Origin of the sequence: Mesorhizobium sp. M0808, from assembly GCF_040320025.1 — a bacterium.
GTDB lineage: Bacteria > Pseudomonadota > Alphaproteobacteria > Rhizobiales > Rhizobiaceae > Mesorhizobium.
In genome coordinates, this window is sequence record NZ_JAMYOX010000021.1 from 55,984 (window position 1) to 112,368 (window position 56,385).

56 protein-coding genes, 1 tRNA gene and 4 pseudogenes (2 of these 61 cut by a window edge) are annotated in these 56,385 nt (G+C 60.4%); 18 read left to right on the forward strand and 43 right to left on the reverse strand.

What is annotated here, in order from left to right; translation table 11 throughout:
- The 3 genes in view from NKI25_RS22275 to NKI25_RS22285 are tightly spaced (at most 19 nt apart) and all read right to left on the reverse strand, a layout consistent with a single transcriptional unit that may run on beyond the window.
- Positions 1-21: the start of a polynucleotide kinase-phosphatase gene (locus NKI25_RS22275; protein ID WP_352683768.1), read on the reverse strand. 2,556 nt of this gene lie to the left of the window's left edge; only the first 21 of its 2,577 coding nucleotides appear in the window; the start codon lies at positions 19-21; its stop codon lies beyond the left edge, outside the window.
- Entirely contained in the window at positions 18-518 is a 501-nt protein-coding gene (locus NKI25_RS22280; RefSeq protein WP_352999381.1) for a hypothetical protein, read from the reverse strand. The genes NKI25_RS22275 and NKI25_RS22280 overlap by 4 nt, the downstream gene beginning before the upstream one ends.
- 19 nt (positions 519-537) lie before the next feature.
- Complete coding sequence (locus tag NKI25_RS22285; protein ID WP_352638243.1) at positions 538-1,182, reverse strand: FMN-dependent NADH-azoreductase; 645 nt, start codon at positions 1,180-1,182, stop codon at positions 538-540.
- A 110-nt stretch (positions 1,183-1,292) separates the two neighbouring features.
- Between NKI25_RS22285 and NKI25_RS22290 the strand changes: the two genes are divergently transcribed.
- Positions 1,293-2,249 (forward strand): LysR family transcriptional regulator, encoded by a 957-nt coding sequence (locus tag NKI25_RS22290; RefSeq protein ID WP_352999384.1) that lies wholly within the window; start codon positions 1,293-1,295, stop codon positions 2,247-2,249.
- Here the strand turns inward: NKI25_RS22290 and NKI25_RS22295 are convergent.
- Positions 2,182-2,808, reverse strand: a complete 627-nt coding sequence (locus tag NKI25_RS22295; RefSeq protein WP_352638240.1) for a TetR/AcrR family transcriptional regulator — start codon at positions 2,806-2,808, stop codon at positions 2,182-2,184. The two genes, NKI25_RS22290 and NKI25_RS22295, sit on opposite strands and share 68 nt — an antisense overlap.
- A gap of 66 nt (positions 2,809-2,874) precedes the next feature.
- Between NKI25_RS22295 and NKI25_RS22300 the strand changes: the two genes are divergently transcribed.
- Entirely contained in the window at positions 2,875-3,300 is a 426-nt protein-coding gene (locus NKI25_RS22300) for a VOC family protein (RefSeq protein WP_352683760.1), read from the forward strand.
- Here the strand turns inward: NKI25_RS22300 and NKI25_RS22305 are convergent.
- The gene (locus NKI25_RS22305; protein ID WP_352999386.1) at positions 3,297-4,247 is read right to left on the reverse strand and encodes a S1C family serine protease; all 951 of its coding nucleotides are present in this window, start codon (positions 4,245-4,247) and stop codon (positions 3,297-3,299) included. The genes NKI25_RS22300 and NKI25_RS22305 overlap by 4 nt on opposite strands.
- A 169-nt stretch (positions 4,248-4,416) precedes the next feature.
- Between NKI25_RS22305 and NKI25_RS22310 the strand changes: the two genes are divergently transcribed.
- The 3 genes from NKI25_RS22310 to NKI25_RS22320 all read left to right on the forward strand — a co-directional run bounded on the left by NKI25_RS22310 (position 4,417) and on the right by NKI25_RS22320 (position 6,910).
- A complete protein-coding gene (locus NKI25_RS22310) occupies positions 4,417-5,286 on the forward strand; it encodes a S1C family serine protease (RefSeq protein WP_352999388.1) in 870 nt (289 codons plus the stop codon).
- Between the two features lie 7 nt (positions 5,287-5,293).
- Positions 5,294-5,929: a helix-turn-helix transcriptional regulator gene (locus NKI25_RS22315; protein WP_352999390.1), complete on the forward strand. Its 636-nt coding sequence runs from the start codon at positions 5,294-5,296 to the stop codon at positions 5,927-5,929.
- Between the two features lie 114 nt (positions 5,930-6,043).
- On the forward strand, positions 6,044-6,910 hold the full coding sequence (locus NKI25_RS22320) for an SDR family oxidoreductase (protein WP_352457549.1): 867 nt from the start codon (positions 6,044-6,046) through the stop codon (positions 6,908-6,910).
- 69 nt (positions 6,911-6,979) lie between these two features.
- Here the strand turns inward: NKI25_RS22320 and NKI25_RS22325 are convergent, their stop codons facing one another.
- Both NKI25_RS22325 and NKI25_RS22330 read right to left on the reverse strand, forming a co-directional pair.
- Complete coding sequence (locus NKI25_RS22325; RefSeq protein WP_352457550.1) at positions 6,980-7,495, reverse strand: TIGR00645 family protein; 516 nt, start codon at positions 7,493-7,495, stop codon at positions 6,980-6,982.
- A gap of 239 nt (positions 7,496-7,734) precedes the next feature.
- Positions 7,735-9,162, reverse strand: a complete 1,428-nt coding sequence (locus NKI25_RS22330; RefSeq protein ID WP_352999393.1) for an OmpA family protein — start codon at positions 9,160-9,162, stop codon at positions 7,735-7,737.
- Positions 9,163-9,192: 30 nt separating this feature from the next.
- On the opposite strand from NKI25_RS22330, the gene NKI25_RS22335 reads away from it, so the two are divergent.
- The 3 genes from NKI25_RS22335 to NKI25_RS22345 all read left to right on the forward strand — a co-directional run bounded on the left by NKI25_RS22335 (position 9,193) and on the right by NKI25_RS22345 (position 11,165).
- Positions 9,193-9,837, forward strand: coding sequence for a hypothetical protein (locus NKI25_RS22335; RefSeq protein WP_352999395.1), 645 nt, complete (start codon positions 9,193-9,195; stop codon positions 9,835-9,837).
- A gap of 298 nt (positions 9,838-10,135) precedes the next feature.
- Positions 10,136-10,582 carry a YcgN family cysteine cluster protein gene (locus NKI25_RS22340; RefSeq protein ID WP_023678278.1) on the forward strand — a complete coding sequence of 149 codons (447 nt, stop codon included), beginning with the start codon at positions 10,136-10,138 and terminating at the stop codon, positions 10,580-10,582.
- 223 nt (positions 10,583-10,805) lie between these two features.
- Positions 10,806-11,165 carry a hypothetical protein gene (locus tag NKI25_RS22345; RefSeq protein ID WP_023678277.1) on the forward strand — a complete coding sequence of 120 codons (360 nt, stop codon included), beginning with the start codon at positions 10,806-10,808 and terminating at the stop codon, positions 11,163-11,165.
- Between the two features lie 132 nt (positions 11,166-11,297).
- On the opposite strand, the gene NKI25_RS22350 is transcribed toward NKI25_RS22345, so the two are convergent.
- A complete protein-coding gene (locus NKI25_RS22350; protein WP_352999396.1) occupies positions 11,298-12,008 on the reverse strand; it encodes an SIMPL domain-containing protein in 711 nt (236 codons plus the stop codon).
- Between the two features lie 184 nt (positions 12,009-12,192).
- Here NKI25_RS22350 and NKI25_RS22355 point away from each other — a divergent pair.
- Positions 12,193-12,268: transfer RNA gene (locus tag NKI25_RS22355), tRNA-Ile, on the forward strand.
- Between the two features lie 21 nt (positions 12,269-12,289).
- Here the strand turns inward: NKI25_RS22355 and NKI25_RS22360 are convergent.
- From NKI25_RS22360 to NKI25_RS22380, 5 genes are all read right to left on the reverse strand, one after another.
- The gene (locus tag NKI25_RS22360) at positions 12,290-13,507 is read right to left on the reverse strand and encodes a tyrosine-type recombinase/integrase (protein ID WP_352457555.1); all 1,218 of its coding nucleotides are present in this window, start codon (positions 13,505-13,507) and stop codon (positions 12,290-12,292) included.
- Between the two features lie 670 nt (positions 13,508-14,177).
- Complete coding sequence (locus NKI25_RS22365) at positions 14,178-15,491, reverse strand: HlyD family type I secretion periplasmic adaptor subunit (RefSeq protein ID WP_352999398.1); 1,314 nt, start codon at positions 15,489-15,491, stop codon at positions 14,178-14,180.
- Complete coding sequence (locus NKI25_RS22370; protein WP_352826080.1) at positions 15,466-17,235, reverse strand: type I secretion system permease/ATPase; 1,770 nt, start codon at positions 17,233-17,235, stop codon at positions 15,466-15,468. Before NKI25_RS22370 ends, NKI25_RS22365 begins: the two co-directional genes overlap by 26 nt.
- 395 nt (positions 17,236-17,630) lie before the next feature.
- Complete coding sequence (locus NKI25_RS22375; RefSeq protein ID WP_023678272.1) at positions 17,631-18,431, reverse strand: calcium-binding protein; 801 nt, start codon at positions 18,429-18,431, stop codon at positions 17,631-17,633.
- A 464-nt stretch (positions 18,432-18,895) separates the two neighbouring features.
- Positions 18,896-19,105 (reverse strand): hypothetical protein, encoded by a 210-nt coding sequence (locus NKI25_RS22380; RefSeq protein ID WP_023678271.1) that lies wholly within the window; start codon positions 19,103-19,105, stop codon positions 18,896-18,898.
- A gap of 80 nt (positions 19,106-19,185) precedes the next feature.
- On the opposite strand from NKI25_RS22380, the pseudogene NKI25_RS22385 reads away from it, so the two are divergent.
- Positions 19,186-19,248: pseudogene (locus NKI25_RS22385) on the forward strand (hypothetical protein); the annotation flags it as partial.
- A gap of 77 nt (positions 19,249-19,325) precedes the next feature.
- Here the strand turns inward: NKI25_RS22385 and NKI25_RS22390 are convergent.
- The 9 genes and pseudogenes from NKI25_RS22390 to NKI25_RS22430 all read right to left on the reverse strand — a co-directional run.
- Positions 19,326-19,588: pseudogene (locus NKI25_RS22390) on the reverse strand (hypothetical protein); the annotation flags it as partial.
- Positions 19,589-19,596: 8 nt separating this feature from the next.
- Positions 19,597-20,559 (reverse strand): LysR family transcriptional regulator, encoded by a 963-nt coding sequence (locus NKI25_RS22395; protein WP_023678269.1) that lies wholly within the window; start codon positions 20,557-20,559, stop codon positions 19,597-19,599.
- Positions 20,560-20,626: 67 nt separating this feature from the next.
- A complete protein-coding gene (locus tag NKI25_RS22400) occupies positions 20,627-21,415 on the reverse strand; it encodes an ABC transporter permease (protein ID WP_352450738.1) in 789 nt (262 codons plus the stop codon).
- 3 nt (positions 21,416-21,418) lie between these two features.
- Positions 21,419-22,330: a nodulation factor ABC transporter ATP-binding protein NodI gene (gene nodI, locus NKI25_RS22405; protein WP_352466668.1), complete on the reverse strand. Its 912-nt coding sequence runs from the start codon at positions 22,328-22,330 to the stop codon at positions 21,419-21,421.
- A gap of 38 nt (positions 22,331-22,368) precedes the next feature.
- A pseudogene (locus NKI25_RS22410) lies at positions 22,369-22,617 on the reverse strand (carbamoyltransferase N-terminal domain-containing protein); the annotation flags it as partial.
- A 35-nt stretch (positions 22,618-22,652) separates the two neighbouring features.
- Positions 22,653-23,249 carry a nodulation methyltransferase NodS gene (nodS, locus tag NKI25_RS22415; RefSeq protein ID WP_352623592.1) on the reverse strand — a complete coding sequence of 199 codons (597 nt, stop codon included), beginning with the start codon at positions 23,247-23,249 and terminating at the stop codon, positions 22,653-22,655.
- A 48-nt stretch (positions 23,250-23,297) separates the two neighbouring features.
- A complete protein-coding gene (gene nodC / locus NKI25_RS22420) occupies positions 23,298-24,656 on the reverse strand; it encodes a chitooligosaccharide synthase NodC (RefSeq protein WP_352725763.1) in 1,359 nt (452 codons plus the stop codon).
- 14 nt (positions 24,657-24,670) lie between these two features.
- A complete protein-coding gene (gene nodB / locus NKI25_RS22425; RefSeq protein WP_023678263.1) occupies positions 24,671-25,330 on the reverse strand; it encodes a chitooligosaccharide deacetylase NodB in 660 nt (219 codons plus the stop codon).
- Positions 25,327-25,920, reverse strand: coding sequence for a NodA family N-acyltransferase (locus NKI25_RS22430; protein WP_023678262.1), 594 nt, complete (start codon positions 25,918-25,920; stop codon positions 25,327-25,329). The genes nodB and NKI25_RS22430 overlap by 4 nt, the downstream gene beginning before the upstream one ends.
- A gap of 270 nt (positions 25,921-26,190) precedes the next feature.
- Here NKI25_RS22430 and NKI25_RS22435 point away from each other — a divergent pair, with 270 nt between their 5' ends.
- Positions 26,191-27,213, forward strand: coding sequence for a LysR family transcriptional regulator (locus NKI25_RS22435; protein ID WP_023678261.1), 1,023 nt, complete (start codon positions 26,191-26,193; stop codon positions 27,211-27,213).
- Between the two features lie 93 nt (positions 27,214-27,306).
- Here NKI25_RS22435 and NKI25_RS36485 read toward each other — a convergent pair.
- The 4 genes and pseudogenes from NKI25_RS36485 to NKI25_RS22450 all read right to left on the reverse strand — a co-directional run.
- Positions 27,307-27,551: pseudogene (locus tag NKI25_RS36485) on the reverse strand (IS1634 family transposase); the annotation flags it as partial.
- A gap of 414 nt (positions 27,552-27,965) precedes the next feature.
- A complete protein-coding gene (locus NKI25_RS22440) occupies positions 27,966-28,997 on the reverse strand; it encodes a LacI family DNA-binding transcriptional regulator (RefSeq protein WP_023678260.1) in 1,032 nt (343 codons plus the stop codon).
- Positions 28,998-29,299: 302 nt separating this feature from the next.
- Complete coding sequence (locus NKI25_RS22445; RefSeq protein WP_352999400.1) at positions 29,300-30,628, reverse strand: dicarboxylate/amino acid:cation symporter; 1,329 nt, start codon at positions 30,626-30,628, stop codon at positions 29,300-29,302.
- Between the two features lie 54 nt (positions 30,629-30,682).
- A complete protein-coding gene (locus NKI25_RS22450) occupies positions 30,683-30,892 on the reverse strand; it encodes a hypothetical protein (RefSeq protein ID WP_156937379.1) in 210 nt (69 codons plus the stop codon).
- A gap of 735 nt (positions 30,893-31,627) precedes the next feature.
- On the opposite strand from NKI25_RS22450, the gene nifA (NKI25_RS22455) reads away from it, so the two are divergent.
- The 3 genes from nifA (NKI25_RS22455) to NKI25_RS22465 all read left to right on the forward strand — a co-directional run bounded on the left by nifA (NKI25_RS22455) (position 31,628) and on the right by NKI25_RS22465 (position 35,906).
- Entirely contained in the window at positions 31,628-33,400 is a 1,773-nt protein-coding gene (gene nifA, locus NKI25_RS22455) for a nif-specific transcriptional activator NifA (RefSeq protein WP_352692295.1), read from the forward strand.
- A gap of 234 nt (positions 33,401-33,634) precedes the next feature.
- Positions 33,635-34,774, forward strand: coding sequence for a histidinol-phosphate transaminase (gene hisC, locus NKI25_RS22460; RefSeq protein WP_352542067.1), 1,140 nt, complete (start codon positions 33,635-33,637; stop codon positions 34,772-34,774).
- A gap of 91 nt (positions 34,775-34,865) precedes the next feature.
- Positions 34,866-35,906: an LLM class flavin-dependent oxidoreductase gene (locus tag NKI25_RS22465; protein WP_352641286.1), complete on the forward strand. Its 1,041-nt coding sequence runs from the start codon at positions 34,866-34,868 to the stop codon at positions 35,904-35,906.
- 252 nt (positions 35,907-36,158) lie between these two features.
- On the opposite strand, the gene NKI25_RS22470 is transcribed toward NKI25_RS22465, so the two are convergent.
- The 16 genes from NKI25_RS22470 to nifS all read right to left on the reverse strand — a co-directional run bounded on the left by NKI25_RS22470 (position 36,159) and on the right by nifS (position 52,412).
- Positions 36,159-36,362, reverse strand: coding sequence for a hypothetical protein (locus NKI25_RS22470; RefSeq protein ID WP_352999402.1), 204 nt, complete (start codon positions 36,360-36,362; stop codon positions 36,159-36,161).
- A gap of 159 nt (positions 36,363-36,521) precedes the next feature.
- The gene (locus NKI25_RS22475) at positions 36,522-38,417 is read right to left on the reverse strand and encodes an ABC transporter ATP-binding protein (RefSeq protein ID WP_352784640.1); all 1,896 of its coding nucleotides are present in this window, start codon (positions 38,415-38,417) and stop codon (positions 36,522-36,524) included.
- Positions 38,417-40,285 (reverse strand): ABC transporter ATP-binding protein, encoded by a 1,869-nt coding sequence (locus NKI25_RS22480; protein ID WP_352827691.1) that lies wholly within the window; start codon positions 40,283-40,285, stop codon positions 38,417-38,419. The genes NKI25_RS22475 and NKI25_RS22480 overlap by 1 nt, the downstream gene beginning before the upstream one ends.
- Before the next feature lie 73 nt (positions 40,286-40,358).
- On the reverse strand, positions 40,359-41,264 hold the full coding sequence (locus NKI25_RS22485) for an SIR2 family NAD-dependent protein deacylase (protein WP_352924232.1): 906 nt from the start codon (positions 41,262-41,264) through the stop codon (positions 40,359-40,361).
- Positions 41,265-41,300: 36 nt separating this feature from the next.
- The gene (gene nifT, locus NKI25_RS22490) at positions 41,301-41,513 is read right to left on the reverse strand and encodes a putative nitrogen fixation protein NifT (RefSeq protein WP_023678250.1); all 213 of its coding nucleotides are present in this window, start codon (positions 41,511-41,513) and stop codon (positions 41,301-41,303) included.
- A complete protein-coding gene (locus NKI25_RS22495) occupies positions 41,510-41,830 on the reverse strand; it encodes a nitrogen fixation protein NifZ (RefSeq protein ID WP_352639920.1) in 321 nt (106 codons plus the stop codon). The genes nifT and NKI25_RS22495 overlap by 4 nt, the downstream gene beginning before the upstream one ends.
- 99 nt (positions 41,831-41,929) lie before the next feature.
- Positions 41,930-42,124 carry a 4Fe-4S dicluster domain-containing protein gene (locus NKI25_RS36490; RefSeq protein ID WP_023678248.1) on the reverse strand — a complete coding sequence of 65 codons (195 nt, stop codon included), beginning with the start codon at positions 42,122-42,124 and terminating at the stop codon, positions 41,930-41,932.
- Between the two features lie 32 nt (positions 42,125-42,156).
- Positions 42,157-43,635 (reverse strand): nitrogenase cofactor biosynthesis protein NifB, encoded by a 1,479-nt coding sequence (gene nifB / locus NKI25_RS22505; protein WP_352999404.1) that lies wholly within the window; start codon positions 43,633-43,635, stop codon positions 42,157-42,159.
- A gap of 237 nt (positions 43,636-43,872) precedes the next feature.
- Entirely contained in the window at positions 43,873-45,636 is a 1,764-nt protein-coding gene (gene nifA, locus NKI25_RS22510) for a nif-specific transcriptional activator NifA (RefSeq protein WP_352999406.1), read from the reverse strand.
- Positions 45,637-45,817: 181 nt separating this feature from the next.
- Positions 45,818-46,117 carry a ferredoxin family protein gene (locus NKI25_RS22515; RefSeq protein ID WP_023678245.1) on the reverse strand — a complete coding sequence of 100 codons (300 nt, stop codon included), beginning with the start codon at positions 46,115-46,117 and terminating at the stop codon, positions 45,818-45,820.
- Between the two features lie 11 nt (positions 46,118-46,128).
- Positions 46,129-47,436 carry an FAD-binding protein gene (locus NKI25_RS22520; protein ID WP_352999425.1) on the reverse strand — a complete coding sequence of 436 codons (1,308 nt, stop codon included), beginning with the start codon at positions 47,434-47,436 and terminating at the stop codon, positions 46,129-46,131.
- 9 nt (positions 47,437-47,445) lie between these two features.
- Positions 47,446-48,555 (reverse strand): electron transfer flavoprotein subunit alpha/FixB family protein, encoded by a 1,110-nt coding sequence (locus NKI25_RS22525; protein ID WP_352846638.1) that lies wholly within the window; start codon positions 48,553-48,555, stop codon positions 47,446-47,448.
- Positions 48,556-48,573: 18 nt separating this feature from the next.
- Positions 48,574-49,425 carry an electron transfer flavoprotein subunit beta/FixA family protein gene (locus NKI25_RS22530; RefSeq protein ID WP_352639912.1) on the reverse strand — a complete coding sequence of 284 codons (852 nt, stop codon included), beginning with the start codon at positions 49,423-49,425 and terminating at the stop codon, positions 48,574-48,576.
- 187 nt (positions 49,426-49,612) lie between these two features.
- The gene (gene nifW, locus NKI25_RS22535; protein ID WP_352480507.1) at positions 49,613-49,993 is read right to left on the reverse strand and encodes a nitrogenase stabilizing/protective protein NifW; all 381 of its coding nucleotides are present in this window, start codon (positions 49,991-49,993) and stop codon (positions 49,613-49,615) included.
- Entirely contained in the window at positions 49,990-51,198 is a 1,209-nt protein-coding gene (gene nifV, locus NKI25_RS22540; RefSeq protein WP_352999408.1) for a homocitrate synthase, read from the reverse strand. Before nifV ends, nifW begins: the two co-directional genes overlap by 4 nt.
- Positions 51,195-52,412: a cysteine desulfurase NifS gene (gene nifS / locus NKI25_RS22545; protein WP_352999411.1), complete on the reverse strand. Its 1,218-nt coding sequence runs from the start codon at positions 52,410-52,412 to the stop codon at positions 51,195-51,197. The genes nifV and nifS overlap by 4 nt, the downstream gene beginning before the upstream one ends.
- Positions 52,413-52,425: 13 nt before the next feature.
- Between nifS and NKI25_RS22550 the strand changes: the two genes are divergently transcribed.
- A complete protein-coding gene (locus NKI25_RS22550; protein WP_352784623.1) occupies positions 52,426-52,803 on the forward strand; it encodes a hypothetical protein in 378 nt (125 codons plus the stop codon).
- 69 nt (positions 52,804-52,872) lie between these two features.
- On the opposite strand, the gene NKI25_RS22555 is transcribed toward NKI25_RS22550, so the two are convergent.
- Positions 52,873-53,193 (reverse strand): HesB/IscA family protein, encoded by a 321-nt coding sequence (locus tag NKI25_RS22555; RefSeq protein ID WP_023678237.1) that lies wholly within the window; start codon positions 53,191-53,193, stop codon positions 52,873-52,875.
- 588 nt (positions 53,194-53,781) lie between these two features.
- On the opposite strand from NKI25_RS22555, the gene hemP reads away from it, so the two are divergent.
- The 3 genes from hemP to NKI25_RS22575 form a co-directional block, all read left to right on the forward strand.
- Positions 53,782-53,886, forward strand: coding sequence for a hemin uptake protein HemP (hemP, locus tag NKI25_RS22560; RefSeq protein WP_023678236.1), 105 nt, complete (start codon positions 53,782-53,784; stop codon positions 53,884-53,886).
- A gap of 32 nt (positions 53,887-53,918) precedes the next feature.
- Positions 53,919-54,986, forward strand: coding sequence for a hemin-degrading factor (locus NKI25_RS22565; RefSeq protein ID WP_352784620.1), 1,068 nt, complete (start codon positions 53,919-53,921; stop codon positions 54,984-54,986).
- Positions 54,987-55,897: 911 nt separating this feature from the next.
- A protein-coding gene (locus tag NKI25_RS22575; protein ID WP_352999414.1) for a cytochrome P450 crosses the window boundary here: on the forward strand, positions 55,898-56,385 show its start. Its footprint extends 730 nt past the window's final position; the window shows 488 of its 1,218 coding nt (coding positions 1-488); it begins with the start codon at positions 55,898-55,900; the stop codon falls past the right edge of the window.

Below are 56,385 nucleotides of genomic sequence, written 5' to 3' on the forward strand. Positions count from 1 at the left end.
GGTCTTATCGGGTTCTCTCATCGGGTGAACACCGCCATCTGTGTGGGGGCGCCGAGGGTCGGGTCCTCGGCTCCGATGCCGCTGAAGGTGGCTGCATAGCCATAGATCTCGCCGATTTTGGCCGCCCAGGCTTGGAACTGAGCCCGGCTCCATTCGAAACGGTGATCGGGATGGCGAAATGCGCCAGGGACCAGTCTTGGAAACAGAGCGTTGTAGTCCGCATTCGGAGTGGTCACGATGACGGATTTGGGCGCCGTCTCACCGAAAACGATGCGTTCGACCAGGGGCAGCCTGTCCTCGTCGAGATGCTCGATGACCTCGACCAGAACGGCGACGTCGGCTGCGGCCCAACGGCTGTCCCGGTACGTCAGCGATCCATGCAGCAGCGTGACCCGGCCCTCGGGCGGCCCGCCTAATTCGTTCAGCTTGAGACGCTTTGCGGCCCATTCCAGTTCGCGCGCCGCCGGATCCAGACCGAAAAAAACAAGGGCAGGCGCCGGGCGCCTGCCCTTGTACAATTCAGACGATGCTGACGCTTTACGCCGCGGTGGCGACGCGCTCGGCATTGCCGGTCGCGGCCACAATCGCGTCGACCTTGGTCGAGGCCTTGGCCAGCGCTGCTGCCACCGCATCGGCGCCCATGCCGACTCCTTCGATGCGGATGACCTCGACATCGGTCATGCCGAGGAAGCCAAGCACGCTGCGCAGGTAGGGAACGGCGTGATCGAACTGCACGGCCGCACCTTCGGAATAGATGCCGCCCGAAGCCAGCACGATATAGACCTTCTTGCCGGTGACGAGGCCCTTGGGACCGTTCTCGCCATAGGCAAAGCTCTTGCCGGAACGGGCAATGTGATCGACCCAGGACTTCAGCGTCGAGGAGATGTTGAAGTTGATGAAGCCGGTGGCGAGAATCACCGAATCGGCGGCGAACAGTTCATCCAGCACGACATCGGAGACGCCAACGACTTCAGCCTGGCGCGAGGTGCGCGCTTCGGCCGGCGTGTAGATGCCGGTCGCATAATCGGCATCGATGTGCGGCAACGGATTGGCGACGAGGTCGCGCACGACAAGGATGTTCGACGGATCGGCGGCAACAAGCTTTTCAGCGAATTCAGTAGCAATTCGGGTCGAATGCGAGGCAGCGCCGCGCGGGCTCGATGTGACAAGAAGGATGGACATAATGGGGTCTCCAGGGTTGGATTAAAATCTCCCGGCAGATATGTGTGCGCAGACCCATTTGAAAAACTGGTATATTTTGTATATTATCCATCTAAAATGCGGATTGAACGATGCAACCGAACCCGACGCTTGACCAACTGCAGATCCTGGTTGCTGTGGCCGAGACCGGCAGCTTCTCGGCCGCCGGGCGCAAATTGAATCGCGCGCAATCGGTGATCAGCTACGCCATCGCCAACCTCGAAACGCAGCTCGGGCTGAAGCTGTTCGAGCGCGAGGGCACGCGTGAACCGCAACTGACCGATGTCGGCAAGGCGACGCTGGAAGATGCGCGGCGCATGGTCGGCGTGCTGCAACGCATCCGCTCGCGTGTCGACGGATACCGGCAGGGATTGGAGGCGGAAGTGACGCTGTCGGTCGACGTGACGCTACCGTCGCCGGTGCTGGTTCGGGTGCTAAAGGCATTCGAGGCGCAGTTCCCGGCCGTGACGCTGCGTCTGCATATCGGCTCGCTTGGCCTTATCCTCGATCATGTTGTCGGCGGACAGGCCGATCTCGGCATCGGGGGGCTTCTGGGTGAGACGGACGTGAATCTGCTTCGCATCGGCTTCTTCTCCCTGGTGCCAGCCGCAGCGCCTGATCACCCGCTGGCGCTGCTGCCGAGACCAGTGGCGCTAGAGGATGTCCGCGAACACATCCAACTGGTCGTCTCGGACCAGTCCGAGCGTACGCGCGGGCGTGACTATGGCGTCTTCGCCTACCGCACCTGGCGGCTGACGGATGTGCGCACCAAGCACGTGCTGATGCGCGAGGGGCTGGGCTGGGGCGGGCTGCCGCGGTGGCTGATCGCCGATGATCTGGCGAACGGCCGGCTCGTCGAACTCGATCTCGAGCCTTACAGCGAAGTCCGCTCGCCGCTCTATGCCATGCACCGCGCCGATCGCAGCCCAAAACCGGCGGCCGCCTGGCTGATCGACCAGTTCAAGCGCCAGCTAGGCTGTTTCAACGAGTTCGAACCGGGTGAGGTGCCTGAGGAGGAGCCGGAGACAGGCCGTCGATCAGCGCCATGAGAACGGCGCGATAGTCCTCGATCGATGCTCCAGTTTCGATGGCGAGCGCTGCGCGGTCGAAGGCGGCTGCGAGCAAAGCGGTCAGTGCTTCCACAGGCAGTCTCGTCATGGAGTGCGAGCGCATCGCGGTAAGAAGGCCTTCGCGCAGCGAACGGTTGCCATGGCGATTGTCGATCGCATCCATGGCGGCGCGGCCGAGCACGGCCGGGCCGTCAAGCAGCAAGAGCCGCGTGCGGCCGGGGGCACGCATGGCAGCCAGATAGGCATCCGAGCCGGCAATCAGCGCATCGCGGGCAAATAGCGAAGGCGGCGACGCGCGTTCGATCTCTTCCGAGACGGCTTGCGCCTCCTGTTCGACCACAGCGGCAAACAACGCCTGCTTGTCGGCAAAGTGATGATAGAGCGCGCCGCGCGTGACGCCGGCAGCGGCGACGATCTCGGGTGTGCCGGTCTCGGCATAGGACTTTTCGGTGAACAGTTTGCGAGCCGCGGCGATGAGCTCGGCGCGTGTCGCCTCGGTGCGATCACGGTTGGAGCGACGAGCGGATCCTTGTTGCATACATGCAGCCTGTATGTTATTGCCATTTACATGCAGACTGTATGTTATTTGCCGGGTGAAGGAAAGATGAGGACGACGAGCTATTATCCGGTGCTGATGACGAGCGACGTTGCCGGCACGGCAGCCTTTTATGTTGCGCATTTCGGCTTCAAGCCGCTGTTTGAGGCCGACTGGTACGTGCATCTGCGCTCAGCCGAAGATCGCCGCGTCAACCTTGGCATCGTCCAGGGCGATCATGAGACGATCCCGGAGGAAGGGCGGGGCCGCACATCTGGCCTGCTGATCAATTTCGAGGTCAGGGATCCGGATGCCATCTATGAGCGGATCACCGCCGCTGGCCTGCCGATCCTGCGAACGCTGCGCGACGAACCCTTCGGCCAGCGCCATTTCATCACCAGGGATCCCAACGGCGTGCTGATCGACGTGATCAGGCCGATCCCGCCGAGCCCAGAATTTATGGCGCAATATGCGCAGGGTGCTGCGGCGCGCTAACTCGCCCGCGCCAACGGCATCACGGTGACCTGAGTAATGCCGGAGCGGCGCACCACCGTGCACAGTGTCTCGCGGCCGATTCGCTCGGCGTCGAGCATGCGCACCAGATCGTCGACGCCGGTGACCGGGCGGCCGTCGATGGCGGCAATAATGTCGCCTTCCCTGAGGCCGGCTTTGGCCGCCGGGCTGTTCTTTTCGACGGTGCGCAGGCGCACCGCCGTGCTGCTCGATACTTGCGACAAAAGGGCTGCGCGGCGCGGCAGGTTGGTGGTGTCGGCGGAAACGCCGATGAAGGCACGGCGCACACGGCCGAAGCGGATGATTTCCGAGATGACGAAATTGGCGGTGTTGGAGGCAACCGCGAAGGCGATGCCTTGCGCACCGTGGATCATCGCGGTGTTAACGCCGATCACCTCGCCAGCCGAGGACACCAGCGGTCCGCCAGAATTGCCCGGGTTGAGCGCGGCGTCGGTCTGGATGACGTCGTCGATCAGCCGGCCGGTGGAGGCACGCATCGAGCGGCCGAGTGCCGAGACGACGCCAGTGGTGACGGTCCATTCGAAGCCGAGCGGATTGCCGATGGCAATTGCAATCTGGCCGCGCCTCAAACGCTTGGAATCGCCAAGCGGCGCGACGTCGGCAAAGTTGCCGTCGGCGCGCACCAGCGCAATGTCGGTGTCGGGATCGCGGCCGAGCACGCGGCCTTCCCTGGAGGCGCCGTCAGGCATTGACACGCGTACGCTGCGCGCATCGCCGACGACGTGGAAGTTGGTGACGACCAGCCCGTCCTGCGCGATGACGAAGCCGGAGCCATGGCCGCCAGGGCCACCGATGCGTTCGATGCGGCAGACAGCGGGCCCGATGCGGTCGACGGCATCGGCGACCGTCGCCGAATAGGTATCGAGAAGAGCATCGTCATATTGCAATTGCTGGGCGGGCAGGGCCATCCGAGGGCTCCGTTTTGAACAAGATGAACAATGCCTATATGTGCGGAGCGGCCGGACCGGCCGCGACCTGACCAGATGGCCAGTCAAATGCCCAACTAGCCGTCAGGCGAGTATCCGCCAACGCCCTGCCGGGCGATATCTGGGTCACGAAGAACCCAGGAGATAAATCATGAGCGATTTCAATCTGAGCACGTTTTCCGACGCCATTGCCGACATCGCGGCAGCCGCGGCACCAGCGACGGCCAGCTTCGCGACGCACCACCGGACGTCAACTGCTTTCCACTGGAGGGACGGCTATTTCGTCACTGCCGAGGAGGCGGTCGAGGCCGGCGAGGAGATCGAGCTGACGTTTTCTTCGGGCGAAGCCGTCAAGGCGGAACTGGTCGGCCGCGACCCGTCCACCGGCACGGCCGTTTTGAAACCGGCCGGCGCGCCGGCCGCCCCGTCACTGGTAAAGGCGGATGCGGTGCGGCCGGGCAATCTGGCGGTCGTGGCGGGCAATAGCGACGGCACCTCGCTCGCTACCTTCGGCACGGTCGGCGAGGTCGGCCCGGCCTGGCGTTCAATGCGCGGCGGCATGATCGACCGGCGCATCAACCTTGCCGTCAATGCCGGCGGCCGTTTCGAGGGTGGCCCTGTGCTCGACGCCAAGGGTGGACTGATCGGCATGCTGCTGTTCGGGCCACGCCGGCGGGCGCTGGTCATGCCTTACGAAACGATCGAGCGGGCAGTCACGACGCTGCGCGAGAAGGGTCATGTGGCGCGCGGCTATCTTGGCGCCGGCCTGCATCCGGTCCGCAATGGTGATACACAGGGCGCCATGGTGATGAGCCTCGACGATAACGGGCCGGCGAAATCAGCCGGTCTCAGTCTCGGCGACATCATCGTGTCGTGGAACGCAGAGACGGTGCATGGCCCGCGCGAGCTGATCCGCAAGCTCGGGCCGGACAGCGCCGGTGCCTTGGTGACACTCGGCGTGGTGCGCGGCGGCGAGAATCGTGAGGTTTCCCTGACCATCGGTGAAAAACCACTGAGCTGAGGGATTGATGGTAAGCGGTGAGGTCGCTGGCAGACAGCTGACGGTGCTGATCGCGCTCGGTGACGCCGAGCGCGCACGAAGTCTGTCCGCAGCTCTCGCCGCGACCGATGATCTGCGGCCGGTTCTGGCGGGCGAAGTCGACGGACGTAGGGCGGCGGATGTCGCCATCGTCGATGATCATGGGCTACAAGGCGGGCTCGTCGACGCGGCTATGCCTCGCGTGCTGCTATCGTCGCGAGCGGCCCGCGAACGGCCGGCCGATACAGTGTTTGCCGTGCTGCCCGAGCAAGCGGACGAGTTGCTGATCGCCGCCGCCGCGCGGCTCGCGGCTGCGGGCTACCGGATTTCGCGCGACAGCCATGCTCTATCCGATCGGCATCACGATTTGACCTTCCATGACAGCGACCGGTTCGAAGAGGAACCGACTGACGAGCATATCGTCCGGCCGACGCTTTCGCCGCGGGAAGGCGAGGTGCTGGCGCTGCTGGCCGAGGGCGCCCCCAACAAGGTCATCGCGCGGCGGCTGAACATCTCCGTGCATACGGCGAAGTTCCATGTCGCAGCGATCCTGACGAAGCTCGGTGCCGCCAACCGCACCGATGCGATTGCCATCGCCATGCGGCAGGGCCTGGTGCTGGTCTAGGTCAGATTGTCTCAAGGCCGACGCAGCGTAACCCGCATGCGGTGTGTTGGGCCTTGCGCGGCGGTTCTCAGCCGCGCAAGGATCGTGTCTTTCATGTTGGAGGAAGGCGCAAGGATGTCGCTCAAGGGAAAGACGCTTTTCATCTCCGGCGGGTCGCGCGGCATCGGGCTGGCGATTGCGCTGCGCGCCGCGCGCGATGGCGCCAATGTGACGATCGCGGCCAAGACCGCCGAGCCGCATCCGAAGCTGCCCGGGACGATCTACACGGCGGCGCACGAGATCGAGCAGGCCGGCGGCAAGGCGCTGCCGGTGCTGTGCGACATTCGGGATGAAGAACAGGTCGCCGAAGCGGTCGCCAAGACCGTGGAGAGGTTCGGCGGCATCGATATCTGCGTCAACAACGCCAGTGCCATCCAACTCACCGGCACGCTGGAGACTGATATGAAGCGCTACGATCTGATGCACCAGATCAACACGCGCGGCACTTTTCTCGTCTCCAAAATGTGCATTCCGCACTTGAGGTTGGCGGAAAATCCTCACATCTTGAATCTGGCGCCGCCGCTCGACATGAAGGCCAAGTGGTTCAAGAACCATGTCGCCTACACGATGGCAAAGTTCGGCATGTCGATGTGCACGCTGGGCATGAGCGCCGAGTTCGCCAGGGACGGCATTGCGGTCAATTCGCTATGGCCGATCTCGACCATCGACACGGCGGCGGTGCGTAACCTCCTGGGCGGGGCGACGGTGGCGGCGATGAGCCGTTCGCCCGACATCATGGCCGATGCGGCATACGCCATCCTGGTCAGGCCGTCGCGTGAGGCGACCGGCAATTTCTACATTGACGAAGAAGTGCTGCGCGCTGAGGGCGTCAGCGATTTCTCGGCCTATGCGCCGGGTGCGACAGGCCCGCTCGCCGGCGACTTTTTTGTGCCGGACGAGGTGTTCGGCCGGACGGATACCAAAATCAAAGGTATCTACTGACGGAAAGTATCTAGCTGACAGGCATATCTCTTAAAGACCGGTCTCTTAAAGACCGGCACAGACGCGTGCTCAGTCCTCGGCTTTCTTGGCTTTGCCAAGACCCATCAGCCGGTCGATATAGGCAAGCATCAGTGCCGACAGAACGAAGGCCAGATGAATGATGGTCAGCCACATCAGCTGGTCGGTCGTGTAGGAGACCGAGTTCAGGAACACCTGCAAGAGGTGGATCGAGGAGATCGCTACGATTGTCGAGGCGACCTTGACCTTCAGCGAGCCGACATCGATCGTGCCCAGCCAATGCACCTTGCCGTCATTTTCATCGAAGCGGCTGACGAAGTTTTCGTAACCCGAGATGATCACCATCACCACCAGTGAGGCGACCAGCGCGGCATCGATGAGGCCGAGTATTTTCAGGATGGTGTCGGTGTCATCGAGCGTGAAGGCGACGGAGACGAACTCGAACAGCTTCTTGCCGAAGGACACGGCATAGATGGCAAGTGCCGCACCCAGTCCGAGATAGAAGGCGACCAGCAGCCAGCGCGAGGCGAGAATGATCGATTCGATGGCGAGTTCGAGGCGCTTCATGCGGCGATTCGGGCTCCGTTGTCGGAGCGCCGTATTTCGGGCAGGCTGCGGCGGTTTGCAAGGTTGCAAAAAAACGAAACCCCGCCGGGGAGGGGAACCGGCGGGGCTCGTGTGTCCCGCTGGAGTCGGGACAGGGCAGGGAACGCCCTTTCCAGAATCTGGGATGGGTTACCGCGCGTTTCAAGATTGATGACCGCGCGATTCAATGGTTGATCAAATCGCGCGGTTCACATTGCGGTTTATTGGGCGCTGGCCACCGGCGCTACCAGGGGGGTAATCCGGCGGATGGCGACGCGGCGGTTCTCGCGGTTGGGTCCCGACGTGTTGACCTTGAGATACTCCTCGCCATAGCCCTGCGTCGTCAGGTTCTCCGGCGGGATGCCAAAGGCGTTGGTCAAGGCTTCGGCGACCGCCTCGGCGCGGCGGTCGGACAGAGCAAGGTTCGCTTCCGGTGTGCCGACAGCGTCGGTATGGCCCTCGATCAGGAAGCTCTCGGCCGGGTTTTTCTTCAGCAGCTTGTCCATGGCGTTGGCAACACCCTCCAGCTTCTGGACCTCGGTGTCGGAAATCGAGGCCGAACCGAATTCGAAGTTGAGCGTGTCGAGGTCGATGCGGCGGGCGATGTCGCGCACGCGGGCCGAGCGCTTGACCTCGTCGATCGAATAGAGGCGCTGGACCCTCTCGACCGGCGGCCGTTCGAGGAAGGTGTAGTAGTCGTCCGGATCCTCGACCTCTTCGGAATCCAGAATGTACTCCTCTTGCGGGATGGTAAGGCGCATCGGCGGCAGGTCGTCGCCCGGGTCGCGCCAGTCTGCATCATCGTCATAGTTCCGCTCGTCGACATAGCTCAGCACATATTCACGGCCGTCGGACGCGATGCGTGAACGCTGGATGACGTCGCCGTAGCGGTTGCGGATGGTGACGATCCGGACACCATTGTCGCGCTCGACGATTTCCCGGGTGCGATCGCCGGACAGGTCCTCATAATAGACATTCCTGGCGCCGCGGTGCATGCGCGGGGCATCGCTGCTTTCGACGAACGTCTGGTTGTTGAACTGTAGGATGACGCGGTCGCCGAATTCCCTGACGACGTTGGTGCCCTGGGGGCGCGGACGGCGGCGAACATCCTCGATGTCCGGCGCACGCTCGACACGCTTGCCCTTTTCCTCGGTCACCGGAACGATCTTTTCAGGCTTGATCGCCTGCTGGGCCGCCTTGTCGTCGGTAGGTGGCGGTCCCTCCTCGACCGGAGCCGGCTTCGGGGCTTCCACCTGGTTCTCGCCCTGCTGGGCGGGCTGGTTGCCCTGCTGCTTACCGGCATTTTGGCCGCGCTCCTTGCCACCCTTGCGCTTGCGCAAGACATCCTTCTGGCTGTCCAGAACAGGTGCCTCGTTCGGATTGGCCTGGGCTTCACCCTGGACCGGATTTTCACCCTGGACAGGCGCGGCCTGGCCAGTCGAAGGCTGTTCGCCGGTCGAGGGCTGTTGCTCTCCTGTCACCGGCTGTTCGCCGACAGGCCTCTTGCCACGTTTCTTGATCTTGTCCTGGGGCTGTTCGCCCTGGACGGGAGCGGCCTGCTGCTCGGTCGGAGCCGGTTGGGCCTGTGGGGTCGCTTCCTTATTGGTCGGCGCCGGCTGGCCTTCCGCCTCCGTGGCGGGTCCGGTCAATTCAGCAGGCTTCTTGCGCTTGCCCGGCTTTTGTCCGGGCTCGACAGTCGGAGCCTGTTCTGCCGGGGCAGCCTCGATCTGCTGGTTCTGTTTTTGCTTCTTCTTGCGCGGATTGACGTCGGGCTGGTTGTCGTTTGCCGGCGCTGCCTGCTCGGCCGGTTGTTCCGATGGGGCCGCTTCGATCTGCTGCCGATTGCGCCGCTTCTTGCGGGGTTGCTCGGTCTCGGCCGGAGCGATCTGCTCGGCCGGAGCGGATTCTGTTTGCTGCTGCTGATTGCGCCGCTTCTTGCGGGGTTGCTCGGACTCGGCTGGAGCGATCTGCTCGGCCGGAGCGGATTCTGTTTGCTGCTGCTGATTGCGCCGCTTCTTGCGGGGTTGCTCAGACTCGGCCGGAGCGATCTGCTCGGCCGGAGCGGATTCTGTTTGCTGCTGCTGATTGCGCCGCTTCTTGCGGGGTTGCTCGGACTCGGCTGGAGCCGCCTGCTCGGCCGGAGCGGATTCCGTTTGCTGCTGCTGGTCGCGCTTCTTCTTTCTGGGCTGCTCTGCCTGCTGGCTTTGCGCGCAGGCCTCCGCCGACTCGCCCTCGGCGCAACTCGATTGCACTGGGATGAGCGGCGCTGCGGTACGTTGCACGGGGCTGAATGCGGCATTGCCTTGCAGCGGGAACGCGCCTAACGGCGCGGACGCCATCAACAGGCCAAGCGCCGTGCCTGCCAGAATCCATGGTTGGCGTTTCATCATAAACACTCCTTGTGGCGTCCCATCCCTGCCCAAACTTTCAGCAACCATGTTTGGTTCCTGTTTGTAGGTTCTAGCTGTGGCACAGGGCGATTGACCGGCGTTTTGAAGGCGACTTCATGTCATTCGTATGGTCCTGGCGTATGTTCCGGCGTATGGTCCCGGCGTATCGTTCGGACGAGGGTGCACGGTTGCCGTGCTTGACCTTGAAGCGTCCGAGGGCCACATGCCGACGATGGAAAAGCCGTTCTGGAAGACCAAGACGCTCGAGGCGATGACCCCGGCCGAGTGGGAATCACTCTGCGACGGTTGTGGCAAATGCTGCCTGTCCAAACTCGAAGACGAGGACACCGGAGAGATCTACTGGACCAGCGTCGGCTGCCGGCTATTCGACGCTGGAAGCTGCCGCTGCTCCGACTATGCCAACCGGCTGGCGCGTGTTCCGGATTGCGTCGGGCTGACGCCGCAGAATGTGCGCACCATCAGCTGGCTGCCCAAGACCTGCGCTTACCGGCTGGTCGCCGAGGGCCGCGACCTCTATTGGTGGCACAGGCTGGTGTCTGGAAGCGACGAGACCGTGCACGAGGCCGGCATCTCGATGCGCGGCCGGGTCAGCGCCAGCGAGACCGACCTTGCCGAGCCGGACGACTATTTCGACCATATGCTCGCGGACGAGCCTTAGGATTCCTGCGGTAACGAAGACCGGGAACCATGGCAAAAGGGTACGTTCCCCATCTGCCCTGCATAGAACGGTTCCAGAAACGGAGAGACTAACGGCTGGCCCATTCTTGCCGCATGAACGGGGGATGAATGGCCGGTTCGCAAAAAATTCAGACAGACGGGTGCATTCTCCTCCCATCGGTTCGACGAAAACGTGTGGAAACCCTCAACAAGGAGAGAAGACAATGTTCAACACCATCAAGACGGCGGCTCTTTCGGCTCTTGTCGGCCTTGGCACGCTTGCTGCCATCCCCGCTCATGCTGACAGCATCTATCTCGGCTTCGGCAACAACCAGGATCCGCGCGTCGGCGTCTATACCGGCGACGAAGATGATGGTTACTATCGCGAACACCGCCGTCATGGCGGCTGGCGCCGGTCCTGTTCGCCGGAGCGTGCCATCGACAAGGCCGAACGCATGGGCCTGCACCGCGCCCGCATCATCGACATCAACCGCCGCACGGTCAAGGTCGCCGGCCGCCAGTATGGCGACCGCGTCGTGATCGTATTCGCCAACGAGCGCGGCTGTCCGATCATCTATCGCTAAGGTCTTCGGGCCTGCGGCCGGCTGACTTGCAGCCGGTAGAGTAGCGGAGCCCTTTCCGCCAGGACGGAAGGGCGCGGCTCAAAAAACCCCGGAGGATCGATCCTCCGGGGTTTTTCATGCTGCAAGCGATGATCATTTCAATTCGAAAGTCAACGTCACCTGTGCGGTATAGGAATTTTCGCCGGCTTGCACCGGGACCGACGCACCGGCGGCATCGAACGCCTTGGCGTTGATCGGCATCGGCGGTGGTGCGAAATTCTGGTCGGTGATTTCCAGGACCCGGCCGATGCCGACGCCGGCCGCTTCGGCCAGCGTCTTGGCCTTGGCCATGGCATTGGCGACGGCCTTCTTGCGCGCCTCGGTGACGGCTGCCGCCGGATCGTCGTTGGAGAAGGAGATGCCGCCGCCCTGGTTGACGCCGAGCGACACCGCCTTGTCGAGAATGTCGCCGATCTTGTCGATGTCGCGGATGCGCACCGACAGCGTGTTGGTCACCTGGTAGGCGACAAGCTCGGCCTCCTGGCTGCCGTCGGGCTTATTGGTGTAGTTATAGCGCGGATTGATCTGGATGCCCGCGGTCTGCAGGTCGCGCTCCTTGATGCCGGACGATTTCATTGCAGCGATCACCGCGGCCATGGCGTCGTTATTGGCGTCGAGCGCTGCACGTGCCGTCTTGGCTTCGCGCATGACGCTGAGCGTCAGCAGAGCCAGATCGGGTGCTATCGCCGCCTCGCCTTCACCGGTGACGACGATACGCGGCGGCGGTGGCGAATCGGCGGCGGCCGCGATCGCCGGAAATGCGATTGCTGCGGCAATCGCCAGGGGCAAAATACGTCTGGTCATGAAATCTCCTCGATCTGGGATCCCAAGACAGCCGAGTGTTGGCCGGCGTCCAATGGGCGACGTGCAATAGGTTATCAATATGGGCTGATTTGGGCGATCTCTGCCAGCCCCCTTGGAACGCCTGCTCGGAAAGCCCTCGGAAAGCCTTGTGCGGTTCAGGGAAAAACACTAATCCAGCGCCGTGGGGCCTGTAGCTCAATGGTTAGAGCCGGCGGCTCATAACCGCTTGGTTGGGGGTTCGAGTCCCTCCGGGCCCACCATTGGCTTTTGTGGCCGTTGATTTAATTGGATTTTTTGGCCATTTTTGTCCCACCTCTTTCAACCCCCTCAGAAAGTGGGACAATTTTGTTCTCTTTTCGATCGATAACCAGCAGGTATTTCGCCGCTCTCGCTACCTTCCGGCGACGCGCTTTCTTGATGTAGTGGTCGGGCTGCTGGTACGTAGTCCACCCATATATCGCCTTCAGCTGCTCGTGCGTCGCGCCGTTCTCAGCGGCGATCGTCGCGCCGGCCTTGCGAATTCCATGAGCACTGCAGTGCGGCAGCTCAGCTTGATCACACCACTGGCGCATCTTGTTGCCCAGACCGTTCTCCGAGAACGGGCGACCATACTCATTGACCAGGAAGGTCATCTGGTCGGAGGGCGTGTGCTCAAGTTCCGCCTCTAGTTCGGGCAGAAGCGGGAGCTCCACCAACACCGCATCCTTGTTACGACTGGTCTTCCCAGGCTTAATTCTGATCCACTTCTCCCACTGCTCGGTCTCCTCGTTGTAGACGAGCGTGATGTGCTGTCGACCGAAGATCGCGACGTCGGACAACCGCAGGCCAGTAAACATGAAGATCGAGAGCGCACGTCTGGCTGCGGTACCCAGCGGATGCCGCTTCTCATATTGAACGATCTCCGACACGTCCCATGGGTGCCAGCCGTCGCCGCTCTTTAGCCGTCTGATGCCGCGGGCGGGATTGGAGTCGACGCCCGGAATCTCTGTGTCCTTTGCCCACTCAAACATCGCGCTGATGGCTTTTACGATATTGTTTGCCGCGCCAAGGGCGTCGAGCCTGGTGTCCCTGATCTCCTTAACATGAGACCGTTTCATACCGGCGAATGGCAGAGATCCCTTGGTGGGATACTGAGGATCCGGGTCACCTTCGAGGGGATGAGGTAATTCGCATACGCGCTCCAGAATTGCTCGTCGGCGCGCCATAGTGTCTTGGGTGATTTCCGTGCCGCCCCGACGGTAATACTCCTGGCAAAGCCACAGCAACGTGCCTTTCTTCGCTGGCTCGGAAGGCTTGGGGAGGCGCCGGCAAATCTCGGGAAGAGTGCCGGGCCGAACATAAGTGACCTCGGCGCGCGCGCACCGCAGTTCCTCGAGGAACTCGTCGCTGCCGGTCGGTTCACGGAGCCGGACCTTCTTCCGACCCGGTGCGCGAAAATAGTACCGATCATTGCCGTGGCGATCAGTGTCCTTCACTACGCCCTTAAGATCGATTTTCACGGGCTCATCCGTCATGTTCGTGGTTTTCGATCCCAAGGATTGTCTAGTGGCGGCGAATCTTCGTCAAGCTTTGGTGCTCCTCCGATTTGGCGGTGAGGGAGCTTTCGAAAGGCCAATACAAGTTCCTCGACGTCCCAAACAATGCGCCCCTTGCTCGGCATTCGTGGCTGGGGCATCCGGCCGTCCTGGACCATTTCATCAAAGGTCGTTGAGCTTACGCCGATGAACGTCGCAGCCTGCTCGCGATTGATTCCTACCGGCGGGAGCGAGGGCGGCAAGACGCTCGGGGTGCGTAGCATCGGTTTAGCGCGTTGAAAGCGCGTTTTTGACGCCTGCCTGTCTTCCTATGTACCCGTCCGAATATTGCAGACGCTCAATCATGTCCTAGCCCTGTGCTTGCAGGCTCACCCTAGGTCTCCAGACCTCAGGATCGCTCAAGACACCGGACTCTTTTCCAGCCTTTGTGTACGATGATGGGTATCTTAATGCGCTCGAGGCCAAGAACTGAATGGTCGGCGCCTTGGAAGGGCAAAATGACCGTGGAACCACGAATCTGAGTCAGAGGCGGAATCCAACTGAGGAAAGTATGGCTGTGTTTTCAGACGGTTATGACTCTCATGCATGCGTAACAACCAACAAGAATACCAACAAAATGTTTCTGTGGTTACTTTCATTCCTCATGGAATGCGCGACTGATTTGGTCCGACAGCGGCTTCACAAAATAAGAAAGCGCCGTACGCTCGCCCGTCTGGATCATCGCTTCGGCCGGCATGCCGGGCACGAGCGTCAGGTCCTTGAGCTTCGTCAGTTCCGCATGCGGAACCGACAGACGCACCAGGTAATACGAAACGCCGTTTTTTTCGTCCGTCGCCAGATCGGCTGCGATCCGGCTGACATATCCGTTCAATACCGGCGTGGTCCTCAGATTGAAGGCTGACATCCGCAGCACGGCCTTGTGACCAAGCTGGATTTGGTCGATGTCCTTCGGGGTGATTCGTGCTTCAAGCGCAAGATCGTCGCCTTCCGGCACGATTAGCATAATCGGATCGGCGGGCGTGATCACTCCTCCGACCGTATGAACTGCGAGTTGTTGAATGGCGCCTGACTGCGGCGCGACAATATCGATCCGTCGCAGTTCCTGTTCAGCCGCCACCTTGCGCTCAACATACTCCCCAACCTGCGCCTGAACCTCTCTGAGCTCCTGGCCGACTTCCATCTTGAAATCCGGATCGATCTGCAGGATCTGCAGGCGCGTTTCGGCTATGCGGGCTGCCGTCTGTGCCTGATGTGCAATCTTCTCACCGCGTTCGCCGCCGAAAGTGGCAACCTGCGTCTTCAGACTGTTCAAGCGTTGGTCCGAGACAATGCCTTGGTCGCGCAGCCCACTCAGGGCAGCAATTTCCTTTTGGAGGATCTCGGTGCTTTTCTCAGAAGCGATTGCCTGCGCCTTGAGCCCCTCGATCTCGTGCTCATATTGAGTGATGCGTTCCGCTAGCTGCGCCTGCCTTCCGTCGCGGGATTGTCTGCGGAATTCGAACAGCCGCGTCTCGCCATGTACTGCCGAAGCTACGTCCGGAACATCTCTGCGGGCGAGCAGCCAGTCCGGGAAGGCGATCTCCGCCAGATCGTCACGCTCAGCTTCGAGTCGTGCCAGGTTGGCGGCCAGCTCATCGAGCCGCTTGGTGACTACAGCGAGAGTGGCGCGCGTCTGGGTGGCGTCGAGCCGCATGAGGATGTCGCCGGCTTTTACTTTATCACCTTCGCTCACCAGGATTTCTCCCACCACCCCGCCGGTCGGGTGCTGCACCTTCTTCACATAGGAATCGACGACAAAGTGTCCGGACGCGACAACCGCGCCGGAGAGATTCGTGAAGGCCGCCCAGGCTCCGGCTCCTCCCACAAAGATCACGCTCGCCAGCAGGCCCGCCACCAGGTGCCGGCGAATGGACCTGGAAACGTCATTGTTCTGATGAATGCCGGACACCGGGATCCTCCATGTCAGCGCGCTCGTTATCCTGTGTAGACTCGATGGCCTTGACCCCAGCGCCTGATGCCATCGCTGCCCCCTTAAGGACTTTGGAAAGCGCCTCATCACGCGCACCGAATGCTCGCTGCCGTCCACCTTCCATCACCAACACCAAATCCACGGCGCGGATGGCGCTCGGCCGATGGGCAACGACAACCGCAATGCCCTTGCGCTCGCGCACGGAGGCGATCGCCTTGACAACCGCAGCCTCGCCTTCCGCATCGAGATTGGCATTGGGTTCATCCAGCACAACAAGGAAAGGGTCTCGATAAAGAGCACGGGCAAGACCGATACGCTGGCGCTGCCCGGCGGAAAGTGCCGATCCGGCCTCACCAATCGGAGTTTCGTAGCCGTGCTCAAATCGGAGGATCAGTTCGTGCGTGCCCGCTGCTTTCGCCGCGGTGACAATAGCCTCAGGGTCAGGATTATCTTCAAAACGAGCGATGTTTTCGGCAATGGTGCCGTCGAATAGTTCAACACCTTGCGGCAAATAGCCGATATGACGGCCTAGCGCTTCCCGGTCCCATTGATCGAGGCTTGCGCTGTCGATGCGAACCTTTCCGGCGACCGGCGCCCATGCGCCGACGATGGCGCGCGAGAGTGTCGACTTGCCCGAACCCGATGCACCGATGATCCCGAGTGCGCTTCCCGCCTGAACGGCAAACGCAAGGCCGGTCACGGTCGGCTTCCTTTCGCCGGGCGGAACGATTGTCACGCCTTCGAGGCGGAGTTCGCGTTCAGGTGCAGGCATTGGCATAACAGGAGCGGTTTCAGGAACCTTTCCCAAGAGGTCCTCCAGCCGCGCCCAACCCTGGCGCGCCATGAGGAAGGGTTTCCAGCTTGAAATGGCCAGATCGACCGGAGCCAGCGCACGCCCCATCGTGATCGAACTGGCAATCATGACCCCGGCCGTAGTCTCCTGCCTGATGACAAGGTACGCGCCGACGGCAAGAATGGCCGATTGCAGCAGCACGCGCAGCGACTTTGAAATGCCACCCAGCCCACCTGCCACGTCCCCGACTTTCCGGTTGGCGGCCAGATACTTGGCATTGGCCTTGTGCCATCGGGCAGCGATCCGCTTTGCGAGACCGAGAGCTTGCACGACCTCGGCATTGCGGCGCGCTGCTTCCAGTAGACCATTGCGTACCATGTTGTGGTCAATGGTATCGCGTATCGGCCCTTGCGAGAGAGTGTTGGTAAGGAGTGTCAGAGATGTGAGACCGATCGCCCCGATAAGTGCCGTCATGCCGATCCAGAAATGAAAGAGGAAGCAAATGCCAAGATAAAGCAGCATCCATGGCAGATCGAAGAACGCTGTCGGGCCGTTTCCACCTAAGAATCCGCGAACATTGTCGAGATCGCGTAGCGGCTGCAAGCCGTCGCCCGGCATGCGCGTTAAAAGCGGAAGGCGAACGATCGCATCGTGAACGCGTCCGGAAAACTGTTCATCGAAACGCTCGCCAATCCGCAGCAGCACGCGCGCGCGCAAAATGTCGAGCAGGCACTGGAACGCATAAAGCCCTGTAGCAAGCACGACGAGCCCCACTAGCGTCGATACGCTGCCACTTGCCAGAACGCGGTCGTAGACCTGAAGCATGAACACCGGCGAGATCAGCGCAAGCACGTTCACCACGCCGCTGATCAACAGAATTCCCCAAATAGCGGAAGTCAGAGGGAAAGGTCTCAAAGCTGAATCCTTCAAGGAATGGTTACTCACGTAGGTCTCCGTGAGGATCTGGCGACCCAGCTCCCTATATTGCTCCCCGAGCGGCGACCGACTGCATCCGCTCGCTGATTCAGGATCAGTGCTCCCGCCGAATATGTTTGGTTTGGCATCTAATGGAGCGGGTCAACAACAACACCGTCCGGCTGAAGGTTTGGAAGGGCAACGTCATCGTGGCCGGCCGCAAGGGCCCGAACAGGCTTCCGCCTCCACGCCTTCAGGGAGATTTCGGTGTACGACCAGCGCGACGTGCAGGGCTTCGTCAAGCTGTACACGCTGCGACTGCTCCCGGGCGCCCCGGCCCATCGCAAGTAGCGGAAACGGAAAGCGCCCGCCCAGGGGGGCGGGGCGCTGTTCCGTATGGGTTTTCTGGATCAAACGAAGGTGAAGTCCGACGCGGTCAGGCCTAGGTCGGCCACGGTGACCACACCGCCCAGGTGGACGAACTCATGCGCGCTGTTGTCGGCGGTGACATAGGCCAGAGTTGCGACTCTGTCGGTGTAGCTGCTTTGGTAGACAATGATGTCGCCGGCGTGCTCGCCGGAGATCGCACTCGCGGCTTCAGAAGCAGAGTTGAAAGATTCGCCAGTGATCACCACGACGTGTTCGCCGTTCGCACCCGAGGCCGCACCACTGTAGAAGCTGCTCACCGGGTAGCCGGACTGTATGCTGGCGTTGTTGACGAAGTTCGCGCCAAAACCGTCGTTGTAGAGGCCCACCGCATCGAAGGCGAACTTGTCCTCCGCCGGGTTGAAATCGGTGATAGTGGAAATGTCCGGCTTCGACCCGACACTCGGGACGACCCCAGGCACCGGATTGTGGAACTGGAACACGAACGTGTCACTGTCGGTGCCCCCGGTCAACGTGTCCTGGCCGTCACCCACGTAGACGACATCCTGGCCGGGACCGCCGCTGAGCCTGTCATTGTCCTCACCGGAGATGCGCGCGTTGAAGCGGCCGTTGTCGCCGGAGAGATCGTCCCAGCCATCTCCGCCGAAGATGCGGTCGTTACCCTCGCCGCCGAGGGCTCGGTCACTGCCCGCGCCAGCCGAGATCTCGTCGTTGCCGCCACGACCGTCAATCCAGTCATTGCCCCCGAAACCCTCCATCCAATCTTCAAGCTTGGTGCCGAGGAGTGTTTCGGAACCCGGGCCACCCTCGATAATGTTTGCCATCGAAAATACTCCTAATGATGCACCCTGCCTGACGCGTTTCATATTCCTCATCGGATAATTAGAGAAATCGATTGCTTGGATAGACACACATTTACGAAATGGATGCACTCACGTTCACTTCCTTCTGCTGAGCAGTTGCGGGCTCGCAGGCGGCGGGGACGCTGGTCGCCGATGCAATCGATGAAGATTCGACACTCAAACCGGGACTAGACTAGGACGAACTTCGTAACGGGGCCGTCCTGGTTGGGCCCCAAACTTCTCTCTGTTTGCTCGACGCCGGCATACCCGCACCGTGAGCGCTGGACGAGGACAAGTTCCGCTGGCGGAGAACGGCGTGATCGGCTTGCCGCGCCGAAACTGATGGCGCTCGTCGAAGACATGGACTGGACGCGCGTTCGAGCCGAACGGCGACGGCGTCCGGCCGGAAGGCGGTGGCGAAGTGACTCAGGCGCAAAAGGCGGGCTTCAGGCCGTGTAAAACAAGCTCCTGTCGGCGTCATGACGAGAAGCGCTTCGGCCCGTCCCCACGAAATCGATCCGCTCAAGGCGATGTTCGTCGCCATGGCGGCGGAGAAGGCCGAACTGCAACAACTCCGGAGCGAAACACTCAAGGCCGAGATCGTCCGGATGGCGACACTCAACGAGCGTGCCCAGGAGAGGATCGCCGACCTTCATGGGATCGTCAAGCAGCTGGAGCGCGCCGCTTCGGTCGCAGCTCCGAGAAGCTCGAACGTGCCCAGCAGGCCTTCGCCTTCGAAATCCAGACCGGGCTCGGCGCGATTGAGTCCGAGCTCGAGGCCGCAAGACCGACAGGCGAGCCGCGACGTGCTGCGCGACCGCGCAAGGCGTTCCCGGCGCATCTGGAGCGGGTCGAGATCGTCATCCAGCCCGAGCCATGGGGGAAGAAGCGCTCCCGCAGCCAATCGTCCAGTCCGTCAAACGCGGTCGGCCGCACAGGCTTGCGAAACGGAACAGTCCCGCCCTCGCTTAGATACCGAGGCACCGTGTTGCGAGCGCACCCGAATTCGTTCGCCCGTCGGTTCCCCAGCCAAGCTCATGCAGCGGCAGCATCGCTGCCACCTCTTCAGGCTGAAGGATCTGCTCTCCCTGCATCGTTCTCGACAATGCAGGAATCGCCCAATCCCAATCGCCATCCATGCCTCCTCTCATAACCGAGGGGTCGTCGGCCGACAACTGAGACGTCCGGTGCTCTTAGGCGGGGTAATCATACGAGATGCCTCCTGCAACATCATTTCCCGCATCCATAGGCTTGCCGGATCATTATTGTGAAGCGCAGGCCATTGGACGGCCTCCGTGAATGCGGCAGGAAGTGGCGGCGGAAGTTCGACAATCCGCAGGGGTGTTAATTTTGCGAAATGCTGCGCCAGCCGTAAGGGCATTGTCCCGATGCGGTTGGTGCCTGATAGAAGGGGCGGGATCATGCTAAAGCCCTGTACGACGACCTCGATACGTCTCTCGAAACCGTTCTCGAGCAAATACCATTCCTCGATGGAGGGCTGCCGGGTGTCCCCGAATTTAAGCACAACCTGCCCCATCGACAAGTATCGGTCGAATGTAAGTGGCTCTGACAGCTGCTTGTTCGTGCCGCAGCCTACGCATACGAGTATATCTTCGAACAGGGCTGCGCGAGGATGTTTCGACATGAACACTTCCGGCATAATCAGAAAATCAACGTCGCCGCGCCGGAGAAGCTCCTCGGGGTCGTCGGAAATAAGCAGACATTCGAAGCGGACGGCGGGAGCTTCCCGCGCAGCACGCTTTACGATCTTCTTAAAAAATACGAGCGTGAGGTAATCGGAAAGGATGATGCGGAAGCGACGATCCGATCGGGCCGGGTTAAAGGCGTCCCAGGAAATAATCGACAGCTGGATGTGCAGCAATGCCTCCCGGACTGCTGTGGCGAGCCCCTCCGCGCGCGGTGTCAAAATGAGTTCGCGGCCGTTCATCGTAAATAGCTCATCGCTGAAATAGGCGCGTAACCGACCGACGGCGGCGCTCATGGCCGGCTGACTCAGGTTAATACTGCGGGCCGCGGCGGTGACTTTACGCTCCCTGATCAAAGCGTCCAGCACAACCAGGAGATTTAGATCGAGTCCCTTAAAACGCATGTATTGACCTATCCGACGCGTGGATGGGTATCGCCCAAAGAATCAATTTTACGAATGGTGAGTAGCGTCAACGCATCAGCCGACGACGAAATAGAGCAACCGATAGGAAGAACGGCAAAACCGTGTATATGCAAAGCGCGCCGATATGCAGGCCCATGCTGCCGGCCGGACGGCCAAGCATCGCCGGACGAATGAGGTCAATTGCATGTGCGAGCGGCAACAAGGAGGCGACGTCCTGAAAAGCGCCGGGCAATTGGTTGACCGGAAACATCGCGCCGCAAAGGAACAGCATGGGTGTTATAACAAGCGTGTTATAAAATATGAAATATTCATAACTGGGCGCAAGCGCCGTGACGACCATCGCTAGACTCGCGAAGGCGAGGCCACTGAGAGCGATGACTGGCAGCAAGCAGAGGATGGATGGCCACGATGTGTAGCCGAGCGTGGTGGCAACAATAGTGATTGCTGTGCCCGCCATCAGGGCCTTGGTGGCTGCCCACGCCAATTCGCCGAGTAAGATATCGCCGAGCGTCAGCTGAGTGCATAGCATTCCTTCCCAGGTGCGCTGGTTGTCCATGCGGCCAAAACTCCCGTAAACCGTTTCAGCGGTCGCCGATGCCATCGCGCTTGTGGCAACCATGCCAGCCGCGAGAAACGCAATGTACGAAGTGCCCTCAACAGGACCTATCATTGTTCCGATGCCAAAGCCGAGACCGAACAGATAGATCATCGGATCGGCGAGGTTGCCGAGAACCGATGCAAGCCCGATTTTCTTCCATCCAAGATAGTTGCGGCGCCAAACCGCGACCCAATTCCACGCATTGGCGGGCATGGCCGCCGCATAACGTTCGCCCATTGTTCAGTCCTCCATCTCGCGCCCGGTTAGCCGCAAGAACACATCCTCGAGATTGGGGGGACGCTGCAGAAGGCGCAGACCCGCGCGCCCGCGTAGCTGCACCAGCACCTGCTCCGGATCGGGTGCATAGCAAAAAAGCGTCTCACCGCTCACCTCGATGCGCTGTGCGTACGGCCGGATCAGCGCACCCAGTTCATGCGGATTGCCGCCGTAGACCTCGACCACGTCACAGCCGATCTGCTCGTCAATGAGTGCGGACGGGCGGCCTTCGGCGATCTTGCGCCCCTCCTCCATAACGCACAGCCGATCGCACAGCCGCTCGGCCTCTTCCATGAAATGGGTAGTCAAAAGAATAGTCTTGCCCCGCGCCAGCAGCGATCGCAGCCGTTCCCAGATCAGGTGGCGGGCCTGCGGATCGAGGCCGGTGGTCGGCTCGTCCATCACCAGCAAGTGCGGGTCATTGATCAGCGCACGCGCGAGCGTCAGGCGCCGCTTCATGCCGCCGGACAGTTCGGCGACGCGCGCATCCGCTTTGTTCTCGAGGCGGGCGAACTCAAGCAGCGACGGTATGACCGCTTCGATCTGGCGTCTGCTCATCCGGAAGTAGCGCCCGAACACCAACAGGTTCTCGCGTACAGTGAACGCGGTATCAAGATTGTCGAACTGCGGGACCACGCCGATGCGCATACGTGCCAAACGCGCGCGCGCCGGCACTGGAGCGCCGAGCACAGTAATCTTCCCCGCATCAGGCGATGTCATGCCGAGGACCATACGCGCAATCGTGCTTTTGCCCGCGCCGTTCGGTCCCAAGAGCCCGAAGCATTCCCCCGCCGTAACGCGGAACGACAGTCTGTCGACAACGAGCTTGTCATAAGTTTTGCTTACGTCAGTAAGATCGATCGTTACCGTGGACATGGGTTCATTTTACCGAGAGCGTCGCCACGACTGGCGGTTGCTGTTGCCTGCCGGACCTGAAACTGTGACTCGTCTTCGCCATCCCAGCCGTCGATAACGAACTGATCGACATCACAAGGATTTAGCCCCTGTTCCGCCAAAGCGGCGACAATTGCGTCGAGATTATCGATGGTTTGGTAACGCGGATTGTTGTGCCGCTTTTCCTGCTCTACGCAGAAGACGAGCCGTCCATCCTCGACAAGGGCGATCGCCCCATCATGGGTCAGCTTGGTACCACAGATGCGCATAGTGTCTCCACGTTAACGGCGATAGATTCGATTCATCAGGAAGTGGAAAGCGGGTTCCGGAAACGGACGAGCAAGCAGTCTTCGTTGACCGACTCGCCCCGACACTCAAGACGCTCTACCTCGATCAACGTTTCGTTCAGCATGGCGATGACCGGCTCAGCACCAGCGGCGTGACCCCAGCGACGGCAATTAGCATCCCTTGCCGATCCGAAGATCAGATGCCCGCCTGGCGCAAGCACCCGCACCAGGTTTTTGACGGCCACGCGCATCTCGGCTATGTCTTCGAGGTAGTATAGGACCTCCGCCACAACGATCAGGTCAAACAACTCGTCGGTCGAAAACTGTTGAACATCGGAGACTATCCAGTTGATGCGCGGCGGCTTCTTTATCCGTTGACGTGCTCGAGCTATCGCTTGCGCCACGACATCGATGACGGTGAGCCCTTGGCAGTAGGGGGCTAGTTTTTCCGTGAATGCGCCAGCAGCGCACCCGACTTCGAGGGCATTTGTAATGGAGCCTTGGGCAAGCGCCAGCTGGAGCATTTGCGTGTGGCGCTCCCGCTCGAACGGATTGCCGTCGAGGCGCCACGGATCGTCTGCGGCCAATTCCCGATCGAGCAACTGATGATTCATGTTCTGGGTCAAACTCGTCCACCTCTCGTCCACCTAGGTAATTAGCGATCACTCGTCGCCGCAAATGTTGCCCGACAGCGCTAATCCCGAAGAATCCCGCGCAAGATTGAGCCTGCGAAGCGGAGCCGCATGCGGTGAGAATTCTGCCCTGCTTGATCCAGTGATCGGAGTTTGGGTGGGGGCCTGTTTTCCCCCAGTGTTCGATGTAGCGACAGCAGAGCTTCGCGACAGCCAATCGCTATTGCTCAATGTACACAGCGCGTAGGCCTTCAAGGGAAGTAAGAGAAAGATGTTGATGAACGTGTGCAGGGAAAAGCCCAGAAATCGAAACTGTCGAGCGCGAAATGCTACCACGCTGCATCGGACCATGGTCATGGACACAATCATCAGGCCCGTCCACCAAGGCACAGTGCCTGTCAGTGCGAAATGTGCGAGGCCCGTTAGTACCGATAGGGCGAGGAGTAGCGCGCCGAGATTCTGTCCGACCACGTCCAACGTGAGATAGCTATTGAGGCCGGGCAGCAAGCGCAGCCCAAGCAGCGTGTCCCGGAATGTGCTTCGTGCCCAACGGAGTTGTTGGCGCAGATACGGTCCGAGCCTGTTCGGAACGACTGTGGCCGCGATGGCGCTCGGAACGTACTCGGTTCGAAAGCCTGCTTTCAGCATGAGGATAGTGAGATGGCGATCCTCACCGAAGTCGCTTGGCTTGCCCCGAAAAAATTGCGACTCGTACTGGTCCAGTAACAAAAGGAGCGCAGACCGGCGGTACATGGCACATGGGCCGCAACAGCACATAACGGCACCGAAGCGAGCCTGTGCCGCGCGCTCCTCGTTGCAAGCCAGCCAGTACTCCATGTCTATCAGCCTGGTCAGCCAGCTCTCGCTCCGGTTACTGGCCGTCAACTGACCCATGACTGCGCCGACCGCTGGATCTCGCATCTTCGGTACAAGCTTGGTAATGACGTCGGACGCGAGTATCGTGTCTGAATCAACGTTAAGCACCAAATCCCCGGATGAGCGGCGTATCGCGGCGATCTGTGCCTTGCGCTTTCCAACATTCTCGGGAAGCAAAATGATGTCGAACCTAGGGTCGCGCGCGTAGGTTTCGTGGACAGTTCCTACGGCTTCGCGATTTCCAGAACCGTCATCAACCACATAGACCCGAAGTCTTCCGGCGTATTCTTGGTCTGCAATGGAAGCCAGGCACTCTGAAAGCGTGCGCGGATCCTCGTTGAAGCAGGGGACGATGACATCCACGCTGGGCAGTTGATCGGAGCCGACGAGATCCTCCAACGCCGATGAGTCGTTTGTCGGCAGAGCATAAATCCCCTGCATGCTCTTATAAGTAGTCGAGAGCAGTGCATAAAGCGAAATGGCCACAGTGCTGGTTGTACCAAGAAGAGTCATGGGATCTCGTTTGTTCAGTGATGTTGAGGAAGTGAGCGGATTACAAATCCGCGCTCATGAAGTGCTGGAATCAGACGGGACAGCGCCGTGACCGTCTGGTCGCGCAGACCGGCGTGAGCGCCCTGGCTCAACTCGCCGGGAGGGCATCCGTCGTGCAAGAGTACGATTGCGCCCGGCCGGACAGAGGCGAGCACGGTATCGATAATCGCGTCGACCCCAGGGCGAGACCAATCTCGAGGGTCGACGGACCAATGGAGGGCCGTCAGCCCGGCGATCTGTGACGCTGTGAAGACTTCTTCGCTCCAGGCGCCGTAGGGCGCGCGAATATAGCGCACCGAGGCCTGAGGGCACGCCCTCATGATGGCGCCGTTCGCTTCAAAGATCTCACGTTGCACTTCGCCGAAGCCGCATTTGTACGGATCCGGATGAGTCATCGTGTGGTTGCCTAGCTCGTGCCCTTCTGCAAACATTCGTTGGATTAGATCCGGGTGCTCTAAGGCGTAGGCGCCGATGACGAAGAAAGTCGCCGGCACCCGCTGCTCTGCCAACACATCCAGAATCTCCGGTGTGAAAAGTGGATTGGGACCGTCGTCGAACGTCAGATAAACGCTGCGACGGCCGGTGCCGTCAGAGCACTCACGGCGCACTTCGTATAAGCAATCGGGACGGCTCATAGCTCTGGTCCGTTCCGATCGATCATCGCGCCGGTGGGCCATTCGCTGATCGGTCGTCCAACTGGCAGAACAATGACGAGTGCGTCATCGATGCGTGTGGGCGGCAGGTCAAGGCGCGCCTCTGGTCGGGTGGAGCGCACGCGAATTCCCGACAAAACAGCCAAAGGGCTGTATCGCCGCCCGAACCTCTCAACATGATTCCGCAGCGCGTCCCGGACGGTTCCGAAAGCGAATGGAACGCCAAGCTCCTGCAGTGTTGGAAGCATGACATGGATTGAATGGGCGATTCCGAGGCCCTCAAGATCCGGACGTACCCCGTACAGGCCCAGCTCAGCCACCAATAGATCGACCGCGTCAACCTTGACGAAACGGCGCAGTATGCCCATATGGGCCGCTACACCGCTCGAATCATAGGCGATTACGCGGAGTTCAGGCCTGGCTCCGGCCCAGCTTCGACTACCTTCGAACGGTTCTGCGTTGCACGCCCCAGTCGGCCCATAGGTATTTCGAAAGAACTTGGCGAGCTCGACATGGTCGGAGAGCTGCAACTCATTTTCCCAGCACAACTTCCACTGCACCTGCGAGCGCATTCAGGATCTCTCTTTCTTATTGGTTTCTTGCGGGCCGCATTACCCGGCCAAAGCGGCGGCGTTGTTTGACTGCACTCAACCGTTGTCGTTAGCGAAGGTGAGCCAGCCGGTCGGGCTCGCAAATGAGCTCTCTCGATGTTCCCGCCCGTGTTGCGGCGCCGTCGATTTGAGCTTGACGTCGGTCATTTACGTTCCTCTAATGCATGGTTCGTAAATTCGTAAAATTGATTGTTTAGATGATACCCATCCACACGCTGGATAGATCAGGACATGCGTTTTAAGGGGCTGGATCTAAATCTCCTCGTTGTGCTGGACGCTCTGATCAGGGAACGTAAAGTCACCGCGGCGGCCCGGAGTATTAACCTGAGCCAGCCGGCCATGAGCGCCGCCGTCGCTCGGTTACGCGCCTATTTCAGCGATGAGCTATTTGCGATGAACGGCCGCGAGCTCATTTTGACACCGCGCGCGGAGGGGCTCGCCCCAGCAGTCCGGGACGCATTGCTGCACATCCAGCTATCGATTATTTCCTGGGACGCCTTTAACCCAGCCCAATCGGATCGTCTCTTCCGAATCATGCTTTCCGATTACCTCACGCTCGTATTTTTTAAGAAGATCGTAGAGCGTGCTGCGCGGGAAGCTCCCGCCGTCCGCTTCGAATGTCTGCCTATTTCCGACGACCCCGAGGAGCTTCTCCGGCGCGGCGACGTTCATTTTCTGATTATGCCGGAAGTGTTCATGTCGAAACATCCTCGCGCAGCCCTGTTCGAAGATATGCTCGTATGCGTAGGCTGCGGCACGAACAAGCAGCTGTCAGAGCCACTTACATTCGAGCGATACTTGTCCATGGGGCATGTTGTGCTCAGATTCAGGCACACCCGGCAGCCCACCATGGAGGAATGGTATTTGCTCGAGCACGGTTTCGAGAGACGTATCGAGGTCGTCGTACAGGGCTTTAGCATGATCCCGCCCGTTGTATCAGGCACCAACCGCATCGGGACCATGCCCTTACGGCTGGCGCAGCATTTCGCAAAAACAACACCCCTGCGGATTGTCGGACTTCCGCCGCCACTTCCTCATCCCGCATTCACGGAGGCCGTCCAATGGCCTGCGCTTCACAATACTGATCCGGCAAGCCTGTGGATGCGGGAAATGATGTTGCAGGAGGCATCTCGCCTGGCGCCTTTGCTTGAAACTATTGAGCGTCTCGGGCACGCCGGATCCGACCTTGCCGTTGTTGGTACCGAATTGAATGCCGCCTCCGATTTCGCGTGCGAAGTCCCAGAAGAGATTTAGCCCCACTTAAACACCGGCTGTAAGAATAATGTCATTAATCAGCATGTTAGGCGCGCGCCGGCGCGTGTTACCACTACCTTTTTGGGGGTGATCTCAGGCGAGTTGTTTGTCGAGCTGTGTCGCAGAGCGATGCCAGCTGCCTTCAAGACGTTGCCCACTTTTGCCGTGACGTGGTGGTGACGACGCGACCATCCTTTTCGATGGTGGCTCCTGGAGGCGGTCGCGGAGGAGCGGTTGCCATTCGGGGCAGAGCGGCGCAGTTCCTTGCTGAGTACGAGGGCCAGGAACGAGCAGAACACATGCCCGGTTGGTGCTGAGTTGACTGCCGCCTCCGATTTCGCGTGCGAAGTCCCAGAAGATGTTTAGCCCCACTCAAATGCCAACTTTGCCGGCCTTGCCGCGGCTTTTCACGCGCGGCCAGGCGAGGAGATGGCGGTCGACGAGGTCGATCCCAATGGACTGTGCCGGCCTCGCTCGGCTACTGGCGTGAGGCATCCTTGACGACACCGCCCTGCACCGACAACGTCGAGATGTTGGCAATGAAGCCGGTCGAGGTCGACGCTGCGGATGCAGGGAATTTACCTCGCGCTTCCGCCTGAACGCGCGGCCGATCCGTTCACTCAATCGGCGCTTTCATCCTGGGCCGCGGCTGAGGCCTGTGGGGTGCGGCTACCCCGCGTGGATCGGATCATCAATCAACTTTCTCTCATTTATGAAAGGAAACTCCCCGCTTACGATAGAATCCATCAGCTTCATATATTTTCCGGCAGATGGATGTCGAACGGCAGAAATGTCTGTCCTGGTGTTTCAGCAGTGCCGGTCTCGATAGCCCGCGTCATCAGCGTTATCAGCTCCTGGGAAAGCCGGCGCATTGGCGTGGCGACCGCCATCGTGATGATGTTATCTGCGAGTGCCGCCCGAGATTCCGGCGTGATTTCATTCACGATCGCGACGAGATCGCGACTTTTACCCTCTTCCCGGACCGCGGAGATGGCGCCCTCCATGCCGCCGCCGGCGACATAGAAGCCGACGAGCTCGGGTTCCCGCTGCATGAGATCAAGCGTTGCCTCGTAGGTGACCTGCCGTTTCTCCAGGTTCACAAGCGGATCGAGCACCTCGAACGTCGGCGCGTTCTCACGGCAATAGGAGCGAAAGCCGACGTCACGGAGCTCGTGCCCCTGGAAACGATGGCTGCCGACAAACACCGCCACCTTGCCGGGCCGTTTTGCGACCTTGGACACCATCCAAGCGGCCGTGCGCCCCACCTTGCGGTTGTTGAGGCCGATATAGCCCTGTCGCACGCCGGCGGCGAAGTCGGAAAGCAGCGAGAAAACCGGAATGCCTTTGGCCTTGAGGTCCTCAACCGCTGCTGTAATTTTCGGGTGGTCCGGTGCCACCATCGCGATCGCATGGCAGCGTGCGCCCAAATCCTTGAGCGGTGCGATTAGGTCGCTCGGCATGTGTGACGGGGCGAATTGGATGAGCGGAATGCCGTGGAAGGACTGGGCCAAATTGACCGACGCTTCGACCTCGCGCGCAAAGTCTTGGTAGAAATGCTGGGCCGGTTTTCTCAAGATGAAGCCCAGACGGTAGCACGGTAGGTCTCGCCGCAAGCGCTGCTTGATGAGCCCGGCAGCATGATAGCCGATCGCGTGGGCGGCGTCGTGGACCCGCCGCGCGGTCTCCTCGCGCACCGGATGGCGGGCGTTCAGAACCCGATCGACCGTTGCTACGCTGACTCGGGCTTCGCGGGCGAGATCGGCAATTGTGGGGCGCTTGGTCATGGATCCTATTCTGATTGGTTTTTGACGCAGGCTGGCTCTCTGTCACCTAGCGCGATTCGACAATGGTTTCGGGTGGGCAAAGTGGAGACGCCCGCATACTGAATGATCGACAGCGTATTGGACTACTCCAGATGTAGACCGGCCGGGTATAACGGAAGGTTCATTCGCTTAGGGCGGCGATGATTTGCACTCACACATATTGCGCTTCTGATACATGGTCCGTGAGGCGCCGTTTAGAGCCTGCGAGTCGATCGTTCAGGTCATGTGACCAGCTTGGCGAAACCGGTCGCGGTGCGTCGACCTTACTCGGCGGAGGATAGCCGGTTTGATGCCTCGGCAAGCTGATGACCGCAGAAGGCGGCTTTCATCTGCGCTCGGTCCAATTCTCCTTCCCAGCGGGCAACGACGAGGGATGCCACTGCGTTGCCGACGCAATTCGTCAGCGCCCGGCATTCGGACATGAAGCGGTCGATGCCGAGTATCAGTGCCATCCCAGCAACGGGAACACTCGGAACTACGGCGAGCGTAGCAGCCAGGGTGATGAAGCCCGCACCTGTCACACCTGCAGCGCCCTTGGAGGAAAGCATCGCAACGAGCAGCAGCAGCACCTGATCGCCGATTGACAGATCCGTGTTCGTCGCCTGCGCGATGAAGAGGGCCGCCAGGGTCATGTAGATATTCGTGCCGTCCAGATTGAACGAATATCCGGCCGGGATGACGAGACCCACAACCGAACGCCTGGCGCCCGCCTTCTCCATCTTCTGCATGAGCGAGGGGAGCGCGGCCTCCGAGGAGGACGTTGCGAGGACAAGCAGCAGCTCTTCCTTGATGTAGCGAATAAGAGAACAGATCGAAAAGCCGTTGTAGCGGCAGACCGCGCCGAGAACCCCGAACACGAAGAGGAAGGCGGTGAAATAAAACGTCGCGACCAGCATCGCGAGGTTGACGACCGAACCGATGCCATATCTACCGATGGTGAAGGCCATTGCGCCGAAAGCGCCGATCGGCGCGGCTTTCATCAGAATGCCGACGAGCTTGAAGACAGGCGCGATGAGCGCCTGAAGGAAGGAAACGACAGGCTTGCCCGTCTCTCCGGCCATCGCGAGCGCCATGCCGAACAGAACCGAGAAGAACAGCACCTGCAGGATGTCGCCTTCCGCGAAGGCACCGACAATCGTTGGCGGGATGATGTTCATCAGGAAGCCGGTGACCGACTGCTCGTGGGCCTTTGCGGCATAGGTATTCACGGCCTGGACATCGAGCGAGGCCGGATCGATGTTGAGGCCGGCGCCAGGCTGGACGACATTGGCGACGATGAGGCCGACGATCAGCGCCAGCGTCGAGAAGGTGAGGAAATAGACCATTGCCTTGCCGGCGACCCGGCCGACCTTGTGAAGATCGTTCATGCCGGCAATGCCGGTCGCAATTGTCAGGAAGATGACAGGCGCGATGATCATCTTGACCAGCTTGATGAAGGCATCGCCCAGCGGCTTCAGGCTCTCGCCGGTCCCTGGATAGAAATAGCCAATTGCGACGCCGAGGGCGATGGCGGCAAGCACCTGCGCGTAAAGCTTGGCATAGAAGGGTTTGCGGGGCGCGGGACTCGCGCCGCGGACTTGTGCAGATGACACTGTTTCTCTCTCCCTGACCGGATCGAGGTGGCGTGACTTCTCCCGGGCTTCTCCCTATCGCGGCGCTCCGGTCGAACGCTGCACCAACGCCGCCGCAATACCCATGCCAAATGGATCCGCATGACCTGAACTGACGTTGGGCTCGCCAATGATGGGATGAATGCGGTGGCACAAGACGGGAATGACAAGGCCGCCGTCCAGCACGCGCTTGATGTTCTCCGGCAGATTGCCGGTCGATCTCTCTGGCTTGCGGTTTTGCTGCACATCGTGGCGGGCTCCTCGGTTTGCCGACTTTGGGAAGGGCCGCATCGCTGGCACCAGGGCGCAGAATTGCCGTGTTCTTTGCCGCGCTCCCGCTGCAGCGACAGCTTGAAAGCGACGTCGAGACGTAGGGATTGACGCCGCTGGTGCTGACCGCGACGATGCGGTTCAGAAGTTCCAAGCACCGCCGAGAAAGCCGCGCTCGACCGCCACCTTCGCGCCTTCACACGCGACGCCGCCGCCTTATCTGCGTCATCAATATCGAGGAAATGGCGGTTGCCGCGACCGACCAGTGTCGTCGGCAGTGATTATCGCTCCCGCCCCTGGTTCGCAGGCGCTGGTGACTGGCACGGCCCGGCAACTCGGCGCGGTCAGCCGCTCGGGCACCGCATCGCCGGCGCCGTATTTCTGTCGTTCAACATCGCCGACAAAAATTAGAACTGATGAATTCTATCATAGGCCGCGAGGTTTCCTTTCACGAATGAAAGAAAGCTCGATTGACTATCCCGCCTCGCTCCAGTCTTTTGAAAATCAACGTGTGGTTGCCCCCGTGCAAGCCGAGAACGTGGCCAAGCTTCGTGGAGGGAGAGCCAAGCGATGCGTCAGGGGTCGACCCGCTTTGTACTCGACCACACGGCGGTGGCACGAGTTCACGTCAGAGCATTTTCGCGCTTGCCCGCGACGTCGCGGGCGCACATGCCGCCGGCATGCATTTCATGGCGCGAGATCGAGGATCACATGCACCACAACATTCCCAAATCAGAACAAAATGCCAGCGAGTGCCGCATTTCGCTTCCGGATGCGAAAAGGGCTTACCCAAAGTCCGAGACGAACACCGCGGTCCCTTTTGTGCCATCGCACGAGCGCGCGCTTACCGGCATCTTCGAAATATCGAAAGTACTCACCGACCCCGCCCGGCTCGAAGTCACGTTGGCCAAGGTCGTCGATCTCCTGCCCTCGTTTGTGCAGATGCGGCACGGCATCATCGCTCTCTTCGACGCTGAGGGCATACTGGACATCACCGTAGTCACCGGCTGCGACGAGAACAGCGATGAGCGCTCCCGGATGCGTCTGCCGCGCGAGGCAATCGATCGGATTGTGACGACGGACACGCCGCTCGTCGCCGAGAACATAGCGGTGCATTCGGCCTTCACTGCCGCTGACATAGAGGTGCTTGGGGCCTCCGACCCCGTGTCGTTCATCGGCGTTCCCATTCGTGTTGATGGGAACGCCGTAGGCACGCTGACTATCGACCGCGCCTTGGACAGCAGGTCAACGTATCGGCTCGATTATGATGTCCGGCTGCTCACCATGATCGCCAACATGGTGGGACAGACAGTCAAGTTGCACCGCTTCTCCGCGGGCGACCGCGAACGACCGACAGAGGTGGAAGATCGGCTGCAAACGCAATTCTCTGATGTCAAGCACCCTGCACCGCAGCGCAAGAAGGTTCACGTCAAGGGGATGATTGGCGATAGTCCGGCGCTAAGCGCGCTGCTCGAGAAGATCGCAGTGGTAGCTAAGGCAAAGACCACGGTTCTGTTGCGAGGCGAATCCGGTACCGGGAAGGAGCTGGTCGCCAAGGCAATTCACGAGTTGTCGCCGCGCGCCAAGCGGCCCTTCATCAAACTCAATTGTGCAGCGCTGCCAGAGACAGTCCTGGAATCCGAACTGTTCGGTCATGAGAAGGGTGCCTTCACAAGTGCGTTCAATTCCCGCAAGGGTCGCTTTGAGCTCGCCGACAAGGGGACGTTGTTTCTGGATGAGATCGGCGAGATCTCGGCCTCCTTCCAGGCAAAGCTTCTGCGCGTGCTGCAGGAGCAGGAGTTTGAGCGCGTCGGCAGCAACCAGACCATCAAGGTCGACGTTCGCGTGATTGCCGCCACGAACAGGAACCTTGAAGAGGCGGTTGCAAGGAATGAGTTCCGCGCCGACCTATATTATCGCATCAACGTGGTTCCCTTGCTGGTGCCGGCGCTACGCCAAAGGCGCAGCGATATTCCGCTCCTCGCAGCTGAGTTTCTCAAGAATTTCAACGATGAGAACGGCCGTACCCTGACCTTCGATCCGCGTGCGATTGAAGTACTGATGAAATGTGAATTTCCCGGCAACATTCGCGAGCTTGAAAATTGCGTGCACCGGACAGCGATCCTGGCGGAGGGACTATCAATCGGGAGAAACGACTTTGCGTGCTCCCACGACCAATGCTTTGCCGAGGCGCTGCGGAAGAGCAGATCGGGCAAGGCCGCGCTGCAACCAGCGCCAATCCTGCCAGAGGCAGTGAATCCGGCCACGCCGCCGGATGCGGCCGCTCGTTCGGCCGCCACCACAGTCCCGCCTGCCGGAGCAACGCACTCATTGGGCGCGAGGACCACCGACGCCGAGCGCGTCATTGCTGCCATGGAAAGATGTGGCTGGGTACAGGCAAAGGCGGCGCGCCTGCTTGGACTGACCCCGCGCCAGATTGGCTACGTGCTGAGGAAATACGGCATCGAGGTCAAGCGTCTGTGAAAGCATGACTCAGGCGGATTAGCTGAGACCGCTTAGCGGCTTGGCCCGCGCAGGGATGCAGATCCGCGTCCGCGTCAAGTCGATCCGACCGAGGACAGCCTGGCCGAATTCCCGTGGCAGCCGGCGTTGCGACCATCTTGTGAAAGGCGACGCTGCCATCGTCAATCCGTCCGCCATGTTGCTCTCGTTGCGAGCTCATACGGATGCCCTGTGCGACTGAAACGGAGATAAAATATGTCCGATGCAAAACTGCAAGCTGTGCTTTCGTCTCTTCCGCAAGGGACGCGACAGTTAGATGCTCTGCCGTCCAACGGACCAGCGCCGGACAGAAGTTTTGTCAAGCTGAATACGAATGAGAACCCGTTTCCGTTGCCGCCAATCATAATGCAAAGTGCAGTGGCGGCCCTCAATCGCCAGTATCTGTATCCTGACGACGATAACATCAGCTTGAGGGAAGCAGCGTCCAATACCTATGGCGTATCCACGGATCAGGTCATCGCAGGCAACGGGTCGTCTGAACTGCTCGGACTCATCTACAGAGCTTTCCTCGCCCCTGGCGACAAGGTGGCGATGATATCGCCAGGGTTTTCGTTCAACCGCAAACTTGCCATGTTGCATGGTGCTGAGTTTCTCGAGATCGGATGTCAAACTCATTCGCTGCCAATGGAGCAATTGCTTTCCGGTCCGGCAAAAGACGCCAAGTTCATTCTGGTGGCCAATCCAAACAATCCGACCGGAACATTCCTCTCGATAAGCAATATCGAACGCCTCGTGGCACAATCGGATCGCCTGGTCGTCCTTGATGAGGCCTACGTCGACTTTGCACCCGATCACGGGCTGCGCCTCATCAACCGTTATTCGAACCTTCTGATCTTGAGAACATTTTCGAAGAGCTATGCCGCCGCCGGCATTCGCGTCGGTTTCGGTTTCGGTCACCCTGAGATTATTGGCAGGCTGCGCAACATCCAGAACGTCTTCAACATGAACGTGATCGGGCATGCGGTTGGTATCAGCGTGCTTGCGCATCGCGGCGCCTACGCAGAGAACCACAAGCACATCAGACATGAACGACAGCGAGTGACAGCCGCACTGTCGCAACTTGGATTTTCCGTAACGCCCTCCCACGCAAATTTCTTGCTAGCCCGTGTGCCAGCGGGACAGGACGGCTCATGGTGGCAAGCAGCCTTGGAAAGGCAAAAGATACTCGTTGCCTACTTTCCGGACAATGGTTTGGAACATTGCATCCGCGTCAGCATCGGCACAAAAGAGCAATTGGATGCATTTCTTGCTGCCGCTCGCGATATAGTTGGAAGCTTAAACATACCAAGCACCACGGGCAGGGGAGCGTCAGGCTCTGCTCGTTCGGTACGCTGACGCTAATCCGATATCACACATTGCTATCTTTAGACTTGCTTGGTCACCCAAGCATGACAACATTTTTCTTTAAAATCGGGGACAATATCGAGTGACAAACGTCTTTCCTTCAAACCTAGCCTTCGGCATCTTCGATCATCTGGACGAGGACGGCCTCGATATCGCCCGGCAGTACGAAGATCGCCTGATATTAGCAGAGGCGTGCGATCAGCTAGGGTTCTATGCCTATCATCTCGCAGAGCACCACTGTACCCCCCATGGGAGAGGTCCATCGCCGAATCTGTTCTTATCGAGCGTCGCCCAGCGCACCCGGCGCCTGCGTCTCGGACCCTTGGTGATGCTGCTTGCGCTTTATCATCCGCTGCGTGCGTTCGAAGAGATCTGTATGCTGGACCAGTTGAGCGGTGGCAGGCTCGAACTGGGCATAGGGCGCGGTGCTCTCCCGATCGAATTGGGTTACTTCGGGATTGGTGCGGACGCGGTGCCGGGCCGCTATGCGGAAGCCAGCGAAATTCTTGTTGAAATACTTGTTAATGCCATGAAGGTTGGCACGCTGTGCTATCAAGGCCGCCATTTTGAGCTCAATGACGTTCCTTTGACGCTAAGACCTCATCAGCGTCCACATCCGCCGACATGGGTCGCCGCCAATCGACCCGAGTCCGCAGCCTGGGCCGCTGCGAATGGAGCAAATATCGCGTGTGTAGGACCTTCCTCTTCTGTTCGCAAAACTACTGATGCGTTCCGCGCCTATCAAGAGGACAACACTGGCGCGGGCGATCGAGCGCCATTTATTGGATTGCTCCGCATGGTCGTGGTTGGGCGTTGTGACACACATGCCTATTCGCTCGCGGCACCTGCTTACGAACGATGGCTCAAGAGCTTCCAATTCCTTTACGAGCTTAACGCTATCCCCACTCCACCCAACCTGCCGCTGACCTTCGATGCGGCAGTCGAGAGTGAATTGTGCGTGGTAGGATCAGCAGCGTCTGTGCGAGAAGCTCTGCTCAGTCAGTTGGAAGAGGCAGGTGCTAACTACCTGCTTTGTCAACTGGCATTTGGAAATCTGCCGCTAGATGCTTCCCTGTACACCGCGACGACCATTCAATCCGAAATCATGGCTCGATTTGTCTGACCATGAAATTCGCGGTCTGATCTGAAGGTTAAATCGTTGTAACAGCGCTCCCTCACATCCACGTGTTCGAGCGTGCACGTGGTTGGGACGGGCAATCGGGAGGGAGGCCAAACTGACGACGAGCCGGCGGCACAGATTACCAGGTTTGTGCGTTGGCTGGCGTCTGGGCCATCGTGTGAACCTGCACGATCCTAAGGAGATGATGGCCGAGCGCGACACGATGCCGGCACGCGTCTGCTCGTCGCGCTCGCGCTAGTCGTTGGCACATAGCCCGCCGCAGAGGTTCTTCTCGCCCGGGGCGGCGCCGGTGGCGGCTCCCGCATCCAGCTTCATCAGCGGCTCGGCGGTAGCAAAGCCGTCACTCGCTACGGCGCTGTTGAGGGCGCGCTCGCGAGCGGCTTTGCTACGCCGAACGACACCACCTGGAGCGAGTTCGCCCGATGTCGCGGCGTGCACCGCGGTCGGATAACGACGCTGGAGGAAATCGTTCGCAGCCGGTCTTCACGATCCGCGCGAGTGCTTTGCATGAATGCTGCCTGCTTCCTCGTCTGCGGCGGCCTGAGTGTCCGCCGGCACGCCCGAAGTCAATGTCAGTACCACAAGGCCGCCAAGACGTCAGGTCTGGGAGCCGGCTTGTACGGTCGTATCGTGTTCTGGAATATCGTCAAAGGAGGCGTAGTTGAGATTGTAGAGTTTGGAATACAGACCCCCCATGGCTATTAGCTGATCGTGGTTGCCAGTCGCAATAACTTGGCCATTCTGAAGCACGATGATGCGGTCGGCACCCCGGATCGTGGCAAGACGGTGGGCGATGACGAGGCCAGTGCGCCCTTCAAGCAGCTTTATCAGAGCCTTCTGAATCTGCATTTCCGTGTAGCTGTCGATGTTGGCGGTAGCTTCGTCGAGCACGAGGATCTTGGCGTCGGCGACGAGGGCGCGAGCGAAACTGATGAGCTGGCGCTGGCCGAGAGATAAGTTGTCGCCGCGTTCGCCAAGTTGGGTCTCATACCCATCGGCGAGGCTCATGATGAAGTCGTGGGCGCCGACCGCCTTGGCCGCCTCCATCACCTTGTCTCGCGTGGCCTCTGTCTTGTGGTATCGAATGTTCTCGAAGACCGTCCCGGTGAACAGGAATGGCTCCTGCAGCACCATGGCGACCTGGCGGCCGAGCGATTCCTGGGTGAGATCGCGCACATCATATCCGCCGACCAGAACTTGGCCCTGCTGAACATCATAGAAGCGGTGGACCAGGGCCATCGCACTCGATTTGCCAGAACCGCTCGGCCCAACCAGTGCGACCGTCTCGCCGGGATTGACCCGGAAGGAGACATTTTTCAGCACCGAACGGTTCGGATTGTAGCCGAAGGTGACGTCCCTGAACTCGACCGAGCCGTCCATTTCGGGCGAAAGCACCTCGGCATTGGGTTTGTCCTGAACATCGATCTTGACGTCGAGCACATCGGTCAGGCGCTTGCCTGAGGCCATGGCGCGCTGCATGACCGAATATTGCAGGGTGAGTGAGCGGATCGGGTCAAAGAAGCGCTGGATGTAAAATAGGTAGGCAACCAATACGCCCACATCTATGCGGCCATTCATGACCATCGAGCCGCCGACCACAATAACGGCGGCCATGGCGAGGCCGGTGAGGCCATCGACGATAGGCACCATGACCAGTGCATATTTGGCAGCGATCAGGTGGGTCCTGAGGTTGGCATGGGCCTTGTCGTCAAAAAGGATGAAATTCACCTGCTGGCGGTCCATTGACTGGACGGTGCGCACGCCGTGAATGGCTTCGGCCAGCGCGCCGTTGACGACGGAATTAGTCTCGTGTGCGGCCATGAAGGCGTCGCGGGCACGCGGCAGCCAGACAATGCGGACGATCACCAGGACCGGCAGAACCGAGAGCGTCAGGAGGCCGAGGCGGAAGTCGAGCCACAGCATTACGAAAACGATGCCGAAGAGAAGCGCAACATCGCCTACGGAATATACCGAGGTTTCGAGGAATTCCTGTATGGAGTTGACGTCGCCTTGCAGGCGCGACATGAGGCGTCCGACCTCGGTCTTGTCCATGAAGGAGAGCGAAACCTTCTGCAGATGGCCAAACATGGCGCGGCGGATGTCGAACAGGACAGTTTCGGCCACTTTCCCAACCACGGTTTCCTGCATGTAGCCGGCAGCGAAATTGACCAAAATCGCCAAAACGAACGCGCCGACGGCCGCGAGCTGGGCTGAGCGATCGGTCCTTGCCGGGTTCATGCCCTGGTCGAGCGCGTAGCGGATGATCAACGGGATGAGAAGCTGCGTCCCGGTAAAGATCAGCATTGCTGCAATCGTGATGACTACCCTGGCCCGATAGGGACGGACGAAAGCCCAGATGCGCCGGAGGATGCTCTTGTCGAAAGCCCGGCCGAACATCTCCTCCTCGATGCGGTGCGAGCCGACAACCGCGCGCGGAGGGCGTCTGCCGTCGTCACGTTCGGCTTCGACTTCGCCGGCGCGGCCCTGCGCCATCAGCGGGCGCCCCCATACTGGGTCATATTGTCATCACCCGGGCGCGTCTGGAGATCGTAAAGGGCCCTGTAGCGTCCCCGCTTCGCCAAAAGCTCTTGATGCGTGCCGCGTTCTACGATTTCGCCGTTATCGACAAAAAGGATCTGATCGGCATGCACAAGCGCACTCAGCCGGTGCGCGATGATGATCGTCACCCGATCCTTGGCGAAGCGCCGCATCGCCGCGCGGATGCGCTGCTCGGTGCCGGCATCGATCGCGGCCGTTGAGTCGTCGAAAACGACGACGGAGGGGCGCAGCATCATGGTGCGAGCAATCGTGAGACGCTGGCGCTGGCCGCCAGAGAGAGAGACGCCGCGTTCGCCCACGACCGTCTCGTAGCCTGCTGGGAGCCCGAGGATGTAGTTGTGGAGCTGGGCGAATTCGCCAGCGCGTTCGATTCGCTGTCTCTTCGCCCAGGGATCGCCATAAGCGATGTTGTTCTCGATCGTAGTGGTGAATAGGAATGCATCCTGCTGTACGACGGCGACCGCCTTGCGAAGCGTCGCGAGGGTGACATTGCGTACGTCCTGGCCGTCCAGCGTGATGGCGCCACCGGTCACGTCGTAAAAGCGGGGGACCAGATGAGCCATCGTCGATTTGCCCGAACCCGGCGGACCGACGATCGCGATCGTCTCGCCTCTACGGGCCTCAAAGCTGAGGTTCTTCAAAATGGCGCGGTTTTCGGCGCTGGGGTACGCAAACGAGACATTGTGGAAGCGCAGAGTGCCGTCGCTTATCTCGAGCGGTCTGGCCTCGAGAGCATCCCTGATTGTGATCTCCTGGTCGAGGAGACCGAAAAGCCGCGAACCGCAGCTAGAAGCGCGGGCAAAGGCATTGACCATGAGGCCGATCTGGCGGACTGGCATTTGCAGGATTGTCATGAAGGTCAGGAAGGTCGCCACCGTTCCGACGCTGATCTCGCCAGCGACGAGCTTGCTGCCACCGATCCAGAGCACCAATCCCATTGCGAAAAAGAAGGACAAGGTCATCGCCGACGTGCTGGGCACGTAGATGTCAACGCGGTCGTGGGCGAGGTCGAGCGCGTTCTTGGAAGCGCCGTCGAACTTCAGCATCTCGTAGGCTTGAGCCGCAAAAGCGCGGACCACGCGGATGCCTGCGAGATTTTCCTCCATCACGCGGCTTAGTACCGAAAGCCGCTCATGCAGGTCGAGCCAGGTGGCGCGCAGCCTAAGCTGTGTGGCCGATGAGCGCCAGGCGACAAAAGGCACGAAGCTCAGCGCGACCAGGCCGAGCATGGGATCGGTCGAGATCATCATGTAGGCGCCGATCCCGATCAGCATGGTGAGCAGGACCACGCGAACGAGCGCGGTGGAAAAATACATCCGCACGCCTTGGAGATCGAGCATTCCGATGGTGATCAGATCGCCTGAATGGACCCGGTCGTGAAAGGAAAAGCTGAGACGCTGGATCTTGTCGTAGTAGGCGAGCCGCAGTTCGTACGCGACATGATGCCCGACGGCTTCGGCAAAATAGTTCTGCGCCATCGTGAAAAGGCCGCGTAGCGCGCTGACGGCGAGCAGCAGGAGAGCCGGGATCCAGAGCGCTTGTCCTGCCGCGGTCCCCGCGACACCGCCCCCGATGGCTGTCTGGGTCTGGTCGACAGCCCGGCCGAGCAGCTGGGGAATGAGCAACTGGAGGATTGCCGCCATGATCGTCGAGCCCATAGCGAAGGCGACCTGCCAGGGATGCCGCAAATTCATACGCGTGATGCGCAACAGCGTACTCAAATCCCGGCCCCAGCGCGCCGCTTCCACATGGGTCAACGAATTCAGAGCGTTCGTTGCGCTGCCGATAGCATCACTGCTCACGGGTGTATTCCCGACTGCATTTTGCGCCTTCGAGGCAAGCCGAAGGACCAATCATCAAAGGGGCCCGCCATTGTTAATCCTGTCCACCACCTGCAGCAGTGCCCGTTCCTATAAGCCGAGCCGCGGCTTCACTTACTGGCATGTCGATCACCGTGATTCCGCTTGCCGCAAGGAAACGCGCTTCGTTTCTGGTCAGCGTTTCCGCGTCCATTACCGCGCAATGTGGACCTCGGGAGCGCTTCATGATCTGCCTGGCGTAGGTGCGCAGCATCTGATCGTTGAAGCGGCAGCCAACGAAGAAAAATCCACGGGTGATGCGCCCTTCCTTCACCACGTCTGGGATCGGTGTCTGGATATCGATTTCGGTCAGGACTTCGACATAGTCGGAATCTGCGACGAGAAAGTTTTGCGCCGGCCTAATACTCCCGTGAGGTGTATAGAGAACCGTCTTTGCCCCCGATCGGGGGTCGAGTTCCCTCCCGGACAGATCGTAGGTTTTCGTCCAAATGTCCCGGATTTCGTTCGCCCGCGTGACGCCTTGTATCTCAACGACGTCCGTTCGGCCGGTCTCTACGAGAGCCGTGCGCATCGCGCCGTCGTACCAGCTGTCGACGATGAGGGAGAGCGGCAGCCTTGCGAGCCAGGCGTGGAGGAGGGTCGGCGCCACCGGCGCTGCGAATATGTCGGTCATCCAAGCTTGAAGCGTCCGGCGATGCCGGCGCTGTTCGATGAACTGCGCAACCGACCACATATTGGTGCGGATCCTGGAAGGGGCTGGCGCCCGTGCATTGAGTGCCGCGGCAACGACCTCGGGCGTATGCGGCACAGGCGGTTCCGCACAGTTGAACCCAAGAAGACCCGGACCGAGATAGGGGATCACCTGATCGGCGGCGAGCGCTTCCTTCGCCAGGTCAAGCAGCTTTTCGGCAAAACTGTCCCGCACGATGACGAGGTGGCCCGATGTCAGGATCGTGTTCATGCTCGTTCCTCGCGACGCACCTATCAAGGGGCAGCATCAGTCCTCTTCGGAAACCTTCCTTGCCTCGACGGTGATCGGCAGACGCGTATCCCGTGGAAGATCGGGTAGGAGGAGCCGCCACCCGTTCCTGAGCGTCACAGTTCCGCCCCACAACTCTTCCTTCTCAAGCTTGATGATCGGCTCTTCGAGGTCCTTTTTGGGGACATACGCCGACAAGCCAGCATCGGTCCTGCGGATCATGACTTTCATCTGGCCGTCCCTTCATTGGTATTGTTTTCAGCACTGCAGGGCGCCTCGGCTTTGTCGAGGCTCATCAGTTCACGCGCTCGCATGCCGACGACGGTGCCACGGTCGATCCATTCGACCGCATAGATGAAGAACTGCTGGAGAAAGGTGCCAATGTCGCGCACATATCCCTCGTCGCCCTTCCGCACGAGATTTTCGCCGATCTCCCTGCCAGGATAGGTGCCGTCATTTTTTATGTGGCGAGTGGCACGTACCCGCTCTCCCGGTATGAATCGTGGAGGCCTGCGGATTTCGACCTCCTCTTCGCGTCCGAGCGACATGTCGGTTCCCTGATTTCTCTTGAGGCTGCAGATTGTGAACAAAGGCGTTCCAGGCGTCCTGCGAAGGCATCCCCGACCATGTCGGCAGCCCAATGTTCGTCACGCAGGAACGCAGGTCTTCGGCACCGGGCATACCGAGGCACATTGCTGCGCATCGAAGACCCCCTCGCACTCGGTGCACTTTTGCGGCTCGATCACATAGCTCTCGCCTTTGAACTTGATCGCGCCGGAGGGACACTCGAATTCGCAGGCGCCGCATTGGGTGCATTGGGATGCGATGATCTTGAAAGCCATTTTAACTCCTGGTCCGAATGGATGAGACGCGCTCAGGCCGTCGCCGCGAGTGCGGGGGTCCCAGACGCGGCCGCGTAAATCGCGCTGATTGCGGTCTCGATATAGTCGTGGGCATATGCGTCGGTGGCTCGGATTCCAGCGTCGGCGAGCTGATCCTGCGGGCAGTTTCCGATCTTGGCGCACAGCACGACATCTATGCCCTCAAGCGCAGCGATGACGCCATCCAGGGTGGCCTCTGCGCCCCAGCCGCCGAGACAATACTGCTCGACCTTGCGATGCCCGACAAAGCTGATCCCTCTCGGCGAGGCTTCGTAAACCTGGAATTCCTTCGCATGGCCGAAATGTTCATTGACGCGGCCGCCGCCCTTGGTCGCCACCGCGAAGAGAAGGGACTTGCCGGGGCTCGCTGCCTTGACCAATCCGATCGCTTCTCTCCTAGCCGCCACGTGATCACGGCGCTCCTCCGCGACCAGCTCCCGATAGGCCTTGCGATTGCCGGCATCGTAGGTGACCTCGGCGGGAACCCGGTCGAGTGTGAATTCCTGGCCACGATCCTCACCGAGCAGGCCGACGGCATCTGCCCGGCACTGCCGGCAGTGGCGCATCAACTGGGCGCCGCCTTCGACACGATCCTGAAGAGCCTTCATCTCCATTGCGTTTGGGCCGCGTTGCCCGCTCAGTCCGTAGTGCGTGCCGTGCGCCGGGTCCGAAATCAGCGGCATGAGGTTGTGCAGGAACGCGCCTCGCTCCTTGACCCATCTATTCACCTTGATCAGATGCTCATCGTTCACGCCGGGGATCATCACCGAATTGATTTTGGTGAGGATGCCGCGCGCAGTCAGCATCTCCAGACCCAACATCTGCCGCTCGTGCAGGATCCGGGCGGCTTCGATGCCGACGTAGCGGCGATGGTCGTAAAAGATCCAAGGATAGATCTTTGCACCGATCTCAGGGTCGACCATGTTGATGGTGATCGTCACGTGATCGACATTCATGTCGGCAAGCTCATCGACATGGTCCGGCAGCGCGAGCCCATTCGTGGAGATGCAAAACTTGATGTCTGGGATTTCCCTGGCGACTCGTTCGAACGTTGCCTTCGTCTTCTTCCAGTCGTAACAGGCATCGCCAGGTCCGGCGATGCCGAGCACGGAAAGCTGCGGCACCTCGTTGGCGACCGCGATCACCTTGCGTAGCGCCTGGTCGGGCGTCAGCTTTTCGGAGACCACCCCAGGCCGGCTTTCGTTGGCGCAGTTATATTTGCGATTGCAGTAGTTGCACTGGATATTGCAGCCGGGCGCGACCGCGACGTGCATGCGCGCGAAATAGTGATGCGCCTCTTCTGAAAAGCAGGGGTGATCCTTGATCTTCTCCCAGACAGCCGGATCCGTGTCGTCCGGCTTTATCGACGAGCCGCAGGACGAAGACGCGCAGCCACCGGCTTTCACGGTGGCAAGCAACTGGTCATCGAATGTCGTGCTGAGGCTCTCAAGCGAAATTGCCGGTGCGGACATCGAACGGCTCCGTTGCTGGGTGAATGTCGCAGTTCAAGCCGCAAGAGCTATGCCAGCTCAAAGAGCGGTTTTGGTTCATGAATTGGCTTTCGTGTCGGATTCCGTCGGATTGCTCCGACACACCTTTGTCGGGCTTCCGACAGTGGACAAGCAAACGGGTCGCGAAGGCTACCAGCCTTGGGCGCGCAGACTGTGAGGGAGACTACTCCGGGCTTACGTTTGACGTCATCACGACGTCTAGAATTTCTTCACCTCGATGCCATATCGGCGCAGTGCGTAGCCGATTTGCCGCGGCGTGAGGCCGAGGATACGAGCCGCCCTGGCCTGAACCCAACCGGCCTTGTCCATGGCGTCGATCAGCCGGTCGCGTTCCGTCAGACGCGGGGGACAAGCGGGATCGTTTGTATCGCCGGCCGCAAGGGGAGATACGTTGCCTGCGGAGGCACCGATGCGACTGGCCGGCAGCCGCAATCCGACCGGCACTGCGTTGACCCGTGCGAGATCGTCGATGGTATTGCCGCCATTCGAGCGGTCGGCTCGCTTCCAGAGGAGCCAGGAAAGGCACTGGCTCTTCTTACAGGCGAAATCGGATGGCGTGATCGTCCTTGAACGCGCAAGTGTGGCCGTCCTTTGGACGCAGTTCTCCAGCTCGCGGACGTTACCAGGGAAGTAGCATTGCGAGATCAGGTCAAGCGCCGACGGCGCGAAGGCGAGTGCGCGATCGTTCTCCTTGTTGAATCGATTGAGGAAGGCGTTCGCAAGGCGTGGAATATCGCCGGGTCGCTCTCTGAGCGGAGGCAGGATAATTGGCACCACATTGATGCGGTAATAAAGGTCGGCCCTGAACTCCCCTTTTATGACGGCCGTCTCGAGGTCCTTGTTGGTGGCGCATATGAGGCGCACGTCGACCTGTAGCGTTTTGGTGCCGCCGACTCGCTCCAACTCGCCTTCCTGCAAGACACGCAACAGCTTGGCTTGAAAGGCCGGCGAAATCTCGCCGATTTCATCAAGTAGCAGCGTTCCCTCATTTGCCAATTCAAAACGACCGGCGCGCTGGGAGATAGCACCCGTGAAAGCGCCCTTTTCATGCCCAAACAGTTCTGACTCCAGAACGCTTTCAGACAGTGCGGCGCAGTTCAATTTGACGAAAGACTTCTTCCTCCGACGTGAGAGCTTATGGATGGCTTGCGCAAAGAATTCCTTGCCGGTGCCGCTTTCACCCCGCAGAAGCACGGTGGAATTGGTCCCTGCTACGACCGAGACGGTTTCGAGCACCTGCTTGAGTGCGGGGCTTTCCCCGATGATCCCGTCGATTTTGGCATCCGCATGCCGGGCAGGGTCGTAGGTTCTCCCCTCGTTGGGCGATTTCTCCGGTCTCCATTGCTCATGGACACACCGCTGACGATCTGTACTCAGGATGCGATGGAGACGGATCGTCCGGCCGACAAGGTTGGCGACCATCGTCAGGAAGTATGTGTCCTCGTCGTCGCGAAAGTCGGTGGCGCCGTCTCCGGCGCGGTCGATCGACAATGTCCCAAGGATTTTATGATCAGCCTTTAGCGGGATACCGATAAAGGCAATTGGGATGGTGCCGCTGCTCGAAGATGTTTGAAGGTCAGCCTGAAATAGTTGGGACTTGCGGACGTCCGGTATGAAGAGCGGCGTCCCCGTAGCGACGATTTGATCTGTTATGGCCTGTGGTATGACGCGGCGAGTGCCTGATTGAGGTGCGTGGGTATTGCCGGCAGTTGCGGCAATCTCCGGCTCTCCTTCAGCGTCCAGGACGACGATTGCTCCGTGACGCATCTGCAGAAACGAAGGCAGGATGTTCACGACATTGGCGAGCGTAATCTCCAGCTCGCTGGGGGCGGTCAGCACCTTCGATATCTCGTAGAGTCCCCTGAGCGCGATATCTGCTTGGGGCATGCTTTTGATGGGCGGTTCAGGGCGGGTATCCCGAGGTGCTACCTCGTCGACCCGATCTTGCGGTACGTGAGCCATGGAAACACCTCAGCGGTTGTCGTCCAGAGTGCTCCTCCTTTTGTGTCTGAGTCTGAATTCTGAAAGCACAGTATTCACGAGCTTCTCTTCGTGGCGCGGCAATTCAAGCAAAGATAGACTTGGCGTTGGTCGCGACCTCAGGTGTACCAAGATTGACCCTCTTGATACGGTGCGTGCGTCCTCATCCGAATTTGAAGAGGACTCCGAAGCCGCCGCGTGGATAGTTCCACTCGATCTCGCCACTGGTCTCGCACAAAATCCGGCAGGTGCCGCACTCCATGCAGCCGTCGGCAGTGATCTCCACTTGACCTTTGTCGTTCAACTCATAACATTTCGCGGGGCAGACGTGGGTCAGCGCGAGCAAGTTCGCGCTTGGCCTCTCGTGCGGTCGCACTTTGATATGCGGACGGCCGGAATCCACCAAGTAGCGGTTCTGGTAAAGCTTGTCCTCGACACGTGACTTCGTCACTGCGATCGTCATTTCGTCTCCCCTCAGCGCCACGCCAATGCAAGGCGGACCGCGTCGCTGACCAGCCCCCAGCGCGAGCGCGCCTTGATGAAGGCCGCCGTGGTCGCCTTTTCCTTCTCGATCTTCGGCGTGCCGTCGACACGCATGAAGTTCTGCGCGGCTTGCGACATCAACCGCGGATAAGCCGTGAAGTAATTGCAGGAATTGGTGTGGAGCAAGGCCGGCATGTCTTTGTATTTCCTTAGGTCCTTGACCACGAAGGACTTGTCCAGCATGGCTTTGTAAAGGGCGAGATTGCGTTTGGTCATAGGACCGTTGCGGCTCTTGACCTCGATGATTGCCTCAGCCGCGATGCGGCCGGAGGTCATGGCGAGGTTCGAACCCTCGCGGTGAATGGCGTTGTTCAGTTGCGCGGCATCGCCGACCACGACCCAACCGTCGCCAAAGAGCTGCGGAATAGCCTTGTAGCCGCCTTCGGGAATGAGATGCGCGGAATATTCTTTCACTTCCGAGCCGGCGATCAGCGGCCGGATCGAAGGATGGGTTTTTAAGGCGTCGAGGAGGACGTAAGGGCTCTCGACCATCGTTGCGAAATCGGAGACGAGGCAGCCAATGCCCAGTGAGATCGACTCCTTGTTGGTGTAGAGGAAGCCGAGCCCGGCCATGCTGCGGGAGGTCGTGCCCACCGCCTCGATCACGCAGCCTTCATCGCCTTTGAGGCCGAACCGCTGCTCAATGACCTCTTCGGGCAGGAAATGCATTTCCTTGACGGCGAGCGCCACGGTTTGCGGCTTCGGCATCTCGCGCAGGCCGGCCCGCGTGCCAAGCAGTCCGCATACACCTTCTGCGAGGACGACCACGTCCGCGTAGATGGCTCCGCCGGCCCGGTCTGTGCGGACGCCGATCACCCTGTCCTTGGCGTCACGGATGAGTTCCGTCACGGTCGTCTCGCACAGAACCGTCGCGCCGGCCTCGCGCACCTTACGCGAAAACCATTTATCGAACTGGGCACGGATGATCGTGTAGCGGTTGGGCTTCGCCTCATTGAAGTCGTCCGACCGATAGTGAATCCCGGTATGGGATGTGTCGTCCATCACCCAAAGCCGCTGTTCAACCAAATGCCGCTCGAGAGGCGCATCGTCCCGGAAATCCGGGATGATCTTCTCCAGCATGTTCGCGTACATGATGGCACCCTGGACATTCTTGGAGCCCGGATATTCACCCCGCTCCAACTGCAGCACCTTCAGGCCGTGGCTGGCCATGGTGTAAGCAGCTGCGTTTCCGGACATGCCGGCCCCAATAACAATGGCGTCGAATTGTTCCTCAATCATGTCCATCCCTTAGCTCGCAAGCTTGTCGCGACTGTGGGGCGACAGCCGCCGGGTGAAGGCTTCCGTCAGTGCGGGCAGGAAGCGGATCGCGTCGGTGACGATCCCGAGGTGAGCGAAATCGAAAATCGGCGCGTTCGGGTCGGTGTTGATGGCCACGATGAGATCCGCCCCCTCGACGCCAACCCGATGCTGGACGGCGCCGGAAATCCCGGCCGCTATGTAAAGCTTCGGCCGGATGGTCTTGCCAGTTTGGCCGATCTGCCGATCAGCTGGCATCCAGCTCTTCTGGACCAACGGGCGCGAACAGCCATGCTCGGCGCCGATTGCCCGCGCGAGATTCTTCACAAGCTGCAGGTTCTCCGCCGCGCCTAGACCGAGGCCTCCCGCAACCACGACGTCGGCATAGGCAAGATTTGCCTTTGCCGACTGACTATCCGGCAGGAAGCCGAGGATTTTGGTAACGATCTCGTCCTCGGCTACCGAGAGCTTGTGCCGGATGACACGCCCGACCGGTTTATCCGCCCGCTGCGGCATGGGCATGACCCTCGGTCGCACTGTCGCCATCTGGGGGCGGAAATTGAGCGTATAGATCGTGCACAACAAGGAACCGCCGAAAGTCGGACGGGTGGCGGCGAGCGAACCGTCGGTATCCACATCGAGTTCGGTGCAGTCGGCCGTGAGCCCTGTCTGCAAGGTCGTCGCCACGGAGCCGGCAAGATCCCTGCCGAGTGTGGTGGCACCGAGAAGAAGGATCTCGGGTTTGTGGGTATCGACCAGATCCGTCATCGCCTTGGTGAAAGGCTCGTTCCTGTAGTCGGCGAGCAGCGGCTCCTCGACGATGTAGACCAGGTCGGCACCATAAACGAAGGCTTCGGCAACGGCGTTCCCGATGGCCTCTCCCGGCGGTCCAAGCACGACGCCCGCAAGCTGGACCTGAAGCTTGTCTGCTAACTTGCGGCCTTCGCCGAGCAGTTCGAATGATACGGGATGGACCTGACCGCGTTCGAGCTCGATGAAAACCCAAACGTGCCGGTAGTCCTTGAAATGCGCGGGCAGCTCCTTCTTTATGCCGGCACGGCCGGCGGCAGGGCGAGGGGTTTCTCGGTTCGCGGTCGACATCGTCTGCTCCTTGCCCTCTCACGCGCCGCCGTTGAAGGCGAGCTCATGTTCCAATGCCGGCTGGCGGGTGAAAATTGCCGTGATGAGTTCGTCAGCGACATCGCGCAAGGCCATCTCGGCGGTGTCGATTTTTGCCGCCTTTTCCGCCCGCGCAGGAGGGGCGAAAACGCGCTTGACGACCGTTGGTGAACCGCGCAGGCCGCATTTGGTGAGATCCTCAATGCCGGCGTCGGCCGCACTCCATTTCAAGACCAGGCTGCGCGCGGCGCACAGGGCGTCCTGGATCGAGCCCCGGCGGATCTCGTTTGTGCCTTCCAGCATGGTGATGAGGCAAGGGAGCCTGCTCTTCAGCATCTGTGTGCCGCCTTCGGAGCGGCGCTCGACCTTGATCTCGCGTGCAGCAAGGTCAATAGAGGCGATCTTCGCGACATAGGTCAGTTGCAGGAGTCCGAGGCGCTTGGCGATGCCGGGCCCGACCTGGGCGGTGTCGCCATCGATCGTCTGCTTGCCAGTGAAGACGAGGTCTGGCGTGCCGAACGTCTCGCCAACCTTCGCGATTGCCTGGGAAAGGGCGAACGAGGTCGCCAGCGTGTCGGAGCCGGCAAAATAGCGGTCGGTCAAGAGCACCGCTCGGTCGGCGCCGTAACCGAGCGCCTTGCGCAGCGCGTCCTCTGCCATGGGCGGACCCATAGTGAGCACGGTGACTTCGCCACCATAGGCGTCGCGCAGCCTGAGGGCTTCTTCGAGGGCGAACAGGTCGTAAGGGTTGATGATAGTCGGAACACCCTGGCGCATGATCGTGTTCGTCACCGGATGGACCCTTATCTGTGCCGAGTCCGGCACCTGCTTGATGCAGATTACGATGTGCATTGGCGGTTTCTCTAGGCTCCTGTCCGGATGCGGGCTTGGCGGTTATCTCTTTGGAGCGCATCATTCGTGCCAACTGTTTTGCGCTGCCCCCTATTCCTAGAACTTCGCTTGGTTGCTTCCGAGGGCGCCGTGGTGATGACGGATTTGTCGGCTTCTCGACATTGTCGCGTCGCAACCCGTGTCGCGGTCATTCCTGTCCGAACCGCTTCAGTACGGAGTCGAACGGGACAAAGGTGCGGCCCGGCGTGGCAGGTTTGTTCGGATCGTGGTCTTTGAGCACCTTGAAGACCCGATGCGAGAGCGGCGAGGAAATCGCGAAGTCTTCGTAAGCGCGTTCGAGCGTCGCGCGCACCCGCGCGGCAATCACCTGGTCGGGCAGACCGGAGAAATCTTCTTCGGCAAGGTATTGGCCCACGCGCTTCATGATATGGAGCCGCGAGACATTCAGCACCTTCGGATCATAGGAGACGCCAAGGACTGCGAAGAACTCCTCCGCAGCCGACAGGCGCTTCAGTCGTGCGAGGATGTCGGTGACATCGATAGGGCGGCTGTCAGCGGAACAATTCATTGCATTCTCCCTGGTCGGAAAACTGTGGTGTCGGTGCGCTCGCGCACGGCTGACCTGGACCCGCACAGCTCCGCGAGGGATGCCTCGCTGCACATTCCATCGTAGAGCTCGACCAGTTTCGTTGCAGTGACGGTCGATTTGGTCTCGGCCGCCTCGCGCCGGGCGCGGGCCACCATCGCGGCTGCCAGATCCGGGTCGAGATCGCGGCCGCTTTCGCTCAGCACATGGGCAATCGCAGTGGCGCCGGAATGCTTGCCGATGACGATACGCCGGCAGCGGCCCACGAGAGCCGGATCGAGCCCCTGATAAGTACGCGAGTCCTTCAGCAGCCCTGCGACGTGAATGCCGGATTCGTGGGTGAAAACATCGGCGCCGACGACCGGCTTAATGGCCGCGGTCTGCCGGCGGGCGGCCCAAGCCACCTGGGCGGCGAGGTCGGGCAATGCGGTCAGCTCGATGCCGGTATCCGCGCCGTCGAGGACCGCCATCGCGGCGGCCACCTCTTCCAGCGCGGCATTGCCCGCACGCTCGCCGAGCCCCAGGACGGTGACGGACGCATGGCGCGCGCCTGCGCGGATCGCGGCCAGCGTGTTGGCGGCAGCAAGTCCGAGATCGTTGTGCGCATGAAATTCAAGCTCGATTGGAGACTGCGGCACGAGCTGGGCGACAAGTTCGAAGGTCGAAAACGGGTCGAGAACGCCGACTGTGTCGGCTAGCCTGACGCGGCTTGCGCCGGCGCGTGCAGCCGTCTCGATGACGCGGGCGAGATGATCCCGATTGGCCCGCGAGGCGTCCTCGCAGCCCACCGCGACGAAGAAGCCGGCGGCGGCTGCGCGCCTGACCATACGTTCGATGACCTGGAGCGCTCCCGCCTTATCGAGGCCGAGCTTGGCGGCAAGTTGGATGTCCGACGCAGGCAGCGATAGATTGATGGCGTGGACGCCGCTCTCGATCGCTGCATCGAGATCCAGCGACGTCATCCGGCACCAGGCCATTAGCCGAACCGGGAGACACCGCGCGACCACGGCGCGAATTGTTTCGATCTCGTCGGCGCCCATGACCGGCGTGCCGATCTCGATCTCTGTGACGCCGGCCGCCGCAAGAGACTCGGCGATCTCCAGCTTTTCCGTCGTCGTAAAGGCGACGCCGGGTGCCTGCTCGCCATCGCGCAAGGTCGTATCGTTGAGAAAGACATGACGGGTCATGAACGGCAGCCTGTTCTGCTGCCGCTCAGGCATAGACCGGATTGAACGTCTTCGGCGCCTCGCCTACCGGGCCCAGGACTGGAAAAGCCACGCAGCTTCTCCACGATTGCCGGCATGACCTCGAGCACCCGGTCGACGTCCGCTTCGCCGTTGTCCCGCGCCAAGGAGAAGCGGACTGCCGCGTGTGGCGTTTTCATCGCGCTCAGGACATGGCTCGGTTCCAGCGAGCCGGAGGTGCAGGCGGAGCCGGAGGAACACGCGATGCCCACGCGGCTGAGGAGAAGTGGAATTCCATCACTTTCGACATGTTCGAAGGAGATGTTTGCGGTGTTGGGCAACCGTTCCAGGGGATCACCAGTGACACAGGTGCTTGGGATGCGCTGGAGAATCCCGTCCTCTAAACGGTCGCGGAGCGACTTTACCCGTGTGGTCTCGTCGTCCATGAATTTCAAGGCGAGTTCGGCCGCCATGCCGAGCCCGACTATGCCGGGCGTATTCTCGGTGCCAGCACGCCGGTTTTGTTCTTGGTGGCCCCCCTTGATCAGCGAGTGGAAATTGACGCCACGTTTTACGAAAAGCGCGCCGATCCCTTTCGGCCCATGCAGCTTGTGGCCGGAGAGCGACAGCATGTCGATTGCGGTCGACTTCAGGTCCATCGGAAGCTTGCCGACCGCCTGCACAGCATCGGTATGGAAAAGGGCGCCCACTTCCTTGGCCAACTCGGCAAGCCTGGCCACGGGGAAGATCACACCAGTCTCATTGTTCGCCCACATTATCGAGACGATTGCCACCTGTGGGGTGAGGGCGGCCATATAGGCGTCGAGGTCGAGCCGGCCACGGCAATCCACCGGGATCCTGTGCACCTTGACGCGGCGGGTCTTCTCAAGATGCGCGCAGAGCGTCAGCACGGCGGGATGCTCGACCGCGGACGTCACGATCTCGGTTCGGTTGGGCGTCGCCTCGAGCGCCGAAAGAAGCGCTGCATTGTCGCTTTCTGTCCCACCCGAGGTGAAGGTGATCTCATCGTCGAACTCCGCGCCGATCAGAGCTTGCAACTGCCTCCGCGCCTTTCTCACCGCCGCACTGACTGAGGCGCCAAGAGCGTGCGCCGACGAAGGGTTGCCGAATTGATCCCTAAAGAACGGCAACATCGCTTGCACGACCTCAGGATCGGCCCGTGTGGTTGCGTTGTTGTCGAGGTAGACAGGTTTCATGTGCGATCCTCAGTTGACCGGAATGACGCGAGCGTGCGACCGCCTCATTGAGCCTCTGGCGCATGCCGTTGATGATGATGGGCCCGAACTGGCAGCCGGCGCAGACGCCCGAGAGTTTGACTTAGACCGGATCGGCGTCGACACGGACAAGTCCGCAGTCGCCGCCGTCAGCCCGCAGGTAAGGACGCCCGAACGCGACAACGTTATCGATAAGCCGAATTTGGCGCAGCGGCGCGATTTGGCCGCCAGCAGCTTGGGTGCCACCAGGAACCGAACTGTTTCGGGAGGCGACGTTCTTTGCATCCTACCTGAAGCGATTGCCGGTCCCAAGATCGGCTTCGACCTTGCCTTGTTCTTGAGGACAGGGACATCTGTTGTGCCGGCCATATAAGCCTCCTCTGCCGCAAATGAGTCCGTCAACGGCAATCGCTTCATGGACCCGCACAGGCGCTTCGGGCGATCAACTGAAGGACTTGCCGCAGCCGCACTTCTCGCGCGCGTTGGGGTTATCGAAGACAAAGCCGGAAGATTCGAGCCCGGTGAGGAAGTCGACGGTCATGCCGGCGACATGCGGTTGGGAGCCCGCGTCCACGAACAGCTTGATCCCATCTGTCTCGGTGATCGCGTCGCCCTCGCGCGACACGCTCTCCAGGCCCATTAAGTATTTGAAGCCGGCGCAGCCGCCGGCCTGGACCATGATGCGAAAGCCTTCCGCCGGCTCGCTGGCGCGGGAAAGAGCAGTCTTGATGGCGGCAACAGCGTTGTCGGTGAGCGTAATCATGGCTCCATTCTCCTCAGTCCGGGACCTGCTTGCGCATCACGTTGCATGCACCGTGCCAAAGCGAAAAAATGTTTCAACACAGCGCGGCATCTCTGACACTGCGGTGGTTCTTGTGAGTCCATTGCTGCGAAGGTGTCGGCCAACCGACACGTACTGTCGGGTTTGTCGGGTCCGCCACGCGGGATGTTGGGCCTGAGTTGTTGGCTGAACTCACATTAAACCAATCACCATTACAGAAGACTTCTTCTGAGCTTGCTTCGGTCAATTGGCACGGTTTTTGAAGCTCCATTTGGCGAGGCGGCAAGAGACTGCCGATCCACAATCGTGTCGTGGGTGCCCTCGCGATCGATGGGGCGAAGCAAGGGAGCAACATGTCAGGACTGGGTCAGACACGCTTTGTTTGGCGAAGCAGCGCCGCCCGTGGCATCCGAATGACCGATTGGCCGATTGCGACAACACCCACAATCGCTCACCACCGCCCGGTGGCCACCGACCGGCTCGATGTGATTCCATCGGCATGTGCCTGCTCGTGTCACTCGGGTCTCGCCGCTCCGATAGCACCCCCGGTTTTCGCGCGGGTGCGACGACGTGCGCACGCTGTCCAGCGACACTTTGTTCACGGGCCAGCAGCAGATCAGGGTCGAGCATTACGGCGCGCCCTATCGGCTGAAGATTCACCGGCAGGGCAGCTGATCCTCACACGTAAGTGGAAGCAGGGGTAAGACATGGACCAGCGCGAGAAACCGTCGCCGGACGAAATCCGGCGGGCGTGCGAAGACAATCCGAAAATCCGGGAGCATGATCTCGCCGCTCGATTGGGCATTTCGGAAGCCGAATTGGTCGCGGCGCATTGTGGTCACGGCGCGGTGCGCATCGAGCCGCGCGTCGATGATCTGCTGACCGGCCTCGAAGCGGTCGGCGAGGTGATGGCGGTCACCCGCAACCAAAGTGCCGTGCACCAAAAGATCGGCGTCTACGACAAAGTGGTCACCGGCAACCCGCATGCCATGGTGCTCGGCGACGAGATCGACCTGCGCATCTTCCCGAAAGCGTGGGCGTATGGCTTCGCCGTCGAGAAGCGCGAGGGAGCCGAGATCCGCCGCAGCCTGCAATTCTTTGATGCCACCGGCGAGGCGATGCACAAAGTACATCTCAGGCCCGCCTCGAACCTGCACGCCTATCAGAATGTGGCGGCAGAGCTCGTATCCTCCGACCAGGAGCCGATCATATCGGTCGAGCTGAGCGGGGCGCGCGATAACGCAGTGAGTCCAGACCAAGCCGCCACGGTCGACGACCTACGCGAGCACTGGAGCCGGCTGAGCGACGTGCATCAGTTCTACCATATGTTGAAGACACTGAAGCTCAGCCGCTGCCAGGCGATGCGTATGGCCGACGAGGATTACGCCTGGCTGCTCGACAATGATGCCGTTGGCGCCCTGTTCCAACAGGCGGCCGAAGACGAGATGCCGATCATGTGCTTTGTTGGCAATCGTGGTTGCATCCAGATCCATTCCGGCCCGATCAAGTCGGTCAAGCAGATCGGGCCGCGGATCAATGTGCTCGACGAGAACTTCCATCTCCATCTTAGGACTCATCACATCCGCGAGGTCTGGGCCGTGCGCAAGCCGACGAGGGACGGTCACGTCACGTCCGTTGAAGCCTATGGCGCCGACGGCAAGATGATCATCCAGTTCTTCGGCACGCGCAAGGAAGGCGAACGCGAGCGCAGCGACTGGCGGTTTCTGGCCGAGAGTCTGCCACGCGTTCCCGGTCCGACCGACAGGGATGTGTAGAGTGCCGACAGGCCCTCGGATTGAACCGGCCGCCATAGGGCTCGGCACCACGTTCCGACAGCGGCTCGCGAGGAAATATAGGTCCATGTGCGATAGAGCTTGCCGTCGTAGCGCATACGGACGGTCAGGTGTGCACGCCGGAATTGACCGCATCGATACAGTCAAGCTCGTCGTCGGCCGGACCGCTGCGCACGAGTGCATCGCCGTCTAACCGGAAATCCTTGCAGCGGCTGCGAGCGATACAACGCATACGCCATCAGGGCCGAACCGAAGCGCGGCTCGACCTTGTTGATAATTTCGATCATCGCGCGCAAGCGCCGCCGGGTCTTGTCGGACCGCACCGATCCTTGCGCTTGATCGCGTCGTTGCTCAATCCGGGCCGTGCGAGCGATCTCCTCGCTCATCGACCGGAAGGCAGTGCAGCAGCAGCCAGGCCGAACAGCCCGATGTCGCGGACTCGACAAAACCGACGTGGATGTCGGTTGTCGGACGTTGTCCTAAGAATGATGGACAGGTGATCATCAACCTAGCGGCGGTGGGCCCAGTGCAGGCTGGCATCGCTTGGTGCAGCGCCATGGGTACGCCTATCCGGCACGCGACTTGCTTTGACAATTTGATCAGCAGGGCATCAGCAGGGGGTCAGCAGTGCGTCACGGAGCTCAGCGGTGATTGACCAGCCTCTCAACCCTAACGGGGATAAGCGGCGGCTTTGCTTCATGACCGCAGCGCGGCGGAGATGCTCCTTCTGATTGATTTCGCAACCGATCTCATCCGCGCTGGTGCAGGTGGGCTGTATCGGGCGACAGAATCTAGAAGGCGCCCGACAAGAGATGTACCCATGCTGGAAATCGACTTTATGAACAGCGGTGCAATCTCAATCGAGCCATGAACGCCAATGTAGAGAAAGCAAAATGGCGACCAACCCCGTTCCAGATCATGTCCCGCCCGAAATGGTGAGGGACTTCAGCCTGTTTACGTCACCAGGGATGTCACCGACGCCCAACGGGGATCCGCAAGCAGCCGTCGCTTGCGTACATGCCGGGCCGCCGATCTTCTATTCGCCCTGCAACACGCGCGATGGGCGGGGTACCTGGGTCATCACTCGCGCCAGTGACCAGCGCCGGGTGCTGCAGGACGCCGAAACGTTTTCGAGCCATCGCAGCATCTTCGCGTCCGCGCTTGGCGAAAACTGGCCGATGATCCCGCTTGAACTGGATCCGCCTGCCCATGGCGTTTTTCGCTCACTACTCAATCCGCTGCTTTCGCCAAAGCGGGTGATGGCTTTGGAACCGGCTGTCCGCGAACGGGCGGTCGAGCTGATCGAAAGGATCGCCGCGTCGGGCACAAGCTGCGACGTCATGAAGGATTTTGCATTTCCTTTCGCGGTGAGCATCTTCCT

Coding starts and splice junctions, on each gene's coding strand:
- nifW (WP_352480507.1), bottom strand. CDS start 49,993: ATGAATTGTTCCGCTGACAGCCGCCCTATCGATGTCACCGACATCCTC.
- nifB (WP_352999404.1), bottom strand. CDS start 43,635: ATGTCCGCACCGGCAATTTCGCTTGAGAGCCTCAGCACGACATTCGAT.
- NKI25_RS22440 (WP_023678260.1), bottom strand. CDS start 28,997: ATGACCAAGCGCCCCACAATTGCCGATCTCGCCCGCGAAGCCCGAGTC.
- nodI (WP_352466668.1), bottom strand. CDS start 22,330: ATGTCCACGGTAACGATCGATCTTACTGACGTAAGCAAAACTTATGAC.
- NKI25_RS22375 (WP_023678272.1), bottom strand. CDS start 18,431: ATGGCAAACATTATCGAGGGTGGCCCGGGTTCCGAAACACTCCTCGGC.
- NKI25_RS22345 (WP_023678277.1), top strand. CDS start 10,806: ATGTTCAACACCATCAAGACGGCGGCTCTTTCGGCTCTTGTCGGCCTT.
- NKI25_RS22430 (WP_023678262.1), bottom strand. CDS start 25,920: ATGCGCTCGCAGGTGCAGTGGAAGTTGTGCTGGGAAAATGAGTTGCAG.
- NKI25_RS22340 (WP_023678278.1), top strand. CDS start 10,136: ATGGAAAAGCCGTTCTGGAAGACCAAGACGCTCGAGGCGATGACCCCG.
- NKI25_RS22350 (WP_352999396.1), bottom strand. CDS start 12,008: ATGACCAGACGTATTTTGCCCCTGGCGATTGCCGCAGCAATCGCATTT.
- NKI25_RS22435 (WP_023678261.1), top strand. CDS start 26,191: ATGCGTTTTAAGGGGCTGGATCTAAATCTCCTCGTTGTGCTGGACGCT.
- NKI25_RS22555 (WP_023678237.1), bottom strand. CDS start 53,193: ATGATTACGCTCACCGACAACGCTGTTGCCGCCATCAAGACTGCTCTT.
- NKI25_RS22295 (WP_352638240.1), bottom strand. CDS start 2,808: ATGCAACAAGGATCCGCTCGTCGCTCCAACCGTGATCGCACCGAGGCG.
- NKI25_RS22380 (WP_023678271.1), bottom strand. CDS start 19,105: ATGAAGGTCGGCGATCCTCTCCTGGGCACGCTCGTTGAGTGTCGCCAT.
- NKI25_RS22305 (WP_352999386.1), bottom strand. CDS start 4,247: ATGGCCCTGCCCGCCCAGCAATTGCAATATGACGATGCTCTTCTCGAT.
- NKI25_RS22520 (WP_352999425.1), bottom strand. CDS start 47,436: ATGATTGAGGAACAATTCGACGCCATTGTTATTGGGGCCGGCATGTCC.
- nifA (WP_352999406.1), bottom strand. CDS start 45,636: ATGGCTCACGTACCGCAAGATCGGGTCGACGAGGTAGCACCTCGGGAT.
- NKI25_RS22300 (WP_352683760.1), top strand. CDS start 2,875: ATGAGGACGACGAGCTATTATCCGGTGCTGATGACGAGCGACGTTGCC.
- nifA (WP_352692295.1), top strand. CDS start 31,628: ATGCACCACAACATTCCCAAATCAGAACAAAATGCCAGCGAGTGCCGC.
- NKI25_RS22565 (WP_352784620.1), top strand. CDS start 53,919: ATGGACCAGCGCGAGAAACCGTCGCCGGACGAAATCCGGCGGGCGTGC.
- NKI25_RS22475 (WP_352784640.1), bottom strand. CDS start 38,417: ATGGCGCAGGGCCGCGCCGGCGAAGTCGAAGCCGAACGTGACGACGGC.
- nifV (WP_352999408.1), bottom strand. CDS start 51,198: ATGACCCGTCATGTCTTTCTCAACGATACGACCTTGCGCGATGGCGAG.
- nodS (WP_352623592.1), bottom strand. CDS start 23,249: ATGAATCATCAGTTGCTCGATCGGGAATTGGCCGCAGACGATCCGTGG.
- NKI25_RS22485 (WP_352924232.1), bottom strand. CDS start 41,264: ATGAACACGATCCTGACATCGGGCCACCTCGTCATCGTGCGGGACAGT.
- NKI25_RS22515 (WP_023678245.1), bottom strand. CDS start 46,117: ATGACGATCGCAGTGACGAAGTCACGTGTCGAGGACAAGCTTTACCAG.
- hisC (WP_352542067.1), top strand. CDS start 33,635: ATGTCCGATGCAAAACTGCAAGCTGTGCTTTCGTCTCTTCCGCAAGGG.
- nodB (WP_023678263.1), bottom strand. CDS start 25,330: ATGAGCCGTCCCGATTGCTTATACGAAGTGCGCCGTGAGTGCTCTGAC.
- NKI25_RS22495 (WP_352639920.1), bottom strand. CDS start 41,830: ATGTCGCTCGGACGCGAAGAGGAGGTCGAAATCCGCAGGCCTCCACGA.
- NKI25_RS22325 (WP_352457550.1), bottom strand. CDS start 7,495: ATGAAGCGCCTCGAACTCGCCATCGAATCGATCATTCTCGCCTCGCGC.
- NKI25_RS22315 (WP_352999390.1), top strand. CDS start 5,294: ATGGTAAGCGGTGAGGTCGCTGGCAGACAGCTGACGGTGCTGATCGCG.
- NKI25_RS22530 (WP_352639912.1), bottom strand. CDS start 49,425: ATGCACATCGTAATCTGCATCAAGCAGGTGCCGGACTCGGCACAGATA.
- NKI25_RS22310 (WP_352999388.1), top strand. CDS start 4,417: ATGAGCGATTTCAATCTGAGCACGTTTTCCGACGCCATTGCCGACATC.
- NKI25_RS22395 (WP_023678269.1), bottom strand. CDS start 20,559: ATGCGTTTTAAGGGACTCGATCTAAATCTCCTGGTTGTGCTGGACGCT.
- NKI25_RS22285 (WP_352638243.1), bottom strand. CDS start 1,182: ATGTCCATCCTTCTTGTCACATCGAGCCCGCGCGGCGCTGCCTCGCAT.
- NKI25_RS22290 (WP_352999384.1), top strand. CDS start 1,293: ATGCAACCGAACCCGACGCTTGACCAACTGCAGATCCTGGTTGCTGTG.
- NKI25_RS22320 (WP_352457549.1), top strand. CDS start 6,044: ATGTCGCTCAAGGGAAAGACGCTTTTCATCTCCGGCGGGTCGCGCGGC.
- nodC (WP_352725763.1), bottom strand. CDS start 24,656: ATGACTCTTCTTGGTACAACCAGCACTGTGGCCATTTCGCTTTATGCA.
- nifS (WP_352999411.1), bottom strand. CDS start 52,412: ATGAAACCTGTCTACCTCGACAACAACGCAACCACACGGGCCGATCCT.
- nifT (WP_023678250.1), bottom strand. CDS start 41,513: ATGAAAGTCATGATCCGCAGGACCGATGCTGGCTTGTCGGCGTATGTC.
- NKI25_RS22525 (WP_352846638.1), bottom strand. CDS start 48,555: ATGTCGACCGCGAACCGAGAAACCCCTCGCCCTGCCGCCGGCCGTGCC.
- NKI25_RS36490 (WP_023678248.1), bottom strand. CDS start 42,124: ATGGCTTTCAAGATCATCGCATCCCAATGCACCCAATGCGGCGCCTGC.
- NKI25_RS22400 (WP_352450738.1), bottom strand. CDS start 21,415: ATGGGCGAACGTTATGCGGCGGCCATGCCCGCCAATGCGTGGAATTGG.